Annotated in this window: 46 protein-coding genes and 2 pseudogenes (2 of these 48 cut by a window edge); 28 read left to right on the top strand and 20 right to left on the bottom strand. The window is 42.8% G+C overall.

The genetic code is table 11. The annotated features are described in order from the left end of the window. The 4 genes from uidA to ACQKMP_RS25650 all read left to right on the top strand — a co-directional run. Window positions 1-1,699, top strand: the 3' portion of a protein-coding gene (uidA, locus tag ACQKMP_RS25665; RefSeq protein ID WP_427471736.1) for a beta-glucuronidase. It extends 110 nt beyond the left edge of the window; the window shows 1,699 of its 1,809 coding nt (coding positions 111-1,809); the start codon falls outside the window, past its left edge; its stop codon occupies window positions 1,697-1,699. 17 nt (window positions 1,700-1,716) lie between these two features. Further along, window positions 1,717-3,132, top strand: coding sequence for an NADP-dependent phosphogluconate dehydrogenase (gndA, locus tag ACQKMP_RS25660; protein WP_427471734.1), 1,416 nt, complete (start codon window positions 1,717-1,719; stop codon window positions 3,130-3,132). Window positions 3,133-3,311: 179 nt separating this feature from the next. Further along, on the top strand, window positions 3,312-4,718 hold the full coding sequence (locus ACQKMP_RS25655; RefSeq protein WP_042193972.1) for an MFS transporter: 1,407 nt from the start codon (window positions 3,312-3,314) through the stop codon (window positions 4,716-4,718). Between the two features lie 308 nt (window positions 4,719-5,026). Further along, window positions 5,027-6,433, top strand: a complete 1,407-nt coding sequence (locus ACQKMP_RS25650; protein WP_427471732.1) for an MFS transporter — start codon at window positions 5,027-5,029, stop codon at window positions 6,431-6,433. Between the two features lie 19 nt (window positions 6,434-6,452). On the opposite strand, the gene ACQKMP_RS25645 is transcribed toward ACQKMP_RS25650, so the two are convergent. After that, window positions 6,453-7,715: a helix-turn-helix domain-containing protein gene (locus ACQKMP_RS25645; protein WP_427471730.1), complete on the bottom strand. Its 1,263-nt coding sequence runs from the start codon at window positions 7,713-7,715 to the stop codon at window positions 6,453-6,455. Window positions 7,716-7,870: 155 nt separating this feature from the next. Here ACQKMP_RS25645 and ACQKMP_RS25640 point away from each other — a divergent pair, with 155 nt between their 5' ends. The 4 genes from ACQKMP_RS25640 to ACQKMP_RS25625 all read left to right on the top strand — a co-directional run bounded on the left by ACQKMP_RS25640 (window position 7,871) and on the right by ACQKMP_RS25625 (window position 11,864). After that, window positions 7,871-8,767: a sugar phosphate isomerase/epimerase family protein gene (locus ACQKMP_RS25640; protein ID WP_042188532.1), complete on the top strand. Its 897-nt coding sequence runs from the start codon at window positions 7,871-7,873 to the stop codon at window positions 8,765-8,767. Further along, window positions 8,764-9,924 carry a Gfo/Idh/MocA family protein gene (locus ACQKMP_RS25635; protein WP_427471728.1) on the top strand — a complete coding sequence of 387 codons (1,161 nt, stop codon included), beginning with the start codon at window positions 8,764-8,766 and terminating at the stop codon, window positions 9,922-9,924. Before ACQKMP_RS25640 ends, ACQKMP_RS25635 begins: the two co-directional genes overlap by 4 nt. Window positions 9,925-9,997: 73 nt before the next feature. Beyond that, window positions 9,998-11,014 (top strand): Gfo/Idh/MocA family oxidoreductase, encoded by a 1,017-nt coding sequence (locus ACQKMP_RS25630; RefSeq protein ID WP_339241339.1) that lies wholly within the window; start codon window positions 9,998-10,000, stop codon window positions 11,012-11,014. Then, complete coding sequence (locus ACQKMP_RS25625; RefSeq protein WP_427471726.1) at window positions 11,007-11,864, top strand: sugar phosphate isomerase/epimerase family protein; 858 nt, start codon at window positions 11,007-11,009, stop codon at window positions 11,862-11,864. The genes ACQKMP_RS25630 and ACQKMP_RS25625 overlap by 8 nt, the downstream gene beginning before the upstream one ends. A 72-nt stretch (window positions 11,865-11,936) precedes the next feature. On the opposite strand, the gene ACQKMP_RS25620 is transcribed toward ACQKMP_RS25625, so the two are convergent. After that, complete coding sequence (locus tag ACQKMP_RS25620; RefSeq protein WP_042188524.1) at window positions 11,937-13,103, bottom strand: ROK family transcriptional regulator; 1,167 nt, start codon at window positions 13,101-13,103, stop codon at window positions 11,937-11,939. Window positions 13,104-13,268: 165 nt separating this feature from the next. Here ACQKMP_RS25620 and ACQKMP_RS25615 point away from each other — a divergent pair, with 165 nt between their 5' ends. From ACQKMP_RS25615 to ACQKMP_RS25525, 19 genes and pseudogenes are all read left to right on the top strand, one after another. Continuing rightward, window positions 13,269-14,537 (top strand): lactate racemase domain-containing protein, encoded by a 1,269-nt coding sequence (locus ACQKMP_RS25615; RefSeq protein ID WP_427471724.1) that lies wholly within the window; start codon window positions 13,269-13,271, stop codon window positions 14,535-14,537. A gap of 23 nt (window positions 14,538-14,560) precedes the next feature. Next, window positions 14,561-15,331 (top strand): SDR family oxidoreductase, encoded by a 771-nt coding sequence (locus ACQKMP_RS25610; RefSeq protein ID WP_427471722.1) that lies wholly within the window; start codon window positions 14,561-14,563, stop codon window positions 15,329-15,331. 42 nt (window positions 15,332-15,373) lie between these two features. Then, the gene (larE, locus tag ACQKMP_RS25605; protein WP_427471720.1) at window positions 15,374-16,180 is read left to right on the top strand and encodes an ATP-dependent sacrificial sulfur transferase LarE; all 807 of its coding nucleotides are present in this window, start codon (window positions 15,374-15,376) and stop codon (window positions 16,178-16,180) included. A 16-nt stretch (window positions 16,181-16,196) separates the two neighbouring features. Beyond that, a complete protein-coding gene (locus ACQKMP_RS25600; RefSeq protein WP_427471718.1) occupies window positions 16,197-17,669 on the top strand; it encodes a gluconokinase in 1,473 nt (490 codons plus the stop codon). Window positions 17,670-17,699: 30 nt separating this feature from the next. After that, window positions 17,700-18,449: a nickel pincer cofactor biosynthesis protein LarB gene (larB, locus tag ACQKMP_RS25595; RefSeq protein ID WP_427471716.1), complete on the top strand. Its 750-nt coding sequence runs from the start codon at window positions 17,700-17,702 to the stop codon at window positions 18,447-18,449. Between the two features lie 3 nt (window positions 18,450-18,452). Next, window positions 18,453-19,910 (top strand): annotated as a pseudogene (larC, locus tag ACQKMP_RS25590) (nickel pincer cofactor biosynthesis protein LarC). Window positions 19,911-19,929: 19 nt separating this feature from the next. After that, complete coding sequence (locus ACQKMP_RS25585; protein ID WP_042188508.1) at window positions 19,930-20,577, top strand: HupE/UreJ family protein; 648 nt, start codon at window positions 19,930-19,932, stop codon at window positions 20,575-20,577. Window positions 20,578-20,699: 122 nt separating this feature from the next. Beyond that, window positions 20,700-21,377 carry a deacylase gene (locus ACQKMP_RS25580; protein WP_427471751.1) on the top strand — a complete coding sequence of 226 codons (678 nt, stop codon included), beginning with the start codon at window positions 20,700-20,702 and terminating at the stop codon, window positions 21,375-21,377. Window positions 21,378-21,537: 160 nt separating this feature from the next. Next, window positions 21,538-21,918, top strand: coding sequence for a GntR family transcriptional regulator (locus tag ACQKMP_RS25575; RefSeq protein WP_042188506.1), 381 nt, complete (start codon window positions 21,538-21,540; stop codon window positions 21,916-21,918). Then, window positions 21,915-22,784 carry an ABC transporter ATP-binding protein gene (locus tag ACQKMP_RS25570; RefSeq protein WP_427471714.1) on the top strand — a complete coding sequence of 290 codons (870 nt, stop codon included), beginning with the start codon at window positions 21,915-21,917 and terminating at the stop codon, window positions 22,782-22,784. Before ACQKMP_RS25575 ends, ACQKMP_RS25570 begins: the two co-directional genes overlap by 4 nt. After that, window positions 22,777-23,412, top strand: a complete 636-nt coding sequence (locus ACQKMP_RS25565; RefSeq protein WP_427471712.1) for an ABC-2 transporter permease — start codon at window positions 22,777-22,779, stop codon at window positions 23,410-23,412. Before ACQKMP_RS25570 ends, ACQKMP_RS25565 begins: the two co-directional genes overlap by 8 nt. A 17-nt stretch (window positions 23,413-23,429) precedes the next feature. Further along, the gene (locus ACQKMP_RS25560) at window positions 23,430-24,068 is read left to right on the top strand and encodes an ABC-2 transporter permease (protein ID WP_427471710.1); all 639 of its coding nucleotides are present in this window, start codon (window positions 23,430-23,432) and stop codon (window positions 24,066-24,068) included. 83 nt (window positions 24,069-24,151) lie between these two features. Next, on the top strand, window positions 24,152-25,249 hold the full coding sequence (locus tag ACQKMP_RS25555) for an ATP-binding protein (protein ID WP_427471708.1): 1,098 nt from the start codon (window positions 24,152-24,154) through the stop codon (window positions 25,247-25,249). Between the two features lie 146 nt (window positions 25,250-25,395). Continuing rightward, window positions 25,396-25,818 carry a MarR family winged helix-turn-helix transcriptional regulator gene (locus tag ACQKMP_RS25550; RefSeq protein WP_231573276.1) on the top strand — a complete coding sequence of 141 codons (423 nt, stop codon included), beginning with the start codon at window positions 25,396-25,398 and terminating at the stop codon, window positions 25,816-25,818. Window positions 25,819-25,844: 26 nt separating this feature from the next. Beyond that, window positions 25,845-26,069: a DUF896 domain-containing protein gene (locus tag ACQKMP_RS25545; protein ID WP_042188496.1), complete on the top strand. Its 225-nt coding sequence runs from the start codon at window positions 25,845-25,847 to the stop codon at window positions 26,067-26,069. A gap of 276 nt (window positions 26,070-26,345) precedes the next feature. Next, complete coding sequence (locus ACQKMP_RS25540) at window positions 26,346-27,284, top strand: alpha/beta fold hydrolase (protein ID WP_427471705.1); 939 nt, start codon at window positions 26,346-26,348, stop codon at window positions 27,282-27,284. A 162-nt stretch (window positions 27,285-27,446) separates the two neighbouring features. Continuing rightward, window positions 27,447-29,324: an asparagine synthase (glutamine-hydrolyzing) gene (gene asnB / locus ACQKMP_RS25535; protein ID WP_427471703.1), complete on the top strand. Its 1,878-nt coding sequence runs from the start codon at window positions 27,447-27,449 to the stop codon at window positions 29,322-29,324. Window positions 29,325-29,339: 15 nt separating this feature from the next. Then, window positions 29,340-29,546 carry a hypothetical protein gene (locus ACQKMP_RS25530; protein ID WP_427471701.1) on the top strand — a complete coding sequence of 69 codons (207 nt, stop codon included), beginning with the start codon at window positions 29,340-29,342 and terminating at the stop codon, window positions 29,544-29,546. Between the two features lie 6 nt (window positions 29,547-29,552). Beyond that, on the top strand, window positions 29,553-29,864 hold the full coding sequence (locus ACQKMP_RS25525) for a putative immunity protein (protein ID WP_427471749.1): 312 nt from the start codon (window positions 29,553-29,555) through the stop codon (window positions 29,862-29,864). A gap of 613 nt (window positions 29,865-30,477) precedes the next feature. Here ACQKMP_RS25525 and ACQKMP_RS25520 read toward each other — a convergent pair. The 3 genes from ACQKMP_RS25520 to ACQKMP_RS25510 all read right to left on the bottom strand — a co-directional run bounded on the left by ACQKMP_RS25520 (window position 30,478) and on the right by ACQKMP_RS25510 (window position 32,466). Beyond that, entirely contained in the window at window positions 30,478-31,215 is a 738-nt protein-coding gene (locus tag ACQKMP_RS25520) for a hypothetical protein (RefSeq protein ID WP_427471699.1), read from the bottom strand. After that, window positions 31,212-31,811, bottom strand: coding sequence for a TetR/AcrR family transcriptional regulator (locus ACQKMP_RS25515; protein ID WP_379424191.1), 600 nt, complete (start codon window positions 31,809-31,811; stop codon window positions 31,212-31,214). The genes ACQKMP_RS25520 and ACQKMP_RS25515 overlap by 4 nt, the downstream gene beginning before the upstream one ends. A 457-nt stretch (window positions 31,812-32,268) precedes the next feature. Beyond that, complete coding sequence (locus ACQKMP_RS25510; protein ID WP_269321845.1) at window positions 32,269-32,466, bottom strand: hypothetical protein; 198 nt, start codon at window positions 32,464-32,466, stop codon at window positions 32,269-32,271. Between the two features lie 85 nt (window positions 32,467-32,551). Here ACQKMP_RS25510 and ACQKMP_RS25505 point away from each other — a divergent pair, with 85 nt between their 5' ends. Continuing rightward, complete coding sequence (locus ACQKMP_RS25505; protein WP_042188484.1) at window positions 32,552-33,268, top strand: hypothetical protein; 717 nt, start codon at window positions 32,552-32,554, stop codon at window positions 33,266-33,268. Between the two features lie 724 nt (window positions 33,269-33,992). On the opposite strand, the gene ACQKMP_RS25500 is transcribed toward ACQKMP_RS25505, so the two are convergent. The 15 genes and pseudogenes from ACQKMP_RS25500 to ACQKMP_RS25430 form a co-directional block, all read right to left on the bottom strand. Further along, entirely contained in the window at window positions 33,993-35,666 is a 1,674-nt protein-coding gene (locus ACQKMP_RS25500; protein ID WP_427471696.1) for a DUF6138 family protein, read from the bottom strand. A gap of 25 nt (window positions 35,667-35,691) precedes the next feature. Then, window positions 35,692-35,880, bottom strand: a pseudogene (locus ACQKMP_RS25495) (DNA alkylation repair protein); the annotation flags it as partial. An 89-nt stretch (window positions 35,881-35,969) separates the two neighbouring features. Beyond that, window positions 35,970-39,122 carry an ATP-binding protein gene (locus ACQKMP_RS25490; RefSeq protein ID WP_427471694.1) on the bottom strand — a complete coding sequence of 1,051 codons (3,153 nt, stop codon included), beginning with the start codon at window positions 39,120-39,122 and terminating at the stop codon, window positions 35,970-35,972. Window positions 39,123-39,629: 507 nt separating this feature from the next. Next, window positions 39,630-41,501, bottom strand: coding sequence for a M56 family metallopeptidase (locus ACQKMP_RS25485; protein ID WP_427471692.1), 1,872 nt, complete (start codon window positions 41,499-41,501; stop codon window positions 39,630-39,632). Next, complete coding sequence (locus ACQKMP_RS25480; protein WP_427471690.1) at window positions 41,498-41,911, bottom strand: BlaI/MecI/CopY family transcriptional regulator; 414 nt, start codon at window positions 41,909-41,911, stop codon at window positions 41,498-41,500. The genes ACQKMP_RS25485 and ACQKMP_RS25480 overlap by 4 nt, the downstream gene beginning before the upstream one ends. Before the next feature lie 75 nt (window positions 41,912-41,986). Continuing rightward, window positions 41,987-42,718 (bottom strand): hypothetical protein, encoded by a 732-nt coding sequence (locus tag ACQKMP_RS25475; protein WP_341044391.1) that lies wholly within the window; start codon window positions 42,716-42,718, stop codon window positions 41,987-41,989. A gap of 410 nt (window positions 42,719-43,128) precedes the next feature. After that, window positions 43,129-43,524 carry a BlaI/MecI/CopY family transcriptional regulator gene (locus tag ACQKMP_RS25470; RefSeq protein WP_427471688.1) on the bottom strand — a complete coding sequence of 132 codons (396 nt, stop codon included), beginning with the start codon at window positions 43,522-43,524 and terminating at the stop codon, window positions 43,129-43,131. Window positions 43,525-44,072: 548 nt separating this feature from the next. Continuing rightward, window positions 44,073-46,274: a M1 family metallopeptidase gene (locus ACQKMP_RS25465; protein WP_427471686.1), complete on the bottom strand. Its 2,202-nt coding sequence runs from the start codon at window positions 46,272-46,274 to the stop codon at window positions 44,073-44,075. Window positions 46,275-46,769: 495 nt separating this feature from the next. Beyond that, window positions 46,770-47,738 (bottom strand): glycoside hydrolase family protein, encoded by a 969-nt coding sequence (locus ACQKMP_RS25460; protein WP_427471684.1) that lies wholly within the window; start codon window positions 47,736-47,738, stop codon window positions 46,770-46,772. 208 nt (window positions 47,739-47,946) lie between these two features. Further along, window positions 47,947-50,241: a chondroitinase-B domain-containing protein gene (locus ACQKMP_RS25455; RefSeq protein ID WP_427471683.1), complete on the bottom strand. Its 2,295-nt coding sequence runs from the start codon at window positions 50,239-50,241 to the stop codon at window positions 47,947-47,949. A gap of 142 nt (window positions 50,242-50,383) precedes the next feature. After that, window positions 50,384-51,514, bottom strand: a complete 1,131-nt coding sequence (locus ACQKMP_RS25450; protein WP_427471681.1) for a glycoside hydrolase family 88 protein — start codon at window positions 51,512-51,514, stop codon at window positions 50,384-50,386. Between the two features lie 20 nt (window positions 51,515-51,534). Further along, window positions 51,535-52,410 (bottom strand): carbohydrate ABC transporter permease, encoded by an 876-nt coding sequence (locus tag ACQKMP_RS25445; RefSeq protein ID WP_042188472.1) that lies wholly within the window; start codon window positions 52,408-52,410, stop codon window positions 51,535-51,537. Between the two features lie 12 nt (window positions 52,411-52,422). After that, window positions 52,423-53,376 carry an ABC transporter permease gene (locus tag ACQKMP_RS25440; RefSeq protein WP_042188470.1) on the bottom strand — a complete coding sequence of 318 codons (954 nt, stop codon included), beginning with the start codon at window positions 53,374-53,376 and terminating at the stop codon, window positions 52,423-52,425. Window positions 53,377-53,479: 103 nt separating this feature from the next. Beyond that, window positions 53,480-55,150 carry an extracellular solute-binding protein gene (locus ACQKMP_RS25435; RefSeq protein ID WP_427471678.1) on the bottom strand — a complete coding sequence of 557 codons (1,671 nt, stop codon included), beginning with the start codon at window positions 55,148-55,150 and terminating at the stop codon, window positions 53,480-53,482. Window positions 55,151-55,323: 173 nt separating this feature from the next. Continuing rightward, window positions 55,324-57,671, bottom strand: partial view of an AraC family transcriptional regulator gene (locus ACQKMP_RS25430; RefSeq protein ID WP_427471676.1) — the 3' portion only. 7 nt of this gene lie beyond the right edge of the window; 2,348 of the gene's 2,355 nt are visible here — the last part of the coding sequence; the start codon falls outside the window, past its right edge; it ends in the stop codon at window positions 55,324-55,326.

Genomic DNA, 57,671 nt, shown 5'->3' with positions numbered 1-57,671 from the left:
ATTAACAGATACGATAGCGATGGCTGTTCCAGCATCCTTTAACGACATCGGGGTAAAAGCAGAAATCCGTGATCATGTAGGCTGGGTATGGTATGAAAGAGAATTTACAGTGCCGGATGTGTTCTCGGCTGAGCGTACTGTCTTGAGATTTGGTTCTGCGACACATCAAGCTAAAGTGTATGTTAATGGAGAGCTTGCTGTTGAGCATAAAGGTGGCTTTCTGCCTTTTGAAACGGAGTTAAATCAGATCTTGAAATCAGGCAAAAACAGATTGACTGTTGCGTTGAACAATATTGTTGATTATTCCACATTGCCTGTTGGGATTTACTCTGAGAAAGAAATTCCAGGAATCGGAAAAAAACTGAAAAATGAACCCAATTTCGATTTTTTCAATTATGCTGGTCTTCAGCGTCCTGTTAAGATCTATACAACACCTCACACCTATGTACAAGATGTTGAAATTGTAACCGCTTTAGAAGGTCTGAACGGTAAGGTTAACTACGCTGTGAAATTCGTAAATAATGCAGAAGTTAAAGTAACAGTTCTGGACGAAGCAGGAGACATCGTTGCTGAGCAAGCGGGAGAGGCTGGCACAATCTCACTTGAAAATGTTAAGCTTTGGCAACCGTTGAACGCTTATCTGTACACACTACAAATTGAGCTTGTTCAGGATGGAACTACTGTCGATGTGTATGAGCAGCCGTTTGGCGTGCGAACTGTGGAAGTTAAAGATGGGAAGTTCTTAATCAACAATAAGCCATTTTACTTTAAGGGTTTTGGTAAACACGAAGATTCACCCATTCATGGTAGAGGCTTTGATGAAGCGGCCAATATTATAGACTTTAATCTGATGAAGTGGATGGGAGCGAACTCCTTCCGCACTTCCCATTATCCATACTCTGAAGAATTAATGCGTCTTGCGGACCGTGAAGGTTTTGTTGTAATTGATGAAATCCCCGCCGTGGGACTACATGTGAACTTTATGGTCATGTTATCAGGAGGCAGAGCCCATAAAAATACATGGGAGGAACTCCAAACCAAAGAGCAACATGAGCAAGATATTCGGGAATTAATTGCACGAGATAAAAACCATCCGTCTGTTGTGATGTGGAATGTGGCTAATGAACCTGCGTCCGAGGAAGAAGGGGCCTATGAATACTTTAAGCCGCTTGTAGAATTGATGAGAGAATTAGATCCGCAAAAACGACCAGTTACACTCGTTACTCATCTAGCTTCTACTCCAGATCGAGATAAAATTGCTGAACTAATCGATGTTCTAGCTTTGAATCGTTACTATGGTTGGTATGTGGATGGGGGAGACCTAGAATCTGCAAAAGTGAAATTGCGTGCAGAATTCAATGGTTGGCTTAAACGTTGCCCTAACACACCGATCATGATGACCGAATACGGGGCGGATACTGTGGCTGGTTTCCATGACGTTGAACCGGTTATGTTCACTGAAGAATATCAAATGGAGTTTTATAAAGCCAATCATGAAGTATTTGATGAATTCCCACATTTTATCGGTGAGCAGGTTTGGAATTTTGCAGATTTCGCTACAAGTCAGGGAATCATTCGTGTGCAAGGGAATAAGAAGGGGATCTTTACTCGGGATCGTAAGCCTAAGTATGCAGCGCATGAATTACGTAAACGGTGGACTGCAATTCCAGACTTCCATTACAAACAGGATAACGAATAGAGGGAGAGAGCAGAGGCATGTCTAAACAGCAGCAGATTGGTGTCGTAGGTCTTGCAGTGATGGGGAAGAACCTGGCTTTGAATATAGAAAGCAGAGGTTATTCCGTCGCAGTCTTTAATCGTTCTTATGATAAAACAGAAGAGTTCCTAACCAATGAAGCGCATGGCAAGAATTTTATAGGCTCAGAAACGGTTGAAGAGTTTGTAAATGCGCTCGAGAAACCACGAAAAATATTACTGATGGTTAAAGCGGGTTCAGCTACGGATGCGACAATCGAATCGTTAAAGCCTTTTCTTGAAGAAGGCGATATTTTGATAGATGGAGGAAATACTTTCTTCCAAGATACTATTCGTAGAAACAAGGAACTACAATCCGCCGGCTTTCATTTTATTGGTACTGGCGTATCTGGTGGGGAGGAAGGAGCTCTTAAGGGCCCTTCCATCATGCCTGGGGGGAAGAAAGAAGCTTATGAGCTTGTAAAGCCCATTCTCGAGGCTATATCGGCCAAAGTCGATGGCGATCCTTGCTGTACCTATATTGGACCCGACGGTGCCGGACACTATGTGAAGATGGTTCACAATGGCATAGAATATGGCGATATGCAATTGATTTCGGAGGCTTATTTTATTCTGAAGCAGGTCCTGAATCTTAGTGCTGCAGAGCTGCATGATGTATTTAGTGAGTGGAATAAAGGTGAGCTGGATAGTTATTTGATTGAGATTACTGCCGATATTTTTGCGAAAACAGATGAAGAAACCGGAAAGCCTATGGTCGATGTCATCCTAGATACCGCTGGCCAAAAAGGTACAGGAAAGTGGACTAGTCAAAATGCGCTAGATCTCGGCGTTCCGCTGCCTATCATTACAGAATCTGTATTTGCACGCTTTATCTCGGCCATGAAGGAGGAACGGGTCAAGGCTAGTAAATTGCTTCAAGGACCAGAGAAGAAGAGCTACAATGGTGATCAAGATGAGCTGATCGAAGCTGTTCGGAAAGCACTATATATGAGTAAAATTTGCTCGTATGCTCAAGGCTTTGCACAGATGCGTGTAGCGTCTGAGGAGTACGAATGGAATTTACGTTACGGAGATATAGCCATGATCTTCCGTGGCGGTTGTATTATTCGTGCGCAATTCCTACAAAAAATCAAAGATGCCTATGATCAAGATGCTGAGCTTGCTAACCTTTTGCTAGATCCATACTTTAAAGATATAGTGGAAGAGTACCAGACGGCTCTACGTGACGTTCTATCACTTGCGATTAAATGCGGGATCCCTGTACCTTCATTTTCAAGTGCGATTGCTTACTACGACAGTTATCGCGCGGAGACACTTCCTGCAAACTTACTACAGGCACAGCGAGATTATTTTGGTGCCCATACTTATCAGAGAGTAGATAAAGAAGGCGTATTTCATACAAAATGGTTAGAATAGACTAATAAAATAGTTAATATAGCGCTTACAAAAGTTATTGACGAGCACATCAGAAAATGGTATTCTACGGTAAGGATAATTAATTAGTTTATTAAACAAATTAATTATCCTTACATCATTACTTTTGATAGGTGAAGAAGTAAAAGTGTACACCATCCAAGAGTTACGGGGGAATGAAGTTGAATACACAAACTGGTCTGGAAACTTCAAAGGGTTTTGTGTCTAGTGCAACAAACAGAAAGTTTGGTCTAAGGGATAAGCTGGGTTATTTATTCGGTGATTTCGGAAATGATTTTTTCTTTATTCTTGTAAGCTCTTTCTTAATGGTATTCTACACGGATGTATTTGGAATTAATGCGGCTGCCGTTGGTGGGCTCTTCCTAATTGCCCGACTTTGGGATGCAATCGCTGATGTAACCTGGGGGCGTTTTATAGATACTAGAAAAGCAAGCCCTAACGGAAAATTCAAACCATGGATTTTTAGAATGTCGTTTCCACTAGTGGTTACAGGTGTATTAATGTTCATTCATCTTCCAGGGATGTCTGACGGATTCTATCTCGCCTACGCCTATGTAACCTATATCCTCTGGGGAACGTTTTATAGTACTGTGAATATTCCTTACGGGTCAATGGCTTCTGTAATCACAAGTGATCCTGTTGAACGCACCTCACTATCAACATTTCGAACGTTAGGCTCTTCATTAGCGGGGTTAATTATTAATGTAGTAGGGCCCCTGATTATATTCGTAGATAACAAGGCTGATCCGAACCGATTTTTGCTTGCTGCCGTTATCTTTGCTATTCTTTCACTTTCCTGTTACATGGCTTGTTATAAGCTATCAACTGAACGGATTATTGCCCCAGAGAACAATAAGGTTAAAGGTAATCTGGGCGCCACTTTAAAAGGATTCTCCAAAAACAAACCTCTAATCTGGATCTTAGTTGCTTCACTCGTTTTTATGACTTGTTTTATGCTTATCGGATCAGTAAATATCTATTTGTTCAAAGACTATTTTGGTAGTACAACAGCTTTAAGTATGGTAGGTTTTGTTCAAACCGTAGCTATGTTGATCGCTATGCCATTAGTAAAACCACTAGTTGCCAGATTCGGTAAAAAGGAAACAGCCTCCGCCGGTCTTTTATTAGCTGCAGCCATTTACGCTTTATTATACTTTTTGCCTAATGTGAGCACTAATCAATTTATTGGAATATTGTCTATCGCTAATTTTGGTTACGCTTTCTTTAATATGGTGATCTGGGCGTTTGTGACCGATGTGATAGATTATCATGAATACATAACGGGCCTTCGTGAAGATGGAACGGTGTATTCTATTTACTCCTTTGCTCGTAAGGTGGGGCAAGCGATTGCTGGAGGACTTGGAGGGTTTGCGATTAGTGCAGTAGGTTATAATGCCACCCTTAAATCACAGACACCAGCTACGCTTCACGGACTCCATACCTTAGCAACATTAATGCCTGCCATTATCTTAGCTCTAGTATTTTTGATCCTTGTATTCTTATATCCTTTGAACAAAAAACGCACGCTTCAGCTTACCGCAGACATAGCAGAGAGAAGTCATTCTTAAGGTTATATCGTTTGTCATCTTTCAACAGAAACCCCAGGTTTGATAGGGGTTTTTTGTTGATTTTTGCTTTAAAGATGTTTGATATTACTCAACTTCCTGAGAGGTTTTTGCGAAAAAACGATGTGAAAATATACACATAAAAAATATTTTGAAGCGCTTACAATTTCTGTTGACGAGTATAAGTTGATGGTGTTATCCTACGGTAAAGATATTTTGTTAGTTTAATGAACTAATTAAATATCCTTACAATTCTTACTTTTGAAGGATGCGCTTAAATGTAGCTATTCAAAAGTTACGGGGGGATAAATATGAATCAACAAGCCGGTCTCGAAACTTCAAAGGGTTTAGTAACAAATGTAAACAACAGAAGGTTTGGCCTCAGAGATAAGATGGGTTATTTGTTCGGTGATTTCGGCAATGATTTTTTCTTCATTCTTGCAAGCTCTTTCTTGATGGTATTCTATACAGATGTGTATGGAATCAGTGCGGCAGCCGTAGGCGGACTTTTTCTCATTGCTCGCTTATGGGATGCAGTCGCAGATGTAACTTGGGGACGTTTTATCGATACTAGAAAAGCAGGGCCGAAGGGGAAATTCAAACCATGGATCTTTAGAATGTCTTTTCCGCTAGTTGTTACTGGTGTGTTAATGTTCGTTCATATTCCAGGAATGTCTGATGGATTCTATCTGGCCTACGCTTTTGTAACTTATATTCTATGGGGAACATTATACAGTACGGTTAATATTCCTTACGGTTCAATGGCTTCAGTGATCACCAGTGATCCAGTGGAACGAACCTCGCTATCAACCTTTCGGAGCTTAGGGGCTTCATTAGCAGGGCTGATTATAAATGTGGTTGGTCCTTTGATTATTTTCGTAGATAACAAAGCAGATGCTAATCGATTTTTTTTGACAGCTGTTATCTTCGCCATTCTTTCACTCTCCTGTTATATGGCCTGCTATAGTCTCTCCACTGAACGTATTACTTCGTCGAATAACTCAAAGGTAAAAACAAATTTTCGAGCAACGCTAAAAGGATTTAAAAAGAACAAACCCCTGATCTGGATCCTAATAGCTTCGCTTGCCATCATGACTTGCTTTATGCTTACCGGTGCTGTGAATGTCTATTTGTTTAAAGACTATTTCGGAAGTGCAAAAGCATTAAGTATCATGGGCTTGATTCAAACGGCAACGATATTCATTACCATGCCATTAATAAAACCTTTGGTTGCAAGATTCGGAAAAAAAGAAACCGCCTCAGCGGGTCTGCTTCTAGCGGCTATAGTATATGCTTTGTTATATTTCATGCCGAACTTGAGCGTTAATCAATTCATTGGAGTAATGACTGTAGCCTCATTTGGTACCGCTTTCTTTAACATGACGATCTGGGCATTTGTTACGGATGTTATTGATTATCATGAATACTTAACGGGATTACGGGAAGATGGTACAGTTTACTCTGTGTATTCCTTTGCCCGTAAGGTGGGTCAAGCAATTGCTGGTGGACTTGGTGGTTTTGCCATTAGTGCTGTCGGATATAATGCTCAGCTTAAAGCGCAATCGCAGGATACACTTCAGGGAGTGCATACATTAGCAACTTTATTACCTGCCGTTATGGTGTTCATAGTTTTCCTAATCTTAGTATTTCTTTATCCATTGAACAAAAAACGTACACTCCAGCTTGCTACTGACTTAAGAGAGAATAGAAGCTTGTAAAATGTAGCGATTTCAGATGTTAATTCTGCTGAATACTTCTTCTATTTTTCCGGAACTGATTTGGCGTGATTCCGTTAGTTTTTTTAAAGACCTTTATAAAATAGTTCACATCATTATAACCAACCATCTGAGCGATATCCGTTATCGATAGATAATTGTTCTCCAACATTTCAACAGCGGATTTAATTCTCAGCAAGTTGATGTAATCAATAATAGATTGGCTAGTTTCTTGTTTGAACTGTCTGGAAAGCTCGTACATGCTTGCCGAGATCGCACGGGCTATTATATCAAGACTCAATTCTTTATCCAGGTTTAGGCGGATATATTCGATCGCTTTTCTTATGGGAGAACTATAGGGTTTCAGAGACAAATCATTAACAAGCTTGCAGTATTCAGAATACATTTTCATTTGAAGCTCAGAAAGCTGTTGTACAGAAGCAGATCTTTCGATTTGAATAGAAAATTTCTCTGAGATACTGTCTATGTAGACTGGATGAACGCCACCTTTCTCTGCTGCCTTGCGCAGCAGAGTGTTGCTTACAAAGGATAAATTTTTACGTGATCGTAGGGGGTCCGTAGGGAAACGGTCAGGAAAATCGTTCTTACCCCATGCACCATCCTTCAAGAATTGTTGCAGCTGTTGTTGATTTCCTCGCTCTATAATAGACAATAATTGATTTTCTTTCCGATATCTTTCTTCTATGATCGCTGGCGATAAATCTGTTTTGTTTTTGACCGCTTCAGAAAGTAACAGATTCTGGCTTCGAAAGTTATAGCTAACATGCTCAAAAGTTGAAACCGAGTGGTTAGAAAGTTGAGCACTCTCTGAAAGATACGCTAGAAATTCTGAGATGTTATTGACCTTTTGTTCATTGATTAAAGGCAGAGAGAGATAATATTGTTCTAAGATGGGCTGCAGCCAAATGGATAAATTATTGTCAAATATAATATCGTGCATGAGAAGTGTAGAAGGCTCTTCCAGTAGATAAGGACCTACAATTATGCTCCCTAGGTAACTGGTGCCTTTGTAAAGGTTGGAAGAGATGAAATTCAATTTATAGGATGTGGAATGAATAAGTAAATGTGATGCGGCATTCGAATGTTGAAGCTGAAGCATTGCTCTGAGATCTTCGAAGTAACCTTTTAATGGCTCTGGCACTTGTATATGCCCAGACTCCCATACGATCTGTACCCCTGATTGAAAAAAGACAGTCTCAATGCTCGCATAGTTATATGTGAATTTAAGTAGTTTTTGTAGTTGTTCCCATTCCTCAGATAACACTAAATTCTCACCCCTTGTAAACATTATTCTTCTCAAGCTGCTCTATATTTTACTATTATACACAAGATTTTACGAGAATAATAAATCGGTTTCATTTATAGTAACGTTATTCTTATACATTCAACTGGTAATCGCTAGGAGGAGGGAAAGAGGTTGTGGTAAATAAAAACCTTAGCATCTCAGGCTTCTCTGATGAAATTTCTGCAGAGTTTGACCAGCAGCTTGAGGTAGTTTCGAAATTGGGGATGCAGTACTTATCCTTGCGCGGCATCGACGGTAGAAATATCGGTGACTTTACACTGGAAGAGATTCGATCGAATGTTCTACCCAGACTTGAACGATCCGGTATTCGAGTATCCTCCATCGGTTCGCCAATCGGGAAAATTTTCGTGAAAGATGAAGGCGCTTTTATAAAGCAAAAAGAAATGCTACACAGACTCTGTCAGATCAGCAATTTATTGCAGTGCAAGTATATTCGTATATTCAGCTTCTATATCCCCAAGGGTGACGATCCCGATCAATACCGGGACGAAGTGATTGAGAAGATCAAGGAATTTACTACGATCGCTGAACAATACGATGTAATTCTACTGCATGAGAATGAAAAAGATATCTACGGTGATATTGCTCGGCGCTGTAGTGAGATGTTGAATGCGGTTAATTCCAAGTATTTTAAGGCTATTTTTGATTTTGCGAACTTCGTGCAATGTGGTGAGGATACTCAAGCATGCTACGATTTATTGAAAGATGAAATTGCTTATATACACATTAAGGATGCAGTTAAGTCGGATAATCAGAATGTGGTCTGTGGGACTGGGGAGGGGCAAATCCCGTCGATATTGTCTCAGGTGATTCACAGTGGGTATAAAGGTTTCTTGACGCTTGAACCACATCTGGTTCAGTTTGACTCCTTAAAGGATTTAGAACTGGAGAATGCAGAAGAAATTATTAAGGACAACAAAGGTCTTAATGGAGCGGAGGGCTACAAGCTACAGTACGAAGCTCTTATTCAAATACTTGAACATATTGAAAGCGAGGAGAAAGTGAAATGACAAAAGTAAGAATGGGAATTATCGGTGTTGGTGCACAAGGCAGTGCATATGCTAATTTTTTGACCGAAGAAAAAGTGGAGAATATGCAGCTTGGGGCAATCTGTGATATCGATCCTGCAAAGAAACAGTGGGCATCAGAAAAGTATCCGGATGTTCCTTTCTATGACAACTACATCGAAATGATTGAAAGTGGAGAAGTAGACGCAATAGTCACTTGTGTGCCTCACTATTTGCATCCGGAAATGGGAATCGAAGCGTTGAAGAGAAACGTTCACGCCCTGGTGGAAAAGCCAGCCGGAGTATACACGAAGCAGGTTAGAGAACTAAATGAATTCGCAGCAGCTAAGCCCGAAATAGCTTTTGGAATCATGTTTAATCAGCGAACCAACCCGCTATATCAAAAGCTGAAGGAAATTATTGATAACGGAGAAATCGGTGAGATTCGTCGCACGAATTGGATGATTACCACCTGGTGGAGACCTCAAGGTTATTATGATCAAAGCGCTTGGAGAGCTACTTGGGAAGCCGAAGGTGGTGGTGTTCTGGTCAATCAGGCTCCACATCAGCTGGATTTATTACAGTGGATATGCGGAATGCCTAAGAAAGTCTACTCCAATGTGAAATATGGTTATCAAAGAAATATAGCAGTAGAAGATGAGGTTACTGTACTACTAGACTATGGGAACGGCGCAACAGGCGTATTCGTCACTTGCACACATGATGTTGTAGGAACGGACCGATTTGAGATTTTGGGTGATAAAGGGAAAATCGTAGTTGATGACAGTAATATGATAACCGTTAAACGCCTGATCAAACCTGAGCGCGAAATGAGCGATACCATGAGTATGGTTGATGTAATGAAAATATTCATGGGTGGAAATTCGGATGAAATCTACAATGAAGAAGTTATTACCTTTGAAAGTGTCTGGGGAGCTCAGCATACTGCAGTCATGAAGAACTTCGCATCCCATATTTTAGATGGGGAGCCGCTTTTGGCACCAGGAAGTGATGGTATTCACGGCGTGGCGCTTGCAAATGCCATTCACTTATCTAGCTGGCTAGGTAAAGAGGTGGAGCTCCCTGTTGATGAAGAGCTATATTTGAACGAACTCAAGAAGAAGATCGAAGAAGAGCAAAAGCAACCTCTAACCAAGTAATGATACTTCTTAATATTTAAAAAACTAACTCGTGGTATGAGCCATGGGTTAGTTTTGAAAAGGAGATTTCCATATGTTAAAGGCAGCGGTTATTGGACTTGGTGATATTTCCAACATTCATATTCAAGCGATTCAGACGAATCCAGGGATTGAGTTAGTGGCTGTATGTGATATTGATGAGTCTCTAAGGAACACACTACCTGGTATAAGCTTTTATACAGATTATCTGCTCATGCTTCAAAAAGAGTCCCTTGACTGCGTGCATATTTGCTTGCCACATCATCTGCACTATCCAGTAACCAAAGCCTGCATGGAGAATGGGGTTCATGTGCTTCAAGAAAAACCGTTAGCCTTAAACATAGAAGAAGCGTTAGCCATGGAGAAGCTTGAGGCAGAATATGAGCAGATCAAAGTTTGCATCTGTCTACAGAACCGTTATAACGAGACTTTTGAGATGCTTCAGGATATCGTTCGTCATAATGACTATGGCCCTTTGATTGGGATTAAGGGCTTGGTAGCATGGTATAGACCGCAAGTCTATTATGATATCAAACCATGGCGTGGACGGAAAAGCGAATCCGGTGGCGGGGTGATGATTAATCAATCGATCCATACGCTGGATCATATGCAATTGCTTGGTGGGCCGATCGAGGCGATCCGAGGATCCGTTGATCAACTGATGAATTACGGTATTGAGGTCGAGGATACGGTGTCTGCGTATATTCGGTTTAAGAACGGAGCTAAGGGCTTGTTTTTTGCAACCGTTGCCAATGCGAGTAATTCTAGCGTTGAGCTTGAAGTGATGTATGAGAAAGTGAAATTCACAATAAAAGACAGCCTATTAATTAAAGAAGATGATCATGGGGAGAAAGAGGTATTAGTTGAAGATGCCAAGCTTCCAGGGACGAAGTTTTATTATGGAGCTAGCCACGCTTCACTAATCGATCATTTCTATGATTGTATACGTAACGATTCACACGATTATGTTCATATCCGAGATGCTGTTCAGTCCATAAGAATGATAGATACGATTCACAAATCTTCGGCACAAAAACAAGAAATTCAACTGGAGGGTGATCTTGATGAGTAACGGTAAAATTGGTGTGCAAATGTTCAACTTGAAAAATAAAATTGTGGAAAACGGAGTTTATGAGACACTACGAACGGTAAAAGAACTAGGATTTAGTGCCGTTGAAGTCACTCAAATTGATATGACTAAGGAGAATGTGTCCGAGCTTAAACGAGCTAGCGAGGATTTTAATATCAAAATCGTTTCGGTCTCTGCTCCTCTGAATACGATGCCGGGTATGCCAGGGGAATCCTTAACCACAGATTTCGATAAAATCGTCAATGATTGCAGGACATTGAACTGTAATTATGTCCGTATTGGTATGATGCCAATAACGCTTATGGGAAATAAAGAGAAAATCATGGAGTATATTCATCAAGCAGAAGAAATGGCTACACGTTTGGAGAAGCACGGTATTGAGCTCTATTATCACAACCACCACGTAGAATTTGAGAAATATGACGGGGAAACGCTTCTGGATATGATGAAGGACAACACCTCGAAGCTAGGTTTCGAATTGGATGTTCATTGGATTCAGCGGGGTGGTGAGAATCCGGTAAATGTTATTAAACGCTTTGCTGGACGTGTATCCTTACTGCATCTAAAGGATTACAGAATCGGCCACATGGATTTAAGTGCAGATGACTTTAAAGATATGTCAAAGTTTATGTATAAGTTCTCCAATATTATTGAGTTTGCAGAGCTTGGTGAAGGGAGCTTAGATATTCAGGCGATTATCGAAGCCGGTCACGAGAGTGGTGTGCAGTATTTCTTGATTGAGCAAGACGATACGTATGGGAAAGATCCGTTTGATTGTCTACAGACTTCAGGAAGCTATCTGAAACAGTTGGGTTATGAGAACTGGTTCTAAAATTTAGTAATCTAATCTAACGAATAAAGCCGTTGAAATAGGCTTTATTCGTTTTTTTATTACAAAATCCATCTAGCTCCTGTTATTACTCAAGCTAAGCTTTGAGACTCCAAGAAAGTTTTTTATAACTAATGCACAAGCTCCCATAACACAGGCCTTCTCTCCTAATTCTGAAAGGAGTAACTTACAAGGCTGACTTATCGACGAACTTAGCTTTGATAGAAGTAGAGGCAGGGCATTAGGATAGATTGTTAGCAGGCGATTGTTAAGAATCATAATTTCAGGATTGAACAGATTTATAATATTATTGAGGCCAGTCGCAATGTAATTCATATATTTCTCTAGCGCAGCAATTGCTACAGGGTCAGCCACTTGGATCCAATGTTCAATTTCCTGAAGACTTACCTTTTCTTTTTTCTTCATACGCGCTATCGAACTCGTTAAACTTACTTCAGAAGCATATTGTTCCCAGCACCCCGAATTCCCGCAACTGCAGACTTTCCCGTCAGGAATGATAATCATATGACCTATCTCTCCGGCGAAGCCGTTATAGCCTTTTAATACCTCTCCATGAACCATCATCCCCAGCCCTATTCCTGAATTGAAGCTTAATGAAAATAAATGCTCACTCTGATGATGCATAAAGACAATTTCTGAGAAGGCGCTTAAATTCGCGTTGTTCTCCACAAAAATGTTAAGTCCAGTTGCGTCTTTAAGATCTTGTTTTAAATTTCTGTTGTGCCATTGATGATAGGGGAGATAACAAATCAACTCAGAATTATCTACAATCCCATGTACCCCTATGGCCACGCCTATGAGGCCGTGAGGAGCAAGTTCACAACGCTTCTTATAGTGTCTGATCTGTTCCACTAATAATCTAAATATTTCGTGATAGTTATGGGTTTCAAACTCAATCAGTTGAGAAGAGACTGGAACACCTTGTAAATTGGTAAGTACAAAAGTCATCTTTTTTCCGTCCAAATCAATCCCTAGCGCATACCCAGCAGTTTCATTAAGTGAGAGGAAGATCGGTTTTCGGCCTGGATTGTTATGCTCTTTATAGGTCTCAATAATTAGAACCTCTGCTAACAAATCAGCTGCCTGAACGGATAGAGTGGACTTATTTAACCCGGTTACCTTTGCCAGGTCTGTTCTTGAAATAGAGCCGTGCCCTATAATTTCACCTAAGATTAGAGCACGATTAATTTGTTTGACATGTGAAGAATCGCCGGTAATCATAAAGCACCTCCTTGAATGATTGACGAACCTAAGGCATGATGTTATTATACAGGTAATTAGTTTGTATGGTAAACAAATTAATTTAAAGTGGTTTATCAGAACGCTATTTTAAGCAGATTAGAAAGCATGAATGAATAACAATTTGTACTTGGAGTGGAGGAAATCATGGGGATTTTACAAGAGCTTCTAAAAGATATTCCGGTTCCGAAAATGGCCAAAGTAAGAGTGAATTTTGATAGTGGGCATATTGAAGACCTTGGGAAGGAATTGAATAAGAAGCTGCAAAGAGATGAGATTCGGAACACCATTCAACCTGGTATGGAAATCGCTATTGCTGTTGGGAGTAGAGGTTTAGACCGTTTAGTAGAAATTACAGCCGTTACGGTGAAGTTTCTGCAAGATGCCGGAGCGAAGCCTTTTATCGTTCCAAGCATGGGGAGTCATGGCGGAGCCACCGCTGAGGGACAACGTGATGTTTTGGCCCATCTGGGCGTTACAGAAGAAAGCGTGAATTGCGAGATTCGTTCATCGATGGAAGTGGTTCTGCTTGGTGAGCTGCCTAATGGATTACCCGTTTATGTAGACAAACATGCCGCAAGTGCAGATGGGATTGTAGTGATTAATCGCATCAAACCTCATACCGCATTTAGAGGCCCTGTCGAAAGCGGAATCATGAAGATGATTAGCATTGGTTTAGGCAAGCAAAAAGGTGCTGAGGCCTGTCATCAGTTGGGCTTCAAGTACATGGCCGAGAATGTTCCCGCTATGGCCAAGATGATTATGGAGAAGAAACCTATTCTATTTGGAGTGGCAACGATTGAAAACGCTTTTGATAAAGTAGTTTGCATTGAGACGTTAACTCCTGAAGAGATTGTTGAACAGGAAGCCGCTTTACAAATGAAGGCAAAGGAAATGCTGCCAAAACTTTTCTTTGATCAATTAGAGGTACTTATCATCGATCAAATTGGCAAAAACATTAGCGGAGACGGTATGGATCCAAATATTACAGGTCGTTACCCAACGCCATACGCTTATGGAGGTCCTGAGGTTAATAAGATCGTTGTACTTGATTTGACGCCACAGACTGAAGGTAATGCAAACGGTGTTGGAACCGCTGATTTTACAACGCAAAGGCTAGTAGACAAGATGGATCTGGAAGTAACCTATGCCAATGGATTGACTTCTACTGTTGTAGCACCTACAAAAATTGCAACCACGCTGCCTAACGACCGGGAAACCATTCAAGCGGCTATCAAAACCAGCAATATTTTAGATTTCACTCAGGTCAAAATGGTTCGGATCAAAAACACATTGGTGCTAAATGAGTTGGAAGTGTCCGAGGCATTAATTGATGTAGTGAAGCAGCATCCTCAAATGGAATTGATCTCTGAAGCCTACGACCTAACTTTCGATAGCAATGGAAACTTACTTTAATACTAACACTGGGGAGAGAAGACATGACTAATCTATTTGATCTAACAGGAAAAATAGCAGTAGCCATTGGTGGGAACAGCGTACTTGGCTCATCTATCGCGGCAGGATTGGCTGAACAAGGCGCTCAAGTTGCAATTGTCGGACGGAATCTAGAGAAAGCGGAAGAAGTAGCAAAGAGCATTGTTAATAATGGTGGTACAGCAAAAGCATTTCAAGCTAATGTTAGTTCACGTGACTCTCTGCTTCAGGTAGCTTCTGAAGTTGAGGAATGGGCTGGAGGATGGGACATCCTGCTGAACGCTCCAGGGAAAAATAGCTCCACACCTTTCTTCGAACTAGAAATGGAAGAGTGGGACGATATTATGGATGTGAATTTAAAAGGCATCGTGCAGACCTGTCAAATTTTTGCCAAAAAAATGATTGAGCAGAATCGGAAAGGCAGCATCATTAACATCTCTTCCGTATCCTCAACAACACCGTTATCCAAAGTGTTCACCTATTCGGTTTCCAAAGCGGCGCTTAACAGTGTTACTCAGTTCTTAGCGCGTGAGTTTGCATTAAATGGCATCCGTGTAAACGCTATCATCCCTGGGTTCTTCCCGGCTGAACAGAATCGCAAAATTCTAAGTCCAGAGCGAATAGACTCCATTATGAAACATACGCCTATGCAGCGTTTTGGAACACCAGAAGAACTTCAAGGTGCTGCGGTATGGCTAGCCTCTGAGAAAGCCTCCAGTTTCGTTACCGGTACATTAATTCGTGTAGATGGCGGATTTGGAAGTATGACGATTTAAAGAGCATCCTGTAAATAGATTCATCAATGGGAGGGATCATAAGTGCTTACAGATAAATATAACAAATTACAATCCATCCTTCGTGAAATGAAATCAGTAGTGGTTGCATTCTCTGGTGGGGTTGATAGCACCTTCTTATTAAAAGTGGCTGTTGATACTTTGGGTCCTGATCATGTACTCGCGGTAACCGCGGATTCAGAAACCTATCCATCAAGTGAACTGGAGGAGGCAAAAGAGCTCGCTGCACTTATAGGTGTTACACATCAGGTAATTGAAACCTCTGAACTCGCAATTCCGGGGTATGCAGAGAACAGTAAAAACCGCTGTTATTTTTGCAAAAGCAGCTTATTCGATCACTTATTCCCTGTACTGGAGGAAAAGAGCTTTAAGAATATCATCTATGGTGTTATTGCAGATGATATGAACGAACATCGTCCAGGGATGCAAGCCGCTAAAGAGAGAGGCATCCGTGGTCCTCTACTTGAGGCTGAACTGTTTAAAACAGAAATAAGAGAGCTTTCGAAATCATTTAATTTGCCTACATGGGAAAAACCATCGTTCGCCTGTCTGTCTTCAAGAATCGCCTATGGGGAGCGTATTACGAATGAGAAACTGCAGAAGGTAGAAAAAGCCGAGGCTTATTTAAAATCGCTGAAAATACGTCAAGTACGAGTTCGAACCCATCAGGATATTGCAAGAATTGAAGTCGAACCCTTAGATATGGAGATTGTTTTAGCACATCATCATCTTATCGTGCAAGAGCTTCAGAGTTACGGCTATAAATACGTTACGTTGGATCTGTTAGGATATCGGAGCGGCAGTATGAATAAAGCTCTTTCTATATCGTAAGAAGGGAAGGTTAGGCATGTCTAGAGAGCTTGTAATTGGACTTGATATCGGTACGACAAGTGTTAAAGCCTGTGTGTTTACGATTCATGGAAAATTAATCACAGAGGTTGAAGAAATGAATAGCTTCCATTATCCGCAGCAAGGCTGGGCTGAACAAGATGCAATCGAGATTGAACGCTCTGCTGTAAGGGCTATTAGAGAAGCTGTTAGAAAAGCAAAGATCGGTAAAAATGAATTGATTACTATTGGATTCTCAGCGGCCATGCATTCTCTTGTTCTAATAGACGCAGCTGGCATCCCGCTCTCCCCTGCACTCATTTGGGCGGATGGAAGAGGATCTGATCAGGTCCATCAACTGTCAGAATCGATGAAACAACAGATTTACGCGCAAACTGGGACTCCTGTCCATCCGATGACGCCTTTGATTAAGCTGTTATGGATGAAGGAGAATGGTTATGAACCCTATCTAAAAGCTACTTACTTCATGTCCATAAAGGAGTATTTAATTTACAGCTGGTTTGGGGAAAGAATGATCGATTATTCGATGGCTTCTGCAACCGGATTGTTTAACCCGGCAACTCACACATGGGTTCAGGATCTGTTAACGCTGGTTGGCATATCTGATAAACAGCTGTCTAAGATTGTTCCTCCAACTTTTCAATTCAATAAGATTAATCCGGAAATAGTAGAACAGATGGGAATTCAGGCAGAGCTTCCTTTTATGATCGGAGCAGCAGACGGACAGCTGGCTAACTTAGGGATTGGCGCTCTACTTCCTGGGGAAGTTGCTGTTTCAGTAGGGACTAGCGGAGCCATTAGACAATTCACAAGCCACGCAAAGGTTAGTCAGAATCAAGAAACGTTCTGCTATTCTTTTACCGAAGATACTTTTATTATCGGAGGGCCTACGAACAATGGTGGGATTGTCCTTCAATGGTTTAAGGATCTGATTCAAGATCAAGGAAGCTTCGAAGAATTTCTAAGTGAAGCAGAGCGTGTTGAACCTGGTGCGGAGGGACTGCTGTTCCTACCCTATTTAAATGGAGAAAGAGCACCACTGTGGAATCAACAGGCAAAAGGAAATTTCTATGGTGTGGCGATTACGCATAAGAAAGAGCATTTTATCCGTGCTGTGCTGGAAGGAATTACTTTCAATCTCTATCAAATTGGTAGGGCACTAGAGAACATTGCCGGAACCTCCTCAAAAATATATGTGAACGGCGGCTTGGCCAGATCTCCACTTTGGCTGCAGATGATGGCTGATATTTTTGAAGCTGAGATTTATGTTTCAGAGAATCATCACAGTGCTGCGTGGGGCGCTGCTTGGACGGCATTGGTGGGCACGGGTCGCGTGAAGTCTTTTGAAGAAATCAAAGATAATATTCCGATGGGACTGCCTGTCACCCCCAATCAGGAAAGCAGCAAGCGATATAAAGAAATTTATTGTAACTATGAAAAAGTAGCAAAAACCGTAGCTGAATTATTCTGATGACTAGATTTGAACTAAAGAGGTGACGAAATGCTCGAGGACATTTTAAAGCAAGTTCAAGCTGGAAAGCTTAGTGTTCCAGAGGCAAAAGAACGATTGGCTGCTTTCGAAGAGTTGGGGTTCGCGAAAGTGGATCATCATCGAAAAAAACGTCAAGGATTCCCTGAGATTGTCTATGGTGAAGGTAAAACTTCCGAACAAATCATTGCTATTGTCCAGTCCTTACGTACGAGGAATACTCAGGTACTCGTCACTAGAATTTCTTCGGATAAGGCTGAAGATATTTTAAAGGTAATACCAGAGTTGATATATAACGAAATTGCCAGAATTCTATATTGGAAAGCTAATGAAAGTACTGAGGATATCTCTAAAGGCTATATCGCCGTTATTGCTGCAGGCACTTCGGATATTAGGGTAGCTGAAGAGGCTGCTGTTACTGCAGAGGTGCTTGGAAGTACTGTGCATCGTATTTATGATGTCGGAGTCGCCGGTATTCATCGTCTGTTGCATCATGCTGAAGAGATCCAGAATGCAGTTGTATCTGTTGTGGTCGCTGGTATGGAAGGGGCTCTTCCAAGCGTGGTTGGTGGATTAGTTGCTCATCCAGTCATTGCTGTCCCAACGAGCATTGGCTATGGAGCTAGCTTTAATGGTCTATCAGCGCTGCTAACAATGCTGAATTCGTGTGCCTCAGGTATAAGTGTAGTAAACATTGATAACGGGTTCGGTGGAGGTTACAACGCTGCATTAATTCATAAGCTGATACAAAAGGGGCTGTAAATAATGAAAACACTATACCTTGATTGCTTTTCAGGAATTAGCGGAGATATGTTCATTGGAGCACTTATCGATGCAGGGGCTGATCCAATCTATTTGAGAGAAGAGCTAAGAAAGCTACAAATTGAAGCTGAATACGAACTAAAGTGGGGTAAGATCGTTAAAAATGGCATTACTTGTACCAAGTTTGATGTGCTGTTGCAGAGTGAAGCGAACATAAGTTCTGGTGGTGAAAAAACCGCACTTTTACATGAACATAGCCACACAGATAAGCACGAACATGCACACACGCATGATCATCATGATCACAGTCACGATCATACCCACACACACGAGCATCACTCGCACGATCACGACCATAGCCATTCGGATGAAAATCACTCGCACGACCATAGCCATATGCACGTACAACATGATCACAGTCACGAACATAGTCACACCCACACGCACCACCACCATGATCACCGGTCGTATAAAGATATTGTTAAGTTAATTGAATCTGCTGGCTTTTCGGATCAGGTGAAAAATACAGCATTAAAAATTTTCAAGAAAATCGGAGAAGCCGAAGGGCTTATTCATGGAATCCCACTAGAGCAGGTGCATTTTCATGAAGTGGGTGCTGTAGATTCTATTATTGATATTGTTGGAGCGGCCATCCTGATTCATCAAATGGAGATTGAAACCATCAAGTCATCTCCAGTTCCAGTAGGCAAAGGGAAGATTCGCATTGATCATGGCATTTATCCGGTTCCAGCGCCCGCAACACTTGAAATGCTTAAAGGCATTCCATTGGAGCAATCGAATATCAGTGCAGAACTAACAACACCGACTGGAGCTGCCTTAATTGCGGTGCTCGTTCAGGAGTTTTGTTCCCTTCCATCGATGAACATTCAATCTATTGGATATGGAGCGGGTACCAAGACTTTCCCGGATCAACCCAATGCGTTAAGAGTTATTATTGGGGATTAGCACAAATATGAAAGGAGTAAGTCCATGAAATCTCAACGACCTCCTGATCATGAACATATAGATACAGACATGGTTAAAATGGAAGTGAATCTAGACGATATTCCCGGAGAATGGCTTGGTTATGTTATGGACTTGCTCTTTGAGAACGGGGCAAATGATGTATTTTATACACCTATCTATATGAAGAAAAACAGACCAGGAACACTACTACAACTCCTTTGTTCTTCTGAAAATGTAAGCGTTATGAAGGAGATTTTATTTGAAGAAACAACAACACTAGGCATTCGTTATTATCCCTTAATTGTACACCGTCTTGAAAGAACGTTTGAATCCGTTGAAACAGAGTGGGGAACCGTGACTATTAAAAAAGGGATATGTGCAGGTGAGGTTGTCCAGTGGGCGCCTGAGTTTGAGGAGTGCAAGCGCATAGCCCTTTTGCATGGTATTCCTTTAAAAAGGGTCTACGATCAAGTACGAAAGTCTAGCTGCATTTGAATGGTAGGAGGAAATTGAATTGGAATTTAGCTTATTGTCTGTGCTGTTTTTCGGATTTATTCTAGGGATCAAGCATTCTATAGAACCTGATCATATTATTGCGGTTTCTACTATGGTAGGCACAAATAAAAAATTATGGCGTTCAACTTTAACTGGAGTATTTTGGGGCATAGGTCATACTAGCACACTTTTTATTGTTGGAATGATTTTAGTGCTGTTAAAAGGTGAATTACCTGAAGTATGGGCGATGTCTTTAGAATTCCTCGTTGGCATCATGTTAGTGTATCTGGGGTTTAAAAGTATGGCGTCTATAAAAAAGTCAAACATTGAACCTCATACTCATGAGAGATCTCCATTAATTAAGATATTCATCATCGGATTCATTCATGGATTAGCTGGTAGTGCGGCGATGGTATTACTTACCCTCACGACGGTCTCCTCAATTTGGGAATGTGCCGTGTATATTTTGATATTTGGATTAGGTACGATTAGTGGCATGCTTATCTTTACGACAATTCTTGGCATTCCTTTTGTTTACAGTAAGAAGAATGTAGTGTTGAACCGCTCATTAACTCAGCTAGCTGGATCTATTAGTTTCATTTTTGGGATTTATTATATGTATAACCTCGGGGTTCGCGAAGGATTATTTCAATTGTGGTTAAATTAGATTCAAATTACGTAAAGTCTAAAGCCTGAGAAATCAGGCTTTTTTTGCATATATCTGTCTAGGACAACTGGGGTCCTACGGAATACAAATATATGGACACCTAAATGCGGAGGTGAAGCATGATGATCATTGAAAATTATACTTTAGCATCGTCCACATCCCATGCCACCCCTTATTACGTGATCAGAGGTGGGCTACCTGGTCCTGTGTTTATGGTGGTGTCCGGCATACACGGGAATGAAACGGCAAGCATTCGTGCGGCGAAAAACATCGTGAATCACTTAAGACAAGGAGAACTATATATTTACCGTGGTACGCTTATTATTGTTCCCCTCATGAATCAAAAAGCTTATCGCAAACGAATTCGGGGCGTGCCCGATTTGAACCGAACGTTTCCGCGTACTCGGAATGGAACTGCCAAACATCCCTTATCCGTAGCCTTGCTTCAATTAGTACGGCGTTATCGCCCCACCTGGTACCTTGATCTCCATGAAGCGAACGGTTTGTCTCAAAGAAATCCGAAACGCCTAGGTCAGTCTATTATTATTAAGCCGGGGAGCCAAGGTACGGTTACGGCAAGACGTATCATAAAAGACATTAATCGTACAATCGCTAATACTTCTTATCATTTTAATATCCGTTTACGAGAGCGCCCCGGGTCGTCACGTGCAGCCGTCTCCCGTATCATAGGAGCGAAGGCATTTACTGTGGAAACCTGCTGGAGTCTTGATCGTGACCTTCGTATTCGCTATCAGATAGACATTGTTAGTCGCTTTTTAAGAAGTGCTGGATTGATGTGATGATGATTAGATACGCTGTATGCCAAGCAAGCTGACCCTTAGTTCATAGGAATCGGCTTGTTTTGTGTGGATTTGAAAGATCATTGACAACAATGAGTATAGTGTATATATTATATATATACATTGAATACACATAAACTAGGAGTGAGGGCACGAGTTCATGAACATATTGATATCCAACACTTCCGGTGAACCCATCTATGCACAGATTGTAAGTCAGATCCGCCAGATGATCCTGCAAGGAGAGTTAGTCTCAGGTACGCCTTTACCTTCTATTCGACTGTTAGCCAAAGAGCTGCAGATTAGCGTAATTACAACAAAACGAGCTTACGAAGAACTGGAGAGAGAAGGGCTTATCAATTCCATTGTGGGAAAAGGCTCTTTTGTTTCTGGTGCGGATCAGGAGTTTATTCGTGAACAACGGTTACGGATCATGGAGAACAAAATGAAGGAGATTATCGACGAGAGTAAAATGTTAGGGATTGATTTTGCTGAGTTCAGTGAGATGTTGAAACTGCTGTATGAGGAGGAGACAGAATGAACGATGTCATTCAATTGAATCAAATATCTAAAAAATATGGCCATTTTAGCCTATGCGAACTTACGTTCGGTATTAAGGAAGGGTATATAACGGGGCTAATTGGACCCAATGGGGCAGGGAAAACAACTTTAATTAAAATGATGATGGGTATGGTACAACCGGACCAAGGAAATATCGAGATTTTCGGCAAAGAAACAACCATAAAGAATGCAAAGTACAAAGAGCGAATTGGGTATGTTTCCGATGAGAACTACTTTTACGATCAATTAACCATCGATCAGATGAGTAAGATGATTGCTCCCTTTTATAGTCAGTGGGATAAAGAGACTTATAGGAAATACATAGAGATGTTTAAGCTTTCCCCGCGGAAAAAGATTAAAGAACTCTCTAAAGGGATGAAAATGAAGTATTCGCTCGCCATTGCTTTATCGCACGGTGCAGACCTGCTCATCATGGACGAACCTACTGCGGGTCTTGATCCCATATTCCGAAGAGAACTGCTTGATCTGCTTAGTGAGCATATCCAGGATGAGAAGAAATCTATTCTTTTCTCCACGCATAACACGACTGATTTAGACCGGATAGCGGATTATATTGTTTTTGTGAATGAGGGGAGGTTAGTTTTTAATGAGATGAAAGAATCTCTCCCTAATAAATATATGCTGGTAAAAGGCAACAAGGAGTTGCTTGATCGGGATGTGCGGAAGTGTTTCATTGGGATTAGAGAGACGGAAGTTGGTTTCGAGGGTCTTCTGAACAATCGCTCTGAGGGCGAACGATTCTTTAGAGATCATGCCATATGCGAGACACCTACTCTGGAAGAAATCATGTATTTTACGGTAAAGGGAAACGCTTTGTATGTTTAATCTCTTGCTGTTAATTCGGAAAGACATTATTCTCCTGCGGAATTTCATCCCTTTATTTCTCTTGAGTATTTTGTTTGTTGCATATGTACAATTGGATAGCTCCAGTATGTTTGCTACCTTTCAATCTTTACTACTGCTCGTATACTCCTGTTCAATGGATGCACAGAATAACAACACAAAGTTTGTTATAGGACTGCCAGTAAGTCGGCAAGAGATTGTTTTGGCTAAATACTTATCACTGATTCCTTATAGTTTCATCGGTTTGGTTTGCTCTTTTGCTTTGTTTCTAATTTCCTTTTCATTTGGATATTCCATTAGCCCAGTGTATTGGATAGGGGTATCTTTAACGTTACTTATGATTCCTTTGACTGCGTCTATTTATCTGCCGATTCATTATTGGCTTGGATACAAAAACTATTACTTCAATATCTTTTTTAATGTAGTTATTACGATAACCACCATAAACGCTGGATCTTCACTCTCACATTCATCAGTTTTCTCAAAAATAACCCATTTAAAGCTGCAGGATCATCTGGTGCAGATAGGTTTGATAGGGATCTTTTATCTATTCATCTTGTACTTCTCATATAAGATTTCACTACGATTGTTTAGCAGGGAAGAGTTATAAGCTAAGGAGGACTTATAGTGTATCATTCATTTTATCTTATTCAAAAAGACTTCATTCTTTTGCGTAAATTTCTGATGCTGCTCATCCCTTTCTTTATTTTTATAGCTTACTCGAACTATCATAGCTTCAGTTTATTTACGCTAATGCCACCCATGCTGTTGTTGATAAGCTCCTGTTCTATGGATACTCAGCAGATGACGCAACGGTTTCTCGTTAATCTTCCTGTGCGGAGACAAGAGCTTGTCCGTGCTAAATACTTCTCAATCCTTCCGTATGCTCTTGTTGGGCTGGCAGCAACTGCTTTTACCTATCTCCTGATTATTATGACAGGTAAAGAGGTAACCCCTCATTTTTGGCAAGAGGTTGGTATTGCGATATCTATTTTCCCACTCCTCGCTATGCTTTATTTACCGATTCATTACTGGTTAGGGGCTAAAGGAACGCAAGTGGTTAATCTCGTATTTATGATGATTATAATGGTTGGTCCGAACGTGATCGGCAGCTTGCTTCAATGGTTTCCTGACCTAGAGAACTGGCATAGCTTTGGCGTGAAGCCTAGCTTTATTCCTTATATCATACTAGGACTCGCTTACGTGTTTTTACTCAGCTGTTCTTATCTCATTTCTTTGCGGATTTTTGAGAAGAAGGATCTCTGATGCTAATAATTTGAGATTTAGATTGAATTCATATACCATTATCTCTACAAAGATAAATACTGTAGGGGAAGGGTATACATCCAATGCCTAAAATGATTTATAGTTTTCGTACAAAAATGATTATGCTGCTGATGGCCAGTATGCTAGTATCCGGTGGGATAACCTTTTTAATCTATAAGGCGCTCCAGCGATATTATCACTCTGAGGTGAAATTTGAGAATCCACTAACCAAAGTTCGCTATGTAATAAGAGATATTGGAGATGTGAATACATTTTTAATTATCTTTATACCACTAGCCATTCTATTTTTCTTCTTATTCACTAAGCCGTATGCAAAATACTTCAAAGAAATCTCAAAGGGGATTCATCAACTAGCGTCAGGTGATTTCTCTGAACGAGTAGATATACCCTCCAAAGATGAATTTGGAATGATTGGTCATGATCTCAATCTAGCCATTGAGAATATGCAAGAAGCCATTGAGCGGGGAGACATTGCCGAGAGCAGTAAAGATCAACTCGTGTTGAACCTGGCGCATGATTTGCGTACACCCCTAACCTCGGTTATTGGTTATTTGGATTTTATTTTGAAAGACAATCAGTTAACTCCTGAACAGACCAGGCATTATACGACGATTGCTTATACTAAATCTCAACGTTTAGAAAAATTGATTGATGAGCTGTTTGAAATTACAAGAATGAATTACGGCAAGCTTAAGCTTGAGAAATCCTCGATTGATCTCAGTGAGCTTCTCTTACAATTAAATGAAGAATTATATCCAGTCTTTGAGAAAAATGGCCTAACCTCCAGATTGGATATGACACAACCTCTGATGATTTACGGTGACGGGGAATTGTTAGCTCGTGTATTTGAGAACCTTCTTACGAATGCGGCCCGATACGGAAACGATGGTCAATTTATTGATATTCACGGTTACTTGGACGCTAACGAGGTAATCGTTGAAGTAATTAACTATGGGAATTGTATTGAGCCGGAAGAGCTGCCACGAATTTTTGATATGTTTTACACGGGTGATCGTGCACGAACACATCCAACAGGAAGTACGGGACTTGGCTTGTTTATTACTAAAAATATAGTAGAGCAGCATAATGGAACCGTATCTGCGCAAAGCAGTGTGGTGCGGACAATCTTTGAAGTGAGACTCCCGAGAAACAGTAATTGAAGACCATTTCTATATGATGAAGTACCAACCTAAAGAGGATTCGTTGGTGGGTGATATCTAAAAATCGTCCACCTTTGAAATCCTCTTAAAAACATGATATAATTAGCATGCTAATTAATTTGTAAGGTGGTTCGGGGGAAAAATCTGTGATTGAAGATGAGATAAGAGAACTACTGGATAGAATTTCAGCGGAAATGCGTAGAGATTATGCAGCATTGCTTAGAGAATTTAATCTTCATGTGGGCCAAGAACAGTTATTATGCCGGTTATGGAGATCAGATGGAATGACACAGATCCAGTTAAGCGAAAGTCTGAATTGTGAGCCTCCAACTATTACGAATATGGTGAAATCACTTGAGAGTCATGGGTTTGTTGTTCGAAAAAGAGATCCTGAAGATGGCAGAGTAAGCCGAGTGTATCTAACTCCAGCCGGACGTAATCTTTGTGAACCTGTGGAACGTATATGGAATAAGCAATTGGATAAATTATTAACAGGAATTTTACCCGAAGAACGTTTATTATTAAGAAGGCTTATGAAACAGATGGTTGTAAATTTATTAGCAAGCTAATCAAAACTTAGAAAAGAGGAACATAGATGATTACCAGTTTGACTCGTATTAATGAACTAGCCAGGAAAGAACGTGAAGAAGGTCTGACAAAAAGTGAATGGGTGGAACAGATCGCTTTGCGTGAAGATTATCTGCGTGAAATTCGTGGACAAGTTCGTAACAGTCTATCGGGAGTAACGATTGTAGATCCTGAGGGAAATGATGTTACGCCTGAAAAAATTCGTTTATCGCGTAAAGAAACTTTGAACTAATATTATCTAATGAAGTGAATTTACACCTTTAGAATATCGTTGAATGGTCTTATGGGCTAATCAGCGAATATCTAAAGGTGTTTTTTTATGATATCAAATGGACGAAAGTGGAATCATATTTATAAAAGTTATCTTAACGGAAGCTTAATTTGATTTCGTTAGCTGATGCTGAAAGTTAAGGTTCACTTAAACTTGTGTTTCACAGGATCTAAGACTGGATTGTTAGAATGAAATGGACAGAAGAGAAGATATAAATATGTGGGGAGCGGGAATTACATGATGAAAAAGACATTTTTCTTTTTACTGAAAGCAATAGGAGTTATAGTCATAGCCATAGCGCTTTTTCTAGCCATTGTTTTTACTGTTAATGTGATCTGCAACAAAATCGAGAAAGGAAAAATTGAACCCTATGGTCAGCTTGTACCTGTAGATGGAAAAAAAATGAACGTCACGATTCAAGGAAATGGTGAAGAGACGGTAGTATTATTACCAGGATATGGAACTTCAGCGCCGGGTATTGATTTTAAGCCGCTTGTAGACGAGTTATCTCCATTTTACAAAGTGGTTGTGATTGAGCCATTTGGCTATGGATTAAGTGATATCACCGAAAAAGAACGAAGTACTGAAAATATAGTGAGTGAGTTACATGAAAGTTTACAACAATTAAATATAGACCGTTATATTCTGATGGGACACTCCATATCCGGAATTTATGCTCTAGACTATGTAAACAAATACAAAAACGAAGTTAGTGTATTCGTAGGGATCGACAGCAGTGTTCCGGCACAAGGAGCCGGCGATGAACTTCCAACAGCAGCCTTAAAATCACTTAAACAATCAGGTTTCTACAGATTGCTGGTTAAACTCTCGCCTGATCAAATCATTGCACCCGATGTTGATGATGAAACGAAAGAGCAAAATAGAATGCTTTCGCTTAAAAACATGATGAATCCGAACATCATCAACGAAGCAGATCATTTCTCAAGCAACTTCAAAGCCGCAGAAAACTTAAAGTTCCCTAAAGAACTTCCCGTGATGTTCTTCTTAGTAAAAGATAATTCGGATGTTGAGGGCTGGGCAGCTTTACATGAAGAACAGATCAAAGATTCCTTGCATGGGAAGATGATGATGTTTGAAGGCGATCATTATTTACACCATACTAAATCGAAAGAAATCGTGGGGAATTTCAGAAGCTTCATGAGTGAAATAAAATAAGAGTGAATGAGAAAACGTCGAACGATTCATATAGTGAATCATTTGACGTTTTTTTATGGATTAAAGTACGATTCACCAGCGTGATTCTAAAAAAAATGATTGATCAATGCAATTGTGGGCACTCTATATCCTAATCTTTACTATAGGAAGGACTACAATAGCATGTGCGGAATAGCAGGAATCTTAAAGTGTAATGGACAACCCCCGCAAGAAGGAACCTTAAAACAAATGACAGGTGCAATGAATCACCGAGGTCCTAATCATGAAGGCGTATGGCTCGATTCTCGAATTGGGCTCGGTTTTCGTAGGTTATCCGTTATAGATTTACGTGATGGAAATCAACCGATGACGAATGAAGATCGTTCCCTTTGGATTGTTTTTAATGGTGAAATCTATAATTATAAAACACTACGAGATCAGCTTAAGTTAAAGGGACATCACTTTCAAACGCAATCAGATACAGAAGTCATTGTGCATTTATATGAGGAATACGGTAAGGACTGTGTCCATTATTTACGAGGAATGTTTAGTTTTGCGATTTGGGATGTTAAGGAACAGACGCTTTTTGCTGCCAGAGATCATTTTGGCATCAAGCCTTTTTATTATTACAAAGATGAGAATAACCTTTTATTTGCTTCGGAAATTAAAAGCATTCTTGCAGTTCACGGAGTACCAAGAAAGCTTCAGTATCAAAGTTTATTTAGCTACTTAACTTTTCAGTATGTGCCGCAACCGGATACGATGTTTGAACATATTCATAAATTAGGACCTGCAGAGCGAGTATTTGTTAACGCTGAAGGTGAAATGAAGATCGAGAAATATTGGGAACCCCATTTTCATCCGGTAAAACGATCTTTAGCGGACTATGCGGAAGAAATTAAGTGGAAATTGAAAGAGTCTGTAAACCTTCATTTACAAAGTGATGTGAATAGAGGGTGTTTTTTGTCCAGTGGAATTGACTCCACAGCTATAGCTGCAATGATGAAAGCAGAAGAATCCACAAAGACCTTTTCGATTGGATTTGAAGGGGTAAACAATGAAACCATCATTGCAAATCAAACGGCAGCTAAACTGGGAACGGATCATTATTTTCACATTTTATCTACAGAAGACTTTTTTGAGAGTATTCCGAAAACGGTATGGCATCTTGATGAGCCTGTCGCGGATCCTTCCGCCATTGCTCTTTATCATCTAAATCAGCTTGCAAAAGATCATGTCACTGTTGTCCTATCAGGGGAAGGCGCTGATGAATTATTCGGAGGATACCGGATCTATAGAGAGCCAGATGCATTAAGACCCATTTCATGGATGCCCAATTTCATAAAGGATTCGTTACGAAAATCATTGTCTATATATCCATATCATTTTTATGGGAAAAACTATTTACTTCGGGGGCTGACACCTTTAGAGGAACGCTTTTTCGGTAATGCTAATATCTTTAACAAAAGCGGAAAGATGAACTTGCTCCACGAATCGGTACACGCTCAAAACAGCTTTTTACATCCCACGGATATCGTTAAGCCTTTTTATGATAAGACAGTGCACCTAGATCCTACGACAAGAATGCAGTTTATTGATATGAATTTTTGGTTGCCTGGCGATATTTTGTCAAAAGCAGATAAGCTGTCTATGGCACATTCATTGGAATTAAGAGTCCCGTTTTTAGATAAAGAGGTTTTTGAAACGGCTAGTAAAATTCCAGTCTCCAATCGGATTGGCAAAAATACAACAAAACTCGCTTTCCGTAAAGCTATGGAAGGAATTGTTCCTGATGCTATTGTGAATCGCCCGAAATTAGGATTTCCCGTACCGATTCGTGATTGGCTTAAGACCCCGATTTCAGATATAATGTTTGAGCAAATACGCTATAGTGGTATTGAAGAAATATTCAATATGAATATCATCGAAGAAATGTTTATCCAGCATCGGAGTAATAAAGGTGATTATTCGCGTAGAATCTGGCTAATTTACATTTTTTCAGTGTGGTACACGCTTTTTATGAAAGAAGATCTGAAGGAATTAAAGAGTGCCGTGCTGTAATGGGGGAGAGATCGCTTGAACATTGAGGAATATGCATGGAATAAACATGAGCAGCAAATAAAATCAACTAACGAATTTACTTACAGTAGTCCTAAGATAAAGATTGTAGACAATAATGAATTAAGAAATCAACTTGAAGAGACACTTGAAAAATTACCGCAGAAGTTCCTGGCCAAATGGGCTTTGAGCGTTGCTGTTGAACACCTGGATCATCTGGATTAACATCTTATAAATGACCCGCGAATTAATTTAGGGATAGAAACGCTAGAAAAACGTATAGCTGGTGGTATCAGAGCCTTTGACTTAAGAAAAGTTGGATTCATAGTCAATGAATTAGCGAAAGAGTCCACAACCGAAGCAAGTAAGTATGCTGCTCGTTCTTTTGCACAAGCCATTGCAACTGGACATATGAGAGGACACGCTATGGTAAGCAGTGACTACGCCGTTAAAATGGTAAACATATCCAATAATTTCTCAGTGGCCGAGGCTGCCACTAAAGAACGGGAAAGACAATTAAGGATAGCTAAAGAAATGTTTTAAAATTGAAGCTATAAGACTGACGTGTATGAAGATACTGATATAAGTTAATTAATGGTAATAATTAGATTTTTTATTTAAGAGGTACGTAAAGAGCAATCAACAATAAACATATTAAATATAACCACACAGAGTTTAATCCGAGATTCTGATACACTTTAAAGTTTAATACTCGTTAGAGACATATCAATTTCTAAAAAGAGATTCGATTGTTCATGAAAGGGAAGCTATTATGAACAATTTTGAATATTGTATAGATATCAATTATGGACGGCTAATTGGCTTTAGTATGGTTTAAATTGGCTTGCTTCATTAATTTATATACTACTTCCTCACAAAACCCGTATTTTGTACATATGTCTATGAGTTGGAAAAGGCCCTGTTTGGTTCCAATTTTCATCAAAATCGTGTTAATAGCTAAAAGTATGGCAAACATAGAAATTCACCCCCCATTCTATTAGATAAAATTCAGTACATTCTACTGAAATGACCTCTTTCTCAAACAAAAAAATATAAAACGGCGACATTGATTACATCAAAAACTTTGTAAGGCATGAGCACTACACTTTAGTCTTAATTATAAAAAAACTGCATGTTTTCTTTATTTCAAGAATGTTTATCCGTTACTATTTTTATGATCCTTGATCCATTGTAACCAATAAGAAAACTCACATGCTAAATGCAATTGATGCGATTCTATAAGTCTAGTAGGACAAAGCGCTGGGAACTCAACAACAAGACTTACTTCTATCCCAGTATTGGTATCTTTGAATTGATGACGAACCCCACCCATAATAGTACCGTCTTTCATACGGGCAACACCTGCTGATTGGTACTGATAAGAGTTATCTCTAGGTGTTTTTAATCCTGTTTCGTCATCAAAGACAATGAAGAATTGAACAGGAAACGGGGAATTACCAGTAGTTTCAATGACCTCCAGTTCGTTTTCTCCGAAAGGTCTTAATACATAATGATCAGGACAAGCTGATAGATTTACTTTATCATTCTCGCGTGATTGCTTTAGCATTAAACTATCAATTCCCTTTATAGCTTCTTCTGCCGAAATGCCCTCTAAATAGATACCTGTTTTTGAAAATTTCCGTCTATCTCCAGATAAAGCAGCACAGACACGCATAATCATTCCACTCAATCTAAGTTTAGATTTCAATTTATCGTACATTTCGTTATAGGAATATCTCATCTTTAGTTCAGCTAACTTTTTTATCATGGCGTCTGTATCATTTATTTCAGGCTCATTATGTCCTAATGTATTTAAAACCTTTTTTATACGTTCTCTTTTCCATTTTGTAAGTTGTTCCTGTGAAATATCGTTTCCGTTAATATAAATTTTCATATGAATTCTCCTGTATTCTTATGTTTTGGATCGTATCGTAGTGTGGTTAATATTAGATTAACGATCTCTTTCTTAATATCAAGATTTAAATCAATCTCCGAATGGGCAATACTACTAAGGCCATATAAAATATATCCAGAAGTTAACGATGCGTTGGCAGTGTGGAAAATCCCTATTTTCATCCCATCTTCAATTACCTGTTGAAATAGCGGGTGTATTTGCTTGTATAATTTCTTCTCGAGTTGGAAGTGTTGTTCTGTCTGATAAGAACTCACATGTTTATATGGTGCTAGTTTTTCAATAAATGTCCAAAATATCTCTAGAGAATCTTTCATTTTTTGCATAACGGTCAATTCATTTGAATTAAGTGCTTGTTGAATTTTTTCTACATTTTTCACAATGAAATTATTCAAAATCTCATTAACAAACTCTTCTTTAGATTTAAAGTAGTAATAAAATAAGCCGGTTGCAACACCCGCATGATTAACGACATCCTTTATGCTAAATCCTCCCATACCATTTTTCATATAAAGTTCAAAGCCAATATCCATTAATTCTTGGCGTCTTAGATCAGGTTCTTTTGATATTCTCTTCATTGTCCATCTCCCAATGTAATTTTTATCGCGACTGAATATGATTCAATCATAACTGACTGAATGTAGTTCAGTCAATAAAAACTGTTGCCAATCCATGCCGGGATTAGTAGCTCTGCCCATCGCATATCTCGTATCTAATCTCCCGATCAGAAACTTACTCCTCGTACAACCGTTCAAATCTGTGGACTGTCAAAGAACTACTTACCTTGTGAACTAGAAATCCGGCTATAAAGTCTCTCTAGATACTTTGTAAGTATCAGTAAGTACAATCACCGCTACAATGTAGGTGACTTTATGTCAAAATCCCAAAATGTAGGCACTTTGGTGTCCTTGGACATCGGAAGACAAGAACATATTCCCTTATAGGACAAGAACTTTGTCCCTTTGCCGATTCCCCCACTTTTTCCGGCATATAAAATCCACCCATATAAATGAGTTGATCAATAACCATGTTTTCTTACAAAATTAACGAGATTGGTCCCTGACTTCGGTCATTCCGCCCACCTACGTGTCCGAAGCAACCAGGTCCGTGGCGCACAGCATCTTGCCACGCCGCCGGTACCAATTTACGCAGTTCCCGGTAGTTGTAGATTTCCCCGTTAAAAATAAGTGATACTTCGCCCGGCTCATTGTGCATCGGCTGCGAACCTTGAATTCATATGATTTACTTGGGAAGGGTATCACTTCAAGTCATCCATGAATAGGCTGTTGTAATAAATTGAATAATGGAGGTATCCCGGATGACCTTTGGGAACGAATATCCAAACAGCCAGGCTGATCCATCCGTATCCCCTTACTTTACCCGTTACAATCCTTTCCCTTACTCTCATTACTACCATCTCTTCCGTTCAGAAAGCAGTCTGGCAGATATACCCTCAGATAGCGAAAACACCAAAAAAGAACTTATAAATGGTTATATGAACGAAAATTTATGCAGCGGTCAGGGGATTAAGCTAAATACCGGGATAGAAGTAGGCGGTAAACACGGCATTGGTTTAAATGCTGGCGGGAATTTAGCCTTAGGTAGCATGGGTATGTATGCGGGCGGCCATATGGGCACTCCTTCATATGGAATCCATGCGCAAGGCAATACTCATCTGGACAGCAGCCAGGGTCTAGGGCTCAATGCGGAAGCCCAGGCCTTCGGCAATTACGGGATTGCGGCTCAGGCAAAAAGCCAAATAGGTGGCGGTCAAGTGGCAGGTTTTCATACGGGGGCGCAGGTCGGAGGAGAGTACGGTATGAGTGCTGATGCCGAAGGACACTTGGGGTTCAGTCAAGGCGCGGGACTCCAAACCCATTTACAGCTTGGCGGCGAAAATGGTCTCGGAGCCCAGGCCAAGGCACAACTCGGCGGCGGCCAAGGAGCAGGCTTAGGTGTTGCCGGACAGGTAGGCAAATATAATGGAAAGTTAGGACTTAAAATCGGCGGTAAGGACAAAGAAACCAAGGAGTAAAAGTTGCCACAACATTAAGTATTTAACCTTTCATTAGACATCCATTTAATGAAATAGGTAATTATTTTCAAGCTCATTTTATGAATACCAAATCGGTAATAGGACCATGTTCCTGTCCATTAACGGCTAAAGGATCAAGTTCCTGTCTGGAGTAAAGGACAAGAACTTGATCCCTTAAAATACAAAAACCGCGCGGGGCTCGGGTTCCAATGGGACTATGTTCTTATCCCCTGACAAATATATACAGATGTAAGCTCACTAATCTTTCTTCCGGAATCCTCCGTCTGTTCTTCAATCAAGACTTTCATCAGAAACTCGTACCAGACTTTAAGTGAGCATGATCATCTACAGTCATTTTGTTACCCTCCAAATTTTTGTTTTATTAACTTGCTTCGAGTAAGACTATTGAGTTAAAATCCTCAAGTTGCAATGCTTCTTTATCTATTCTTGGAGGAAATGAGTACATAATGTAAGATGCCACCTAGTCAAATTAAATCATAGTATCTCTGTGTTCCCTGACCATATTAAATGATCTATTTGTAAAAAATTTCCCCTACTTATGATACGGTTCACCCGTAACGGGGCTAGCGGCGAAAAAAGTAAAAGGAGCTGCCGCGGCATGCTCCTTCGCTTAACGATCTTAATGCTTCGATCATCTTCTCAAGGTTTTGTGACGTGGTATGCAAATTTGTAAATGATCTTCACACAGGTAGCCTCCCTATCTTCAAGCTTGTTCCGCTGCCTTTAGCAATCGAAGCAACAGCTCCTTACGCGGTTCCTGCGCCTTTCGAGCCAATGCAGCCAGCTTCTCCGCCTTGCCTAAAATCGGGTACAGCACTCGTTCGGCCTCGTAATTCGGTAAAGCCTCGACATGCTGCACCAATAGCGATAGCTTGTCTTCACTTTCCAGTTCAGGCTGAATCCTCAGCTTCAGCGAATCATGAGAGCAACGCAGGCAAGCGACCAAGGCGGGCATCGAGCGTTCGGTTATGCCATGGGTCTCGGCGAAAACAGCCGTGAACTTGTCCTGCACCAGCTGATGCTCCTCGTCTACAAGGGCCATATAGGTTTCTACCAACGGAAAATAGCGCTCGTCCGTGAGTCCCAGCCCGAATACGGCATAACTGCCTGGCATGACGCTTTTCTCACCTTCTGTATCCTCGTACCACACAAACTCTTCCATCGCCTCACGAGCGTATTCCTCCAATAACGGATACAGCTCGGAATAGGCCAGTGCATTCGCGAAAAAACGATGCGTATCCGATTTGGCAAGTCCTTTAATGGGTAATGCCTCTCTCACGCTGGATTTTAGCTTGATTTTGTAGCTTTTTGGGAAACCCTTCCGGAGTAGGGAGAGAATAAATGAAATCGCCCTTTCGTACGCCCCAGCCTCTTCTTTACGAATAACGACCGTAATGATGGAAAACACATCGTTAGCCTTGCATTCAGTCAACTCGTCACGCAGATGAACGTCTTCTCGTGCGAAGGTGTCGCTACCTTCCTTCAACATGCGTCCGGCTTTGCCGCTGCCCAGCTGCCTCGCAAGCTCCAGAAAAGTCATGCCCTTGGCTTTACTGGAGCTTGGCTCGTAACGAAGAATCATCACAGCGCCGTACAATAGCAGATCGATAGGCTGGTTCGGCTCATCCATATGATTGAGATCCGTATCCGGCTTGATTCCATTTTCATTGGTTCTGTATTTGGAAAGGGTAACATCATAGTGACGTGGCAGGAATACTTCCTCGGCCCAGTGGGTTAAAGCTCGAATGATATCGCTTCGATGCTCCCTCAGCGCTTGCACCCGTTCTTTATTCAATGCCTGAATCCGGTCAAATATAGCAATCGTCCGTCCGATGTCCGGTTCGTTGAACAAATACGGGTCCAACAGATGGCGTGTCAAAAAGAAAGTTTCTAGCGGCTTTGTCGGGTAAGCGCCCTTCACCAGTTTTTGCTCGATATAGGACTCAACCCGCTCCAGAAGCTGCCGCTTTTTCTCTTCATAAACGATGTCAAACACCGTGAATCTCACGGGCCCGTCTGCCGTTGCGAATCTTCCCTTCAAGGTAAACCGGTAGTCGATAAGGGCCGTCGTATGCAACTTGTCCAGCTTCTCCCTTACGATGCTCGTCAACCGGGGCTGCACCTCATGCAAGACCTCCTCCTGCGTAAAAGGAGACGCCTTCATCGACTTGCGCCCTGAAGCATTCCTTCCAAAATCCGAACTGCCAACGCTAGTCCTACCCGGTCGATAATCCAGCACAATGTCGTTAAAAATGCCCACTTGCAGCGTGGTACGCTTGACAGCGCCCTCCACGTCCTTTCGTTTCTCTTGTTCCTCAAACCACTCATAAATTGCCGCTTTCATCTCTTCCAGTGCTTCTTCCTGTAGTGCGTTCATGGTCTCCCGCCTTTCCACATGTTTCTTCGCTCATCGCATCCAAAATATCGGTTTTTTTCCCTTCGGAAAATTCTCTATCCTTGCGATTTCCGAGTAGCCAGCAGTAACAATTCCAACCCACCGACATTTTCAGCTCTACACCAATTGCAATCCATTTATCGGCTACTTCTGGCGCAATATCCGTTTCTGCCAAAGTCACTGCTACCACAAAATCGCCCGTGATCACTCCTGCTTAATAAATAGCGTCGTAATTCCCTGTAGCATAGAGCAGCCAAGGTTGCTCCTCATTAAATCACTTATATATCACCTAGCTTTATCCCCGCTATTCAACCTGTTATGTACATGAAAAGTTACCTTTGTCCCTGTACCTAACGTACTTGTGATATGGAGTCCTGTTCCAAAGTGCCGTTTTAATCGCAGATCAGTATTAATCAATCCGACGCCTGAACGACTATCTGCTTTCCTTTCAAATATTCGTTGCAATTGGACCCCATCTATTCCGTCCCCATCATCTTCAACGGTTATCTCTGCATGCGTCTCATAGACAGAAATCCGAATAAGAATCGTTCCTCCACGATTGCGCTTCATTATGCCATGTCTTATCGCATTTTCAACGAGAGGCTGGATCGTAAGAAATGGGACTTTTATATCCCCACGGTCATCTGTCTCCCAAATAACCTGTAACCTTTCTTCAAACCGAACCTTTTCAATATATAGATAAGAACGTACTAGACTTAACTCCTCTTCGATCGGAACAAGCCTATCCATGTTTTGAAATTCAAATTTATTCCTCAGAAAATTGCTGAATTCATCGAGCAAATTACGCATCTTATCCAAATTAATATCACTTAAAGCTGTTACAGCATTCAACGCATTAAATATAAAATGAGGCTGGATTTGCGCTTGCAGCCATGCAGCTTCTAATCGCAGTTGTTCTCGAACGGATTGTTTAATCGTAGCTAACGCCTCAATCCGCGATTTTATTTCTATTGCTTCCACTGGCTTCGTCACATAATCGTTTGCCCCAGCTATAAAACCGCTCTGAATATCTTTCGGTTGGCTTCTTGCGGTAAGGAGCAGTACAGGGAGCTCCGTGAGTGTAAACCGCTCACGAATCATTCGTGTCAGCTCATAACCGGACATCTGTGGCATCATGATATCGGAGATGACCAGATCCCATTCCTTAGTGTCCAGTACAGCTAATGCCTCTTTACCGCTCGTTACCATCGTTAAATCATATTCGTCTGGTGGTAGTATGGCTTCAAGTACTTGAAGGTTGACAGGATCATCATCAACAACTAATAGAATCGGACGTTCACGATTCATTTCTATTAAAGTTGCTTGATTCGTAGCTGGCGGAATCTTCACTTTTTCCATATACACTGAGGAGGCTATTTCTTGAATCGGGATGGATTGGAATGGTTCAAATGAGTTAGTCAAATCATCCTCTTCCTCTACTTCCAAACCTGCTAGCCTTAATGAAAATGTGAATTTTGAGCCCTCTCCTAAAACAGAGGACACTACTAACGTACCTCCATGAAGCTCAACCAGTTGCTTGCTTATACTTAAACCCAACCCAAAGCCACCATCAATCATAGTCTCATTCGTGCTGGCTTGCTCGTACGGACGGAATAGGCGCTTAAGCATGTTCTCATCCATTCCGATCCCGGTATCAGCAATAACAATATAGGCTCGTCCATCTTTTACAAAAGCTTGAATCGAAATGACCCCATCATTCGTATATTTCACAGCATTATGAAGTAAATTGAAAACGATTTGAACAACCCGGTTCTCATCCGCATATATTGGCGGAAAATCTTCAGGAATTTGATTTGCAATTTTTACAGGCTTCACATCTGCATTTAATTGCAGCATATCAAGTACTCCGGTCACAATTGGCTGAATAAATATGACTCTTTTGTGTATACGCGGATTTCCTTCCCGTAAACTCATCACATCAATCAAATCGTCTAATATCAATGTCATTCGACGTCCTACAGATAAAACCGTTTCAAGCTCTTTGATACTCCTTTCCTGCAACAAATGCCGCTCCCTTTTTAAAACGGATTGTGACATATTAAGAATACTATGAAGCGGATTTTTAAATTCATGAGAAGTATTTGCTAGGAATTGATCTTTATGGTCATTCATCCTTTGCAATGTTGTCGCAAGCTCTTTCGTGTTCGCATGCATGATAAAATAATCTTTAAACCATACAGAGGCTAAACAAGCTATCGCAATAATCATATCGAACGGATAGTAGACAAGACTCAAACCGCTATCCAGCAAGATTAACGACCAAAGAGCATAGTTCATCAACGCAAGAAAAGAGATAAGCAGTAAAAGATTGCTCTTTAAATCTTTAATTACTTTTTTAAACATCGTAATCAGCGTTATAACTGCAGCAGTACCACCTAATACATAATAAATAGGGAAGAGCATGATCACCTGAGTTGGATTTAAAAACAACGTGATGCCGGCAGTCCCTAGATTCATTATTTTATAGACAGGGTACATCCTACGCCAATATGGAAGCTCGCGATGATTCGTACACTGGAGCAAAGCATAGGCTGCAATAACGAAAGCAATATTAGTCAGCCTAAAATCCCAATCAATTCCAATGTAAAATAACTGATGGAACAACTTCTCATCCGTACTAAAGACACTCGTGATCGTTACACATAATGCAAGCAAACTAAAATAAAGCAGCTTCTTTTCTCTATTTCCTATTAAATACAAAATAAGTGCATAGACAGCGTGCATAATAAAAATAATCGCTGCCAAAAACTGCATAAAAATGGAAGCCTTCATCTCTTTGGCAATGGCTTCTTCTGAACCGAATTTTATGGATCGGACAATGCCCCCGCTTCGACTATCCACATAATTTGCAGCCTGAATCACGAGTTCGATTACACCGTTGTCATCTGCTGTAAAGGTTGTAGAATAAGGTAGGTCCTTCGAAATATATTCATCCTTTGTTGTCGCCACCTGTCCGGATTTAGTAAGTAATCGACCGTTTACATATAATTCTGATGCAGTGCGTACACTGGGTACACGAATACTATAATTAAGATGCTTCGCCGGGTCTACATAAAGAAGCAAACGATAAGAGCCATACCCGTATGGAGATGGCTTGTCAGCATGCAAAACTTCACTCCATCCTCCCGGTACCTGAATGTGCCTTGGCGCATTATCGCCTAACAATTGTTGCCGATTACCATCTATCAACCATTGCGAGGGATAAAACTCCCATTCCCCATCAAGTAAGTGAATGCTGCCATCTTCTGCATTCCAATTGCGTAAATCGAATTGCCCATTATGAATTGACGCCTGTTTGGGATATTGAAACGTTTCCATCCATAAAATGCGAAAACCGGTTAAAACAACTAATATGAAAACTAGCAATAATATTATATAGCTCTTTTTAATTTGATATTTGGATGAGTGAGTTTCCACGAAATATTTCTCCCCTAGTCATTTTCTTCTAAGTCATTTAAATAAGTACTCTCCATAATTTACCACAGATAATACAGGAGAAACGGACGATAAAGACATCTTTATGTCTATTATATAGAAATACACAAAGTTTGATATGTAATCGCTTCACTTATTAAATTATAACAACCTCCTCTTACTTTTTGCCAACCATACATCGACATATATTTCAAGACCAATTCATTCTCCATAGCTAATGCTTTATTCGAATCAACTAATTGAGAATCTTTGCTTTTTGCTAATTCAAATTTGCGCTTCTCACAAAATATATTTTCACGTTCGATATATACTACCATTGTGAACCTATAATAAATCCAGTCATGTCACTTAATATTCACCAAGAAGCCTCACCTGTTTTATATGATAAGCAATTTACTAAGATAATCATTCACTTATATCCATTCTTCCAAGATAAAAAACCCATATCGACCCTAGTTATAGGGTGATATGGGCGCCTGCCTTGAGATGTTATTTTTTAATTGCAGCTTTCAGAATTTCGATCTTCTCTTGTCGTGATAGATCCGATGAGGTTGAAATGCTATATCCAAATTTACCGCCATCTTGCCAAAAAACGTATTTCGGGAAAACATTAGCCGGTAAATCATCGTCAAAAAATCCATTATTCTTAGTTCCATCGGCGTCCACAGTATACTTCGTAATCGCAAGCGTATCTTTCCCGTTCGTGTATTCCAGGCGAATATCGTCGGCTTCTTTCCAGTCCATTTTTTTCGTGAAGACCGGTTTGCCGCTCTTCTTCCCTTCAGCTCTCAAATCATCGATGAACTTGCCTCCCAAGGGTCCTCCGATTCTCGCTTTGGAGAAAGTGTAGCCTTCTGGCAGGTTGGAAGGCTCTTGCAAGACAGCGCCTTTTAAGGTTGCTGCTTTCTGAAGATATTCATCGAAGGAAGCATATTCCTTCGTCAGCCCCCAATAGCTAAGATCAAGTCCGCTGTTCAACGCTTTATATTTATGATAGATAACATACGTGTCACCCGTCTCTTTAACCAATTCCTTCACGCGATTGATTTCATCGTCGATATATTTTTTATCCTCTGCTGGAAGTGCCTTAGCTGCATCCGCCGCTAGTTTATTCATTTTATCCATTTCTTGCTTATACAACGCACGGTCTACCTTAGATCCATTGAATTCCTCAGGATAGGTGATATCTAATTGACGATCCCCAGCTTCTGATTGTGCCGAAACAGCTATCGTTGCGTTCCCATCATCTTTTTCTTTGGCATTGACCAGCGTCACGCTGCCAAGCGCGAGAATGATTGTCATCCCTAAGATAGAAAGGCGATATGATTTTTTATTGAATTGTTTGATCATGATAAGTCTCCTTTTCATTTGTTTATGTGTCGCAGATAGGCCGGCAAGTCCCGGCAGGCGATGGTCTCCCGAGAAATGTTCCAACACTTGGATGATCGTCTGCCCATACGCATTATTTTGCTGTGGTCTCATTCGATCCAGCACGAAGGCATCACAGGCCATCTCTTGATCTTGTCGCGCTCTGTTCACTGCAAGCCATACAAGTGGGTTGAACCAATGGAGAATCAGAACCAAGTGCATGATCCAATTCACGGCTACATCCCTGCGACGGACATGAGCGAACTCATGCGCCAAGATATACTGAAGCTGTCCTTCATGCAGCGACATCAGTAGACTTGGAGAGATGACGACTGTCGGCTTACAAAACCCAACGACGGCCGGACCGGGAATACGCTCGCTGGAAACAAATTCAACTTTGCGCTTCACGCCGAGCTGCTGCCGTGTATCATGGAACAAGGCCAATAACAAAGGCGTTTCTATACGGCTACCAGCGCGCAGGGCATGTTGCAATCGCAGCTGATCGTATATGGTTTTCGCGACGAGAAGCAGTACACCCGTAAGCCAGATCAGTACCAAGACTGGAACAAAGCCCATCGATGTAATTTCATTCCACCAGAAATGGTTCTCCGGCTTGCTTTCCGATGTATCCGTGGGTGCGGTTAATTCCGTTATCCCAACGACAATTCCATATTTCTCCGCCACAGAACCCTTTACGTGTTCTCCTGTCTCGCTTGCACTTATCGATGGATCTTGCATTTGCTGGTGAATGCCAGGCATGAAGGATTCCAGAGACAATACATTATAAAGGCTAAGAGAAGACTCTGGTGCCCAAGGAAGCAGCAAGCGGATCGCCACGGGTATCCAGAGCAAATATTTCCATCTGGCTTCCAGTTTGTTTTGGAATAAGAATTGCAGAATCAAGATCAGCATGACCAAAATGCCTGCCATGAACGATCCCTGGATCACCCAGCCGAAGAATGACACAACAGTTTCGTATAAGCTTGGACTCATTTAGATTCTCTCTTTTCTAGTTCCCCAATTCTGCCGCTATTGTCGAATAACGTCTTCAAATCCTCAATTTCCTGCATATTCAGCTTCTCATCTTGGAGGAAATTAGCCAACATCGGCATAATGGAACCACCATACATCTTCTCCATGAAAGAAGTAGTCTCGGAACGCTGATATTCTTGCTCGCTGAACCGAGGATAAAATAATTGCATACGCCTCGAACTCTGCTCCAGCTTCACGCCCGCCGCTTCCTTCTGTACCAGTCGGCTAAGAAGCGTTCGGGTCGTATTCGGGCTCCAGCCCATTCGATCCGTCATTTGTTGAACAACTTCACTAGAATAGCAATCTGGATTTAGCCACAATACCCGCAAAATTTCGAGCTCTGCATCCGTTATGGATGGTATTCGGTTCATATATACAACCTCCAAATCTAACTTGCGCAGAATGCATAGGATGGGTGAACTGCTGCGCATGCTCAAGGAAACCTATCACTTCTTGACCGCTGCTTTTAGAATTTCAATCTTCTGTTCTCGGGTGATATCGGATGAAGTTGAAAGGCTGTATCCGAATTTGCCGCCATCTTGCCAATAAATGTATTTTGGGAAAATGTTTGCTGGAAGGTTATCGTCAAAATAACCTTTTTTCTTCCCTTCTTTCGCATCCACCACAAACTTCGTAATCGCAAGCGTATCTTCCCCGTTCGTGTATTCCAGGCGAATATCGTCGGCTTCTTTCCAGTCCATTTTTTTCGTGAAGACCGGTTTGCCGCTCTTCTTCCCTTCGGCTCTTAAATCATCGATGAACTTGCCTCCCAAGGGTCCTCCGATTCTCGCTTTGGAGAAAGTGTAACCTTCTGGCAGGTTGGAGGGCTTTTGCAAGACAACGCCTTTTAAGGTTGATGCTTTCTGGAGATATTCATCAAAGGAAATGTATTCCTTCGTCAGCCCCCAGTAGTTAAGATCAAGTCCGCTGTTGAGTGCCTTGTACTTATAATACATGACATAGGTATCTCCAGTCTTGGCGGTCAAATCCTTCACTCTCTTAATTTCTGCGTCAACCACCTTTTTTTCCGCTGCCGTTGGAGCTTGGACGGCTGCTTTTTTAGCCGTCGACTTCTGGGCTGACTTGGAAGAAGCCGCGTCTACCTCAAGGTTCATCGATGAACCCAATAGTAGAACACTGCTGAGGGTTGCGATGGCTAATTTTGATGCTGCTTTCATGTGAAAAACTCCTTTCTGTGATCATGTTTTAAAACTACACGTGTAGTTATAATTCAATACTACAGTTGTAGTTATATTTTGTCAACACTATTTTATCGGACCCTTTTCGAGTATCCATGAAATAAAAAAACTCCTCCGGAGAGCAGTTTGATCGTACGATGGATTCGTTATTGCTGTTTTTTTCCACCCCAAGGTTCCGGTTCCGGCGAATCTGGCGTTGGAAGCAGTCCTAGATCATGGAAGTTTAAATCGGCGATGCCGGTCTTTACATAAATTGGTTTTTAATTAAGGGTTGTTGCATCGTCTCAATTGTATGCTGGGTAATTTTGTGGAATTATACTAATAAAAAAACCGCGATTTACGCGGCGGTTCGACGTTAGGCTGAATGGTGCTACCTTTAATCAATTTTCTTATCGATCATCGTTGTTGCGACTCTCGTCAAACAAAGCTTTCAAGTCATCAATTTCTTTCTCGTTCAGCTTCTTATCCTGCAAAAAATTAGCGAGCATGGGTTTCAAGGCGCCGCCATACAGTTTCTTCATGAACGATTTAGTCTCCGACTTCAAATATTCTTGTTCGCTGATGAGTGGATAGAATAAAAAGTTCCGTTTGGATCCCTCTTCCTGTGTTGTTCCCGCCGCTTCTTTCTGCACTAGACGGTTCAGGAGCGTCCTTGTCGTATTCGGGCTCCACCCCACTTGTTCCGTCAATTGCTTGACGACCTGGCTGGAAGGACAATTCGGACTGGCCCACAATACGCGCATCACCTCGAGCTCCGCATCCGTGATGGGTGGTATTTTTGTCATGCCTAAACCCTCCAAAATCAAGTTATGACTACATCTGTAGTCACACTTAAATAGTACAATTGTGGTCTGATCTTGTCAACCTGCATTGTGTTTCATTCTAAAAATAAAGTTTTGCCGAGCTATTATCAATTGATAAACCAGTCAAATGCAGGTTAATAGTTATATCCTCATCTTGTCCTTCGGTTGTCTATGAAAACATAGCCTCCTCTTCTCCATTCTCTTGCTCAACATATTTCTCTATGTTTAGTGTCAATTAAAAACAGAATTTTCTCCATTTTTAAAGCTCGTAAAAATAAAAAAGAACACCGGTTAACTTTGAGCAAGCCCAAATTAACCGGTGTTCTTGAAATTATCCAAGTTCGCTACGTTTTGGCTGCCATGGAACACACGAAATGATCTTTGAAAGTTAATTCCCGAAAACAGTACAAACGTTTGTTTTTAGATTTTCACCTGTTGTGCGGTTTTAAATTTTCCTGAGAATCCTTATTATGTTAACAAAAAAATACGACCACGGAGCTCCCTTGGGACTAAGACTGCCCTGTCATTTATTATTCTGCAAATAGTTTCGCATACGGATTTTCGATCTTTTGTTCGCTGCTGCTCTTACCTGTGTTATTTAGAACATAATATTGATAGAAATGGTTTGAAAAATTCAATGATTCCAATGCTTTAGCCATAAATGGATCTTCCGTCTGATCACTCAATTGGTCCCCTGTCCAAAAATAATGCAACATGAGACGATTCTGGTTATACGGATGTTTGATAATGTAGGCTCCGGATTGATTAGACTTATTCATGATTTCCTGCCATTTAAAACCGACTGTATCAGCACGCTTGATGATGCCGGACTTCAAGGCTTGTACAAACCCATTCGCATCCGGTTTGCCGATGACAATGATATTACTGTCCCCTAGCTCCTTCTTAAGCTTGTTTTTTAATACTTGACGTTCCGTTATAATCGTTGGTTTTATTCCTGCTATTTGGAAGAAGCCTTGAAACTGGTTGAGCAGCTGATCCTGTTGTTTTGTTGCTTTGTCCGATGTCAAACGGTCGCTCAAGATAATCGTTAGCGGCTCGCCCTGCAACGTTTTATCGATAATTCGGCTCATCGTTTCAGACGGAACCTCTGGAAACTGCACAAACACTGAATGGTATATTGATTTAAATTGCTCGTACATATAAGCGGCTTCCTCGTCCGCTGTTAGACGATATTCAGACTTCAATGAATAATTGGGCTGACGCAAATCCGCTTCCCAATCATCTCTGACCTTTTTGCCCGCTTTGTTCTCAACAACCTGAAGCAGTCCTTCGATCGTCGCATTTTTGTATACATACTGGTCAAAATATGTCTGCATCAACTTATCAAACTTCTCTTCGCCAAGCGTACGATACAACTCATAGATGGCTTGACGGCCTTTTTTATAAAAAATAGCGTCGGGAGAATCGCCAACCTTATCATTGGATGCATCAAGCGGACTATCTAACGATACTTCATCGAATTGAATCACCTTGAATCCATTTAACGGATTTCCTTGTTTCTCATAGAAATATACCATAGAGAAATCGGCAAATCCTTCATCTAGAAATGATTCCTTCTCGGAATTATTTCCAATTAATGCGTGGAACCATTGATGCGCAATTTCATGGACAAATGCTGAATGGTTTGAAATATCTGGCTGACCCTCGATCATGCCCATCTGAATCATTCGCGAAAATTCAACAGCGATCCCTTCAACGTATGATTCAACAATTCTGAACTCCGGATAAGGATATTTACCATATTTTTCGCTGAAGAAGTTAATGACTTTAAACGCTTGATCAATATATTGATCGATAATCTGTTTTTTGTCTTTCTGATTATCAAAGTAATAGTATTGTATGGTCAGACCATCTCGTGTAACACTTTCTACTTTAAAATCCGGACTCGTGAAGAAGACAAATTCTCTCGTATTATTCGCAGTGGCCGTTACCATCTTGCGGCCTGCTTCGGCATCCTGTACGGTCAGTGTTCCAGGCATGGAAATCTGGTAATCGGCGGGTACATTCATGGTTACCTGATAATCCGCAGAATCATAATAATCGGATTCAAATGTAGTGCTGTAAGGAGTTTTGTCCCATGTATGATCTGCAGGGTTATAGACCGAAAGCACAGGGAACCAATGAGCGCCATTGATGATATTCTTGTAATGGGACAACCGCTGTGAGCCATAAGGAATTTTTACGTCGAATTCAAGTTCCAGTGTGATAGATTGCCCGGGCTGCAATGCTTGTCCCAATACAACCTTAAGTGCCTGATTCGTATTATCGAACTTCAAGGGTTGACCTAACGACTTCACATTGTTAATGTCAATGCCGCCCAGGAAATCTTCAGGTTTCTTATCCGGATTTTCCTTTGCCATTCGTTCATTTGAATTTTCGAACATACCCGACTGTGTTTCCTTTGAACGGTTTGCATCTGCAAAGGTGTGAAATACAATATTGTCCAGTGTATCCTTCGTGTTGTTTCGATAGGTCACAGTTTCTGTACCGTGAATTGTCATCTTCTTCTCATCAAGCCTTGCGTCTACTTGATAGCGCGCAAGCTGATGAACAGCCGCATCGGCTTCTAGCAACGAATCGTTCTGAATCGTTGGTTTCGCCGCCATCGCTATCCCCGTCCCGAAAACAGGGCCTGTACTTAATGCGACAACAAGACTGCCGGCAATCATGCACTTCGGTAGTTTAGTATTCCAATGTTTAAGTTTATTCATGTTGCTCCTCCTAATGATAAGTTCCTAATCATGATCGTAGATTCTCGAGTATGTACAAAGACTAGTATAAAGCTCTTACTTTACACGAGTTTTAAAGGAACCTTACATTAACCTTAAAAAGGAATCACTTATAGTTTTTTAAAACAGATACTCTGCACAAGTGTATTGCACTAACTCGATAAAACAGCGTTCCAAGGAGGTCCGCTCCCGCACTTGGCTTGACAATACATCTAGCCCAACAGGCTGCCGATATAGTAGCGCCTGTTGGGCTTCAAAAAAGGGTCTTATGTGGCTCTTGAACTAAAAACTTTAATTTTTATCATAATCAACATGAAAGCAAGCAAAGCGAATATGATTCCACTTCATATGAGCTGATGTATCCCCCATTGAGAGATAAACCATCACCAAGGGAAGCTCCCAACGTAATGGCATTTAAGCTTGTAGCTGCAGTCTTGATCACCGTATCCGATAATAATTTGCCACAGCTCCAGTGAATCATTGCTTCAAAGGTATAACCATGTTCCACGTATCGGAAGCATCCTTAAAACCATCACTGCCGTCCGAGACGGCCGCGAACAAATGAGTCGGCTTGCCGTTCTGGAACAACAGGAACGGCCGCTCCAGATTGCCCAGCGTCTGCACCGTACCGTCATCCCAACGCACCGTCCGGGAATAGCCTTGCGGCTGCCCACGCAAGCTCCATTTCAGTCCGTCCGACGACTTGGCGTAGATGCCGCCGTATTTTTCTCCGCATAGATGCCCTTCCATATCTTTGGCGATTAAATTGTATCCCTCGTTTGTTTGCCAGATAAAAGGGTCTTCGATATGGAAGGACTCTGGAGGAAACACCGGCTCGTCGCTCAGCACCCGGTACAGCCCCTCGTAGTGATCCGCATACGCAACGCCAATCGTCATACCGCCATGCAGGTTGCCTTCGTAGTGACGTGCCTTGTAGATCAGCAGCACGGAACCGTCCTCCCTGACACACGGAGCCGGATTGGAGGTCAGAAAGCTATCGAATCGGCCGGGACGTGTTGGCAATATCGGTTCATCCGCTCTGCGCCAGGGGCCCAAAACGCTGTCCGCTATAGCCAGACCTACCCGTTTGTTCGCCCGCGCCACGATGCATTGAGGATCGGTTAACCCGAAATTCCCGGGCGGCTCTGGATCGCTTAGCGGATGGGTCGAACCCGTATAATAAAGCAAATATTTGTTGTTGTGCTTGACGATATGGGGGTTGTGCGTGCAGCGTCCATCCCAATATTCCGCTCCCCTCGCCGGAAGCACCACCTCGCAGAATCGGTACGGTCCCTCGGGGGTATCCGAGTCTGCCCTGACAATCTCTGAAGCCGTCATCCAGCCGGGATGCATCGGCAGTGTCTTCGGCCAGCGCGAGGCAAACATATGGAATTTGCCGTCCTCACCCTTCACGACGGAACCGCACCATACCCAATAACCTTCCATACGGAAGCCGCCGCCACGTGGAGCCGGCAACATTGTGCTAGTATGCATGTACAGTCACCTCGTTTTTTCCCGCTGCTCCATAATTGCTGTGAAACATGGTCTCCCATCCTTCCAAATGAAGTGAATAACAGGACTGCTCCATACATCAATGGATCGACAAAGTCATGCCAGCGAGCCAACCGCCGGCATGCTTGCACATATATCGATCCTAAGGCGTATTCAGCCCCACATCGTCGGCCGCTAGCGGGCGATTCAGTAGAGGCGTGCCGGAATATTCGTCTGCCCCCACATCTACTGTCGCCCGCATTTGACCTTCCATATCCGCCAGCACGAACGCGTATGTTCCCACAGCTGCATCAATTGCCGGGCTGCTCGCGGACAGTTTCTGAATGCCGTTCACCGCAGTCAGCAGAGGATTGATATTTCGGATCTGCTCCGAGCTGCGCGATATGTTGCTAATAGTGCTGCCAAACCCGATGTTACCTTGGAACAGCGTATTTGTTGTCGCCGCCTCGTAATAAAGCGTGCCGGTGTTGTTGTATACGATATTGTTCGCCACGACGGAATCCTGCGGAGCATACGTTTTACCCGAGCCGATGACGATACCGGTTTTGCTGTTTACAATCGTATTGTTGACGATAAGCGCCCGGTAAACTTTCCATTGTTTGCGCAATTGTTCGACCGTCGGATTTGGAGGTGAGCCTCCAGTACCGCCGTCGAAGTCTCCGTTAGGCAAGTAGATTGCTTCGCCAGTCAAATTCTCAAAGTAGTTGTTATAAATCTTATGGTCATTGCCGAACATCCGGATGCCTTCCTGATCCGACTCCACACCGTCCCCGAGGAAGAAGTTACCATATACGCTGTTGTTATGGCCATGCCGCAGCGTCAGGCTGCCCTTGGACGTGCGGAATGTATTGAAGCGCACCGAATTGCTGCTGCTCTTGACCGATATGATTTCCGGCTCTCCATCGCAATTCTGAAATACATTGTATTGTATCGTATTATAGCCGTGGGAGAGCGTAAGACCCGACAAGCCGAGACGAATTGTCTCTTTGCCGTTAGCTACCCATGGGCCTACATCATGGAAATAGTTGTATTCGATAATATCGTATTGCGAAATTTGCCCTGAGCCATCCTGTCCTTCGTAAGCGATCAGCGGTTCGGTGTCGCTCTTCAGTCCGAAGTCGTTCCGGTCGATGCGGTTATGATGGCTGTTCGTGCCCCGCACTTGCAGCCACATCAAGCCACTCCCCGAGCTGGGAAGCGCAAACGTATTACGGGTCAGCCGCGCATGGTGCGAGCCTTCTAACACCACTGCGCCATTGCTTGTGTTCGTAAACTTTAATCCGTCCAGCACCACATGCGAGGAGTTCTCGATGCGGAAGCCTGACGCTCCCGAGATGATAGCCTGACCGCGGCTTTTCGCTTTAATGACGATTGGCGCGTTGGCAGTGCCGTTTTTGTTTTGAACAGCAAACGGGCTTGTACGCGAATACGTGCCGTTTGCCAACACAATCGTTTTACCCGCCGTAGCGGTTGCAAGCTCGGCAGCCAACTGCGTGGAAGTGCTAACTTCGACGACCGTCCCTTCGCTACCGCTGCCGCTTGAATCGCTACCATAAATTTCGACCTCGGCAAAGCTGTTCCAGGCGTTCACCGAGTTGCCATGGCCAACAATACGAACGTAGCGGACGGGGGCAACATCGGCAAAATCAAACGTCTGCAAGCTGTTGCTCAGACTGCTGACCGCTCCCGAAAGCACTGTACTGAAGTTGTAGCCATCATATGAAGTCTGGATATCAAAAGCGAAAGTTCGCTCCGCCCCGTTGGTGAAGGCGATCTTCACGTATTCCACCCGCTTGCTCGATCCAAGGTCGTATTGGATCCACTCCCCTTCGCCACTCGCTGACCAGCGTGTGTTAAGATCGCCGTCGATTGTATATGCGACGATATTGCCATCATCTCCGCTGGCCATAAGTTGTGGTAAGGTAATCGCCAACTTGCTTGCGCCTGGCGGAGATCCGTTCGCGGTGCCGTAGAGTTCAACTTCAGAATAACTGTTCCACAGGTTGGAGGAATTGCCGTGCCCAACGATCCTCACATAGCGGGTAGAATCGACATCCGGAAAATCGAACGTTTGCAGACCTTCCACAAGGCTGCTCACAACTCCGCTGCTGACGGTCGTAAAGGTGGAACCGTCCATTGACGTCAAAATATCAAAAGTAGAAGTGCGGCTTGACCCATTCAGAAATGCAATTTTGATGAAAGACAATTTGCGATTTACGCCCAAATCGTACTGGATCCATTGCATGTCGCCATTCGCCGACCAACGTGTTAAGAAATCGCCGTCCACCGTGTTGGCTGGAACGTTGCCGTCATCTCCGCTCGCCGTCACGTCGGAGCTGCCAATTGTGAACTTTGTATCAGCCGCACTTGCCGTTCCTGGTATTAACGCAACCAGCATACAGATCAAAATAATGAACGTCATACTTTTGGTTCCCATAATTCATTTTCATCCTTTCCATTATGAAATGATGGTTATTGAATCATTCCCTTCGTTCCGTCCGGCACCTCCTCTCAAGAATACGAAAGCCGGGAGGAGCTTCCTGTCCTCCCGGCTTCGTGATTATGGCCTTTGACCCCGCTTAAAAAACATGCTGGCTCCAGCCTTTGCTCTTCGCCAAAGCTTCAATATAATAGTAATCGCCGTATATCAGCGATACGTTGATGTTGGTATTGACTGGTTTATGACCGGTTGCGCCGAGCAGGATGCCTTCATACTCCGGCTTGTCGAGCGCACTGTAGTTGTTCGACAGCGAGCGAAGAATGCGCGTGGCCGCGCGCTGATATAAAGCGGCTTCCTCAGGAGCCACCTGCGACGCGATATCGATCAAGCCAGATGCTGCGCAGCTCGCCGCTGAGGTGTCGCGCGGCTCGTCCGTCAAGTCGGTCGCCGCACGGAAATCCCAATGCGGCACATCGTCTTCCGCCAACGCGCTGATGAAATAATGTGCCACCCCCTTCGCCGCATTCAAGTAACGTGCTTCTCCCGTATAGCGGTAAGCGCAGCTCATCCCGTAGAGCGCCCAAGCTTGGCCCCGCGACCAGGACGAATGCGGCGCGAAGCCCTGTCCGCCGTCATAACGCTCCACTTCGCCCGTCTCCGGATCAAAAATAACGATATGACGCACCGAGCCGTCGCCTCGGATGAATGAGCGAAGCACCATATCTGCATGGGCGACCGCAATATGCTTGAAGCGCGGATCATCGCTTTCTTCACTCGCCCAGAACAGAAGCGGCAAATTCATCATCGAATCGATGATCGACCAACCCGTCTGGTTGCGGGGCCAGGCTCGAATGAACTGTCCTGCCGGGTTGTACCTGCCCGCCAGATAGTTGGCGGCGAACAGGCCGCGCCGCCGAGCGTCCGGGTCGCCGGTCAGCTTGTAGCGGATAACCGATGTCGGCAGGAACTGAAAGCCAACATCGTGGTGGAAATGGTTGTCCCGCAAGTAACATTGCTCCATGCGTTCGTCCCAAGGCTCCGCCTCCTCCCGATAACGTTGCTCGCCGGTCATATCGTACAGAATCCACAGAATGCCCGGCCAGAAGCCTGAAATCCACTGATCCACTTTGATCTGGTCATATTTGCCCGCCGCCGAAACATGTGGCGCTTCTGTCCAGCCCGCTTCGATCATATGATCAACTTTAATCTTCACTTTATCCCACCAAGCCGTCAGCTCGGATGGTTTCAGGTTCACATTTTCATTGCTCATCTCTGAATTCCACCCCTTCTCTAACCTTTAATGGCACCGATCAAGGCGCCTTTCACAAAATATTTTTGCAATAGCGGATAGACCAAAAAAATCGGAAGGGTTGCTACCATAATCGTGGCGTATTTCAATGTTTCGCCCAATATGATGATCTCATCCTGGGAGGCTCCTTCCGCCATGGAGTTTGCCTCGCCAATAATCAAAATTTCTCGCAGGATCAACTGCAACGGATACAGCGACCGATCCTGAAGGAAGATCATGGCGTTAAACCAGGAGTTCCAGTGGCTTACTCCGTAATACAGGCCTACCACTGCAAGCACGGGCTTGCATAGCGGCAGGAAGATGCGGAACAGAATGCCAAAGTCATTGGCGCCGTCGATCTTGGCCGACTCTTCTAGCGCATCCGGCACTGCCTCGAACGATGTTCGCATGATAATGAGGTTAAATGCGCTTATTGCGGTAGGCAGGATCAGCGCCCACAGTGTGTCCGTAATGCCCAACCCTCTGACCAGCAAGTAGAACGGAATTAATCCACCGCTGAAAAACATGGTAAATACGATAAACAACGTAAGCTGCTTGCGATATTGCAATGTTTTTCTGGACAAGGCGTATGCGGCAAAAGAAGTAAGCAGCAAATTGAGAGCCACGCCTACAATGACAATAAATAATGTGTTGCGGTAGCCGAGCAGGATCATCGGGTTGCTGAATACCGCCTCATATGTTTCAAGCGAGAAGCCCAGCGGCTTCCAAAGAATGCCCTTATGCGCCATCATCAGCGCTGGTTCGCTGAATGAAGCAAATGCCACGTATAGAATTGGGTACACTGTTACAATCATGAGCGCGGACAAAAACAGCGTATTGCAAACCCGGAATATATGTTCACCCAAGCTTACTCGCATGCGAACCCTCCTCTACCACAAACCCGTATTGTTCAACTTCCGGCTTATCCAGTTGGAGCCGATAACTAGCGCGAAGTTAATCACGGAGTTGAACAATCCGACAGCGGAGCTGAAACTGAATTGAAAATCTTGAAGCCCGATCCGGTACACATACGAGGAAATGACATCCCCTGTCACATAAGTGGTCGGGTTGTACAACAGAATAACTTTCTCGAAGCCAACGCTCATAATTCGGCCAATGTTCAGGATGAGCAATATAACGAAAACGGGAAGCAGACCGGGTAGGGTAATATGAAGCATCTGCTTCCAGCGTCCACCCCCGTCGATCTTGCAAGCTTCATATTGCTCGAGATCGATCGCAGACAGCGCGGCCAAATAAATAATTGTACCCCAGCCTATATGCTGCCATATATTCGACGAAACGAAGATTGTCCGGAAAAAAGACGGCTCCAGCAGCATCGTAACCCGCTCACCACCGAAAAATGCGATAATATCGTTAATGACGCCGTCACTGCTCGTAAAATCTTTGATCATGCCGCAAATAATGACAAGCGAAATAAAATGCGGCAAATAAGTAATCGTCTGAACCGAACGCTTGAACAGTGCATTTTTCACCTCATTAAGCAACAAGGCGAGAATAAGCGGAGCGGGAAAACCGAAAATGAGATCGTACAAGCTAATCATCAGAGTGTTTTTTAACACCCGCCAAAAATACATCCCGCCAAAAAAGTCTTTGAAATGCTCAAGTCCTACCCACGCGCTGCCCCCGATTCCAAGCCGGGGGTTAAAATCCTTAAACGCAATAATCGAACCGTACATCGGGAAATAATGAAAAATAATGAAATATAACAAAACAGGAGTAAGCATCATGTACAAATACTTGTTCTTAACCATGTCTTTCGCAATATTAAGCGGCAGACGACCGGCATGCGTGACTTTGCTGCGTCCCAGCTTCAATTGAGCCATCTCCTACTCCTCCTATCCAAATCCAGCATTATCGGCAGGGGATGGCTGCACCATTCCCTTGCCCCACGGCATCCTGCAGCCAGCCGTGAGACGATACATGGAGTTATCTGTTGTTGTAGCGATCCAAAGCGCCTTGATAGATGTCGATTACATCACGAATCCCCATATCTTCCAGCTGCTTCACAAAGCTGTCGAACTTGTCGAGCGGCTCGTTGCCCATTACAAATTTGATGAACATTTCTTCCAGATACGTGTTGATTGCCGTCATCGTCTGCGCTACCTTCTTGCTCTCATCTACAGTAGGTGTAATGAACGCGGGCAAAATATGTTTCGCCGCATCGGTCTCCGACCAAATCTGGACCGCCTCGTCCTGTTGTGGGAACGTGTTGGTCGTTTTTTGCTCATGCATCGGAAATGGACCGTTCGGAACCGTATACTGCGCCAACATCTGCTGTGAAGTGTACTTATCGTTTTTTACGATCATATCAGTAAATTTCGGAACGCCATTGTCCATCGTGTAGCTTTCGCCTTCAACGCCGAAGTTGTACATCATGGTTCCTTGCTCGCTAAATGCGAAGTCCAGCCATTTTACGATCGTTTCCAGGTCTTTCGCCGATGTCGTCACGGCCGCGCTTGCTTTCGGGTTATATTTGAAATCGCGCTGTCCGGTGAACGGTTTTTCGCCTGCTTTCAATACCGGATAAGGAGCCGCTACAAGATCAAAAGCCGGATTTTGGGCTTTACCGGACTCCAGCCATTTGCCCATGCCGCCGCCCAGAAGGAAAACAGTCGCGCCGGACTCACCGTTCAGAAGCCGCTTATCCAGCGTGTCGCGTTCGACGATCGGGAAGTCTTTATCAATCAGCCCTTCGGAATACCACTGGCGGAACAGCGTCATAACATCCTTGTATTGCGGATCTAACGGACCGTATTTCACTTTGCCTAGGTCGTCAATATAGAAGCCGTGCGATGTTTTGTATGCGCCGAAGAACGCGTCCTGCAAATTCATTTTGTTCGCGTATAGCGCCGTCAGCGGTGCTACGGCGCCTTTTTTCTCTTTGAACGCCGTCAGAACCTTATGCCAATCGTCTATCGTTACAGGCAATTGCAGCCCTAGCTCATCCAACCAATCTTTGCGCAGCATTGGTCCGCGGAAGACTAATCCTTCCTCGTTTCGCACCATCGGGAAGACGTAATATTGGCCACTGTCGGTCTTCACCATTTTATCCAGCTCTGGATTAGCTTCCAGCATCTTCTTCAGGTTAGGCGCATATTGGTCGATCAAATCGTTTAGCGGTACGATAACCCCGTCTGAAATCGCCTTTTCCGGTCCACCCGGATAAATACTCCAGTCGTACTCCAGCACATCCGGCAGCTTGCTGGAAGCCAGCAACAAATTAAACTGCTCTTCAGCTTGACTTTCGGTCGGATGGATGTAGTTCACTTTCACGCCGGTAGCTTCTGCAATCGCCTTCCCGATCGGCGCTTCCCCCAGATTCGTTGTAAATGTAATCAGGTTTCCGTTGATTGGAGCCCAGTATGAGAAAGTATCTTTTGTATCCAGCGGATACACCGGCATATCCGATCCCTCGTTGCCTTTGCTTACGCCATCGCCGCCCTTATTGCTGACGGCGCTTTGAGTCGGCTCTGTCTTATCCTTGTTTCCAGAGCTCCCATTACTGGAGCATGCGGTTAACAACAATGAAAGTACCATTGCGATCCCCAGTGTGAGCTGCAGCCTCTTATGAGTCTTGACGTTGCGATTTTTCGCCATTGTGCCCTCCGTTCTTTTCGTCTCGAATATGTTGGTGTGAATACGCTTTCAACATATCGTTAATCCGGTGCCGCAAGCTATCGTTAAAACCTAAAATATACTGCAATTTCTCAAAAATGAGGGTAACAAAACCGCATGTATGCCACTTTTTCTTGAAAAGAAAAGCCCAAGAGCTACTTGACTTCCCTGTAGCGCCCGGGCGTTATCCCTTCAAATTTTTTGAATATACGATGGAAGGTATTCACATCGTTGTAACCAACCTTCAGCGATATTTCGCTGACCGTATATTTCCCGCCGATAAGCAGCAATTTGGCCTGCACCAGCCGCGTCTTGTTAATATAATCGAGCAGAGATTCGCCGGCAAGTTCCTTGAACAGTTTGGAAACATACGACGGCGTCATGGAGAAGGCTTCCCCGATCATCGAAATGTTCAGGTTCTCGTCCTGGTAATACTCGTTGACATATTTCATGACCTTATCGATTAGCGGATTGCTGCAGTATTCGCGGTTATTATTAACGTAGCCGCACAGAAGCTCTAGCATATCGTAAAGCTGGCTGCGCATCTCCCCTACCGTCTGGCATTGCATCAGGCGTTCGATGGCGCGCACTCCGTCAGGCATATCCGGCTTGCCTGCGATGCGGATTTCGCTGATTACTTTTTGCAGCGTAGCCATTAGATCGAACATGAGACATTTGGCAGTATGAAAAGGAAACGGCTCCTTCGTCACATTTTTCTGAATGATCTCCCCGACGAACGCTTTTGCCTTATCGAGCTGCCCTTCGCGAACCATAACGATCAATTGCTGCTCGACCTTGAGCGGATAAAAATAACCACCTGGAGCAGCCCCTAGGTTGTCGTTACCGCTCAGGTCCCCATAATGAATAATGCCCCCGCTACCTACAATGATTCGGTATTCCATCGCCTCGATTGCTTCCTGGAACGCCTGGAAGATGCCATATTCGCCCTCCTGTTGCGCGCTGATGGCAGCGGTCAACTGTACATGAGCATGATTGGAGATGAACGACATCGTTTCTTCCGCGATGTGCCCCAGCTCCCCCCGCTGTTCCGTCGGCGATACAAGCTGATGGTTGACGATGCAGGCTAGCAACTCCTGGTCCAGCTCTACCGCATAGGCGTTTACTGACTTTCGTGCGACCTCCTCGACCACGTTGGCGATCAGGAAGTGCAGCAACCGCTTATTATGGACCTGATCCTCATCCTTCCGATGGAACTTGCCGAAGTGCTCGATGCGCAGCAAAATAACAGAAAATCCGCCCAGCGGGAAACGCAGATCATAGGCTGAGAACGATTCGTGCAACGGGATATGGCTGTCGAGTTGCCCCTTCAGCAGCCGCTGCAAAAAGTGCGATCTGAGTGTATTGTTATGCTGATTCAGTTTGTAATGAAGCTCCTCCTTCTCATGGAAGGTGCTGCTCAGTGCCTGCTCCAGAAAGGAGTATTCATTGGAGCCGCGATCAAAGGTAAAACCCGCCTTGAACGACAAGCTCTGGATCAGTGCATGGATCGGCAGGTAGTTCCGTTTGAGGAGCCAATACGTCACGCCACCGCCAACAATAAGGCAAAGCAAGATGCTGGCGATCGTCAATTGCTCTACCACGTTCATTTTCTGGTGATATACGTTCGCCGGCAGCGTCATCACATATTTCCATCCCGTAATGGATGAGGTTGTGTAGGATGCAACAAGCCGGTGACCGTCAGTCTCGATCTCAAGTTGCCCCGATTCTTTCGACATATCGCTGTATAATAGAGCAGGTTCCGACAGCGAATCGCCCGTAGACGCAATGAACCGGTTGTCTTTATCCAGAATAAAGATCGTACCTTTCTCAGGCGCCGAAGCTTGCTCTAGCAGCTTACTGCGGTCAATCATGAACAGCAAGACAGCTCCAGGTTGATTCATGATTGTTGAGTTCACATTTTGGGCATACATGACCGTTGGCCGCCACTCATTCTCTTCAGACACAACAACGGAGTGGTAGCCTTTAATGTACCCTTGGTCAAAATATTCTCGTAACGACTGGAAGGGCATATGCTCTTCAAGGCGAATATGGTCGTATAACGCTTCGATGTTCATACGGTTGTTGCGGGCGATGACCGTATCGCTATTTTTGTAGTAAATATAAATACCTTCAAGAAAATCGTTAGCGATTTCGTATACGCGCAAATCATTAGCGATTTGGTATACATCGTAGTGGTCCGAATCAGACAGATTGGTATCGGCCGAAATAAATGCTGCGATTCGTCTGTTGAGGCTCACCTCGAGGCTTAGATTCTCGATTCCTTTGAACTGGCTATCTATGGCTTGCTCCATCTGAAGAAGAATAGATTGGTTGGCACGGTTAATTTCAGCCTTTACAACGTTCAGCGTCGCGCCGTATATAACGCCGCTGATCAGAATGGGCACGAGCAGCACCGAGACGTAAGAAAGCATCCAGGTCATGTATACACTGCGATTTTTATGCCGGAGCTGCTTCAGATAGATTGTCCACCGGTTTCGAGTTT

It is taken from the genome of Paenibacillus sp. NPDC101420 (assembly GCF_050277435.1).
Taxonomy (GTDB): Bacteria; Bacillota; Bacilli; order Paenibacillales; family Paenibacillaceae; genus Paenibacillus_AQ.
Note: the sequence above shows the minus strand (reverse complement) of the source record. Positions and strands in the feature narration are given on the sequence as shown.

Excerpts from the sequence above, each read along its gene's own strand:
- gndA (WP_427471734.1), top strand. The coding sequence starts at position 1,717 with ATGTCTAAACAGCAGCAGATTGGTGTCGTAGGTCTTGCAGTGATGGGG.
- ACQKMP_RS25650 (WP_427471732.1), top strand. The coding sequence starts at position 5,027 with ATGAATCAACAAGCCGGTCTCGAAACTTCAAAGGGTTTAGTAACAAAT.
- ACQKMP_RS25635 (WP_427471728.1), top strand. The coding sequence starts at position 8,764 with ATGACAAAAGTAAGAATGGGAATTATCGGTGTTGGTGCACAAGGCAGT.
- ACQKMP_RS25630 (WP_339241339.1), top strand. The coding sequence starts at position 9,998 with ATGTTAAAGGCAGCGGTTATTGGACTTGGTGATATTTCCAACATTCAT.
- ACQKMP_RS25625 (WP_427471726.1), top strand. The coding sequence starts at position 11,007 with ATGAGTAACGGTAAAATTGGTGTGCAAATGTTCAACTTGAAAAATAAA.
- ACQKMP_RS25620 (WP_042188524.1), bottom strand. The coding sequence starts at position 13,103 with ATGATTACCGGCGATTCTTCACATGTCAAACAAATTAATCGTGCTCTA.
- ACQKMP_RS25615 (WP_427471724.1), top strand. The coding sequence starts at position 13,269 with ATGGGGATTTTACAAGAGCTTCTAAAAGATATTCCGGTTCCGAAAATG.
- ACQKMP_RS25610 (WP_427471722.1), top strand. The coding sequence starts at position 14,561 with ATGACTAATCTATTTGATCTAACAGGAAAAATAGCAGTAGCCATTGGT.
- ACQKMP_RS25600 (WP_427471718.1), top strand. The coding sequence starts at position 16,197 with ATGTCTAGAGAGCTTGTAATTGGACTTGATATCGGTACGACAAGTGTT.
- larB (WP_427471716.1), top strand. The coding sequence starts at position 17,700 with ATGCTCGAGGACATTTTAAAGCAAGTTCAAGCTGGAAAGCTTAGTGTT.
- ACQKMP_RS25580 (WP_427471751.1), top strand. The coding sequence starts at position 20,700 with ATGATCATTGAAAATTATACTTTAGCATCGTCCACATCCCATGCCACC.
- ACQKMP_RS25575 (WP_042188506.1), top strand. The coding sequence starts at position 21,538 with ATGAACATATTGATATCCAACACTTCCGGTGAACCCATCTATGCACAG.
- ACQKMP_RS25570 (WP_427471714.1), top strand. The coding sequence starts at position 21,915 with ATGAACGATGTCATTCAATTGAATCAAATATCTAAAAAATATGGCCAT.
- ACQKMP_RS25565 (WP_427471712.1), top strand. The coding sequence starts at position 22,777 with ATGTTTAATCTCTTGCTGTTAATTCGGAAAGACATTATTCTCCTGCGG.
- ACQKMP_RS25555 (WP_427471708.1), top strand. The coding sequence starts at position 24,152 with ATGCCTAAAATGATTTATAGTTTTCGTACAAAAATGATTATGCTGCTG.
- ACQKMP_RS25545 (WP_042188496.1), top strand. The coding sequence starts at position 25,845 with ATGATTACCAGTTTGACTCGTATTAATGAACTAGCCAGGAAAGAACGT.
- ACQKMP_RS25540 (WP_427471705.1), top strand. The coding sequence starts at position 26,346 with ATGATGAAAAAGACATTTTTCTTTTTACTGAAAGCAATAGGAGTTATA.
- asnB (WP_427471703.1), top strand. The coding sequence starts at position 27,447 with ATGTGCGGAATAGCAGGAATCTTAAAGTGTAATGGACAACCCCCGCAA.
- ACQKMP_RS25520 (WP_427471699.1), bottom strand. The coding sequence starts at position 31,215 with ATGAAAATTTATATTAACGGAAACGATATTTCACAGGAACAACTTACA.
- ACQKMP_RS25515 (WP_379424191.1), bottom strand. The coding sequence starts at position 31,811 with ATGAAGAGAATATCAAAAGAACCTGATCTAAGACGCCAAGAATTAATG.
- ACQKMP_RS25505 (WP_042188484.1), top strand. The coding sequence starts at position 32,552 with ATGACCTTTGGGAACGAATATCCAAACAGCCAGGCTGATCCATCCGTA.
- ACQKMP_RS25500 (WP_427471696.1), bottom strand. The coding sequence starts at position 35,666 with ATGAACGCACTACAGGAAGAAGCACTGGAAGAGATGAAAGCGGCAATT.
- ACQKMP_RS25485 (WP_427471692.1), bottom strand. The coding sequence starts at position 41,501 with ATGAGTCCAAGCTTATACGAAACTGTTGTGTCATTCTTCGGCTGGGTG.
- ACQKMP_RS25480 (WP_427471690.1), bottom strand. The coding sequence starts at position 41,911 with ATGAACCGAATACCATCCATAACGGATGCAGAGCTCGAAATTTTGCGG.
- ACQKMP_RS25475 (WP_341044391.1), bottom strand. The coding sequence starts at position 42,718 with ATGAAAGCAGCATCAAAATTAGCCATCGCAACCCTCAGCAGTGTTCTA.
- ACQKMP_RS25470 (WP_427471688.1), bottom strand. The coding sequence starts at position 43,524 with ATGACAAAAATACCACCCATCACGGATGCGGAGCTCGAGGTGATGCGC.
- ACQKMP_RS25465 (WP_427471686.1), bottom strand. The coding sequence starts at position 46,274 with ATGAATAAACTTAAACATTGGAATACTAAACTACCGAAGTGCATGATT.
- ACQKMP_RS25460 (WP_427471684.1), bottom strand. The coding sequence starts at position 47,738 with ATGGAAGGTTATTGGGTATGGTGCGGTTCCGTCGTGAAGGGTGAGGAC.
- ACQKMP_RS25455 (WP_427471683.1), bottom strand. The coding sequence starts at position 50,241 with ATGGGAACCAAAAGTATGACGTTCATTATTTTGATCTGTATGCTGGTT.
- ACQKMP_RS25450 (WP_427471681.1), bottom strand. The coding sequence starts at position 51,514 with ATGAGCAATGAAAATGTGAACCTGAAACCATCCGAGCTGACGGCTTGG.
- ACQKMP_RS25445 (WP_042188472.1), bottom strand. The coding sequence starts at position 52,410 with ATGCGAGTAAGCTTGGGTGAACATATATTCCGGGTTTGCAATACGCTG.
- ACQKMP_RS25440 (WP_042188470.1), bottom strand. The coding sequence starts at position 53,376 with ATGGCTCAATTGAAGCTGGGACGCAGCAAAGTCACGCATGCCGGTCGT.
- ACQKMP_RS25435 (WP_427471678.1), bottom strand. The coding sequence starts at position 55,150 with ATGGCGAAAAATCGCAACGTCAAGACTCATAAGAGGCTGCAGCTCACA.